Annotated in this window: 50 protein-coding genes, 1 tRNA gene and 1 pseudogene; 26 read left to right on the forward strand and 26 right to left on the reverse strand. The window is 63.2% G+C overall.

All coding sequences use genetic code 11. The features are described from left to right. Positions 1 to 88: 88 nt before the first annotated feature. From FHW96_RS04400 to FHW96_RS04430, 7 genes and pseudogenes are all read right to left on the reverse strand, one after another. Positions 89 to 463: pseudogene (locus FHW96_RS04400) on the reverse strand (ParB/Srx family N-terminal domain-containing protein); the annotation flags it as partial. A gap of 172 nt (positions 464 to 635) precedes the next feature. Beyond that, a complete protein-coding gene (locus FHW96_RS04405) occupies positions 636 to 1,832 on the reverse strand; it encodes a DUF932 domain-containing protein (protein ID WP_172339356.1) in 1,197 nt (398 codons plus the stop codon). Between the two features lie 209 nt (positions 1,833 to 2,041). Beyond that, positions 2,042 to 2,551, reverse strand: coding sequence for a GIY-YIG nuclease family protein (locus FHW96_RS04410; protein WP_172339357.1), 510 nt, complete (start codon positions 2,549 to 2,551; stop codon positions 2,042 to 2,044). Between the two features lie 18 nt (positions 2,552 to 2,569). Then, the gene (locus FHW96_RS04415) at positions 2,570 to 3,493 is read right to left on the reverse strand and encodes a phage exclusion protein Lit family protein (protein WP_172339358.1); all 924 of its coding nucleotides are present in this window, start codon (positions 3,491 to 3,493) and stop codon (positions 2,570 to 2,572) included. Positions 3,494 to 3,536: 43 nt separating this feature from the next. Beyond that, positions 3,537 to 4,952, reverse strand: a complete 1,416-nt coding sequence (locus tag FHW96_RS04420) for a hypothetical protein (protein WP_172339359.1) — start codon at positions 4,950 to 4,952, stop codon at positions 3,537 to 3,539. A 51-nt stretch (positions 4,953 to 5,003) separates the two neighbouring features. Further along, a complete protein-coding gene (locus FHW96_RS04425; protein WP_172339360.1) occupies positions 5,004 to 5,921 on the reverse strand; it encodes a hypothetical protein in 918 nt (305 codons plus the stop codon). Positions 5,922 to 5,933: 12 nt separating this feature from the next. Further along, positions 5,934 to 6,488, reverse strand: coding sequence for a hypothetical protein (locus FHW96_RS04430; protein ID WP_172339361.1), 555 nt, complete (start codon positions 6,486 to 6,488; stop codon positions 5,934 to 5,936). A 94-nt stretch (positions 6,489 to 6,582) separates the two neighbouring features. Here FHW96_RS04430 and FHW96_RS04435 point away from each other — a divergent pair, with 94 nt between their 5' ends. The 12 genes from FHW96_RS04435 to FHW96_RS04490 all read left to right on the forward strand — a co-directional run bounded on the left by FHW96_RS04435 (position 6,583) and on the right by FHW96_RS04490 (position 20,794). Continuing rightward, positions 6,583 to 7,218 carry a hypothetical protein gene (locus FHW96_RS04435; RefSeq protein ID WP_172339362.1) on the forward strand — a complete coding sequence of 212 codons (636 nt, stop codon included), beginning with the start codon at positions 6,583 to 6,585 and terminating at the stop codon, positions 7,216 to 7,218. Further along, positions 7,215 to 8,552 carry a hypothetical protein gene (locus FHW96_RS04440; protein WP_172339363.1) on the forward strand — a complete coding sequence of 446 codons (1,338 nt, stop codon included), beginning with the start codon at positions 7,215 to 7,217 and terminating at the stop codon, positions 8,550 to 8,552. The genes FHW96_RS04435 and FHW96_RS04440 overlap by 4 nt, the downstream gene beginning before the upstream one ends. Positions 8,553 to 8,618: 66 nt before the next feature. Further along, positions 8,619 to 9,212 (forward strand): DUF6088 family protein, encoded by a 594-nt coding sequence (locus tag FHW96_RS04445; RefSeq protein WP_172339364.1) that lies wholly within the window; start codon positions 8,619 to 8,621, stop codon positions 9,210 to 9,212. After that, complete coding sequence (locus tag FHW96_RS04450) at positions 9,205 to 10,221, forward strand: nucleotidyl transferase AbiEii/AbiGii toxin family protein (protein WP_172339365.1); 1,017 nt, start codon at positions 9,205 to 9,207, stop codon at positions 10,219 to 10,221. The genes FHW96_RS04445 and FHW96_RS04450 overlap by 8 nt, the downstream gene beginning before the upstream one ends. A 25-nt stretch (positions 10,222 to 10,246) precedes the next feature. Then, positions 10,247 to 12,199, forward strand: coding sequence for an AAA family ATPase (locus FHW96_RS04455; protein ID WP_172339366.1), 1,953 nt, complete (start codon positions 10,247 to 10,249; stop codon positions 12,197 to 12,199). Positions 12,200 to 12,203: 4 nt separating this feature from the next. Further along, complete coding sequence (locus FHW96_RS04460) at positions 12,204 to 14,183, forward strand: UvrD-helicase domain-containing protein (protein ID WP_172339367.1); 1,980 nt, start codon at positions 12,204 to 12,206, stop codon at positions 14,181 to 14,183. 120 nt (positions 14,184 to 14,303) lie between these two features. Beyond that, positions 14,304 to 16,259 carry a Qat anti-phage system ATPase QatA gene (gene qatA / locus FHW96_RS04465; RefSeq protein WP_172339368.1) on the forward strand — a complete coding sequence of 652 codons (1,956 nt, stop codon included), beginning with the start codon at positions 14,304 to 14,306 and terminating at the stop codon, positions 16,257 to 16,259. 4 nt (positions 16,260 to 16,263) lie between these two features. Then, entirely contained in the window at positions 16,264 to 17,163 is a 900-nt protein-coding gene (gene qatB / locus FHW96_RS26585) for a Qat anti-phage system associated protein QatB (protein WP_305849679.1), read from the forward strand. After that, entirely contained in the window at positions 17,160 to 18,533 is a 1,374-nt protein-coding gene (gene qatC / locus FHW96_RS04475; RefSeq protein WP_172339369.1) for a Qat anti-phage system QueC-like protein QatC, read from the forward strand. The genes qatB and qatC overlap by 4 nt, the downstream gene beginning before the upstream one ends. Then, positions 18,530 to 19,297 (forward strand): Qat anti-phage system TatD family nuclease QatD, encoded by a 768-nt coding sequence (gene qatD, locus FHW96_RS04480; protein ID WP_172339370.1) that lies wholly within the window; start codon positions 18,530 to 18,532, stop codon positions 19,295 to 19,297. Before qatC ends, qatD begins: the two co-directional genes overlap by 4 nt. Next, positions 19,294 to 20,364 (forward strand): PIN domain-containing protein, encoded by a 1,071-nt coding sequence (locus FHW96_RS04485; protein ID WP_371815628.1) that lies wholly within the window; start codon positions 19,294 to 19,296, stop codon positions 20,362 to 20,364. The genes qatD and FHW96_RS04485 overlap by 4 nt, the downstream gene beginning before the upstream one ends. Positions 20,365 to 20,650: 286 nt before the next feature. Continuing rightward, entirely contained in the window at positions 20,651 to 20,794 is a 144-nt protein-coding gene (locus FHW96_RS04490; RefSeq protein WP_172339371.1) for a hypothetical protein, read from the forward strand. A 1-nt stretch (position 20,795) separates the two neighbouring features. Here the strand turns inward: FHW96_RS04490 and FHW96_RS04495 are convergent, their stop codons facing one another. From FHW96_RS04495 to FHW96_RS04505, 3 genes are all read right to left on the reverse strand, one after another. Next, on the reverse strand, positions 20,796 to 21,251 hold the full coding sequence (locus tag FHW96_RS04495) for a hypothetical protein (protein WP_253950737.1): 456 nt from the start codon (positions 21,249 to 21,251) through the stop codon (positions 20,796 to 20,798). A 96-nt stretch (positions 21,252 to 21,347) separates the two neighbouring features. Continuing rightward, entirely contained in the window at positions 21,348 to 22,775 is a 1,428-nt protein-coding gene (tldD, locus tag FHW96_RS04500) for a metalloprotease TldD (RefSeq protein ID WP_172339372.1), read from the reverse strand. Positions 22,776 to 22,869: 94 nt separating this feature from the next. Next, a complete protein-coding gene (locus tag FHW96_RS04505) occupies positions 22,870 to 23,073 on the reverse strand; it encodes a zinc-finger domain-containing protein (protein WP_172339373.1) in 204 nt (67 codons plus the stop codon). 337 nt (positions 23,074 to 23,410) lie between these two features. On the opposite strand from FHW96_RS04505, the gene FHW96_RS04510 reads away from it, so the two are divergent. Both FHW96_RS04510 and FHW96_RS04515 read left to right on the forward strand, forming a co-directional pair. After that, positions 23,411 to 24,643, forward strand: coding sequence for a glycosyltransferase (locus FHW96_RS04510; RefSeq protein WP_253950738.1), 1,233 nt, complete (start codon positions 23,411 to 23,413; stop codon positions 24,641 to 24,643). A gap of 54 nt (positions 24,644 to 24,697) precedes the next feature. Further along, the gene (locus FHW96_RS04515; RefSeq protein ID WP_172339375.1) at positions 24,698 to 25,648 is read left to right on the forward strand and encodes an ABC transporter ATP-binding protein; all 951 of its coding nucleotides are present in this window, start codon (positions 24,698 to 24,700) and stop codon (positions 25,646 to 25,648) included. A gap of 40 nt (positions 25,649 to 25,688) precedes the next feature. Here FHW96_RS04515 and FHW96_RS04520 read toward each other — a convergent pair whose 3' ends face one another. Beyond that, complete coding sequence (locus tag FHW96_RS04520; protein ID WP_172339376.1) at positions 25,689 to 25,922, reverse strand: hypothetical protein; 234 nt, start codon at positions 25,920 to 25,922, stop codon at positions 25,689 to 25,691. 275 nt (positions 25,923 to 26,197) lie between these two features. Here FHW96_RS04520 and nadB point away from each other — a divergent pair, with 275 nt between their 5' ends. Then, on the forward strand, positions 26,198 to 27,772 hold the full coding sequence (nadB, locus tag FHW96_RS04525; protein ID WP_172339377.1) for an L-aspartate oxidase: 1,575 nt from the start codon (positions 26,198 to 26,200) through the stop codon (positions 27,770 to 27,772). Between the two features lie 39 nt (positions 27,773 to 27,811). Here the strand turns inward: nadB and FHW96_RS04530 are convergent, their stop codons facing one another. Further along, a complete protein-coding gene (locus tag FHW96_RS04530) occupies positions 27,812 to 30,100 on the reverse strand; it encodes a TonB-dependent receptor domain-containing protein (protein WP_172339378.1) in 2,289 nt (762 codons plus the stop codon). 339 nt (positions 30,101 to 30,439) lie between these two features. Next, positions 30,440 to 30,531, reverse strand: a tRNA-Ser gene (locus FHW96_RS04535). A gap of 273 nt (positions 30,532 to 30,804) precedes the next feature. Between FHW96_RS04535 and FHW96_RS04540 the strand changes: the two genes are divergently transcribed. Continuing rightward, a complete protein-coding gene (locus tag FHW96_RS04540) occupies positions 30,805 to 31,542 on the forward strand; it encodes a DUF1134 domain-containing protein (protein ID WP_253950739.1) in 738 nt (245 codons plus the stop codon). 63 nt (positions 31,543 to 31,605) lie between these two features. Then, positions 31,606 to 32,784 (forward strand): aromatic amino acid transaminase, encoded by a 1,179-nt coding sequence (locus FHW96_RS04545; protein WP_172339379.1) that lies wholly within the window; start codon positions 31,606 to 31,608, stop codon positions 32,782 to 32,784. Between the two features lie 233 nt (positions 32,785 to 33,017). Here FHW96_RS04545 and FHW96_RS04550 read toward each other — a convergent pair whose 3' ends face one another. The 6 genes from FHW96_RS04550 to FHW96_RS04575 are packed head-to-tail and all read right to left on the reverse strand — an operon-like array spanning position 33,018 to position 36,931. Beyond that, on the reverse strand, positions 33,018 to 33,635 hold the full coding sequence (locus FHW96_RS04550) for a riboflavin synthase (RefSeq protein ID WP_172339380.1): 618 nt from the start codon (positions 33,633 to 33,635) through the stop codon (positions 33,018 to 33,020). Next, positions 33,608 to 34,609 carry a bifunctional diaminohydroxyphosphoribosylaminopyrimidine deaminase/5-amino-6-(5-phosphoribosylamino)uracil reductase RibD gene (ribD, locus tag FHW96_RS04555; RefSeq protein WP_172339381.1) on the reverse strand — a complete coding sequence of 334 codons (1,002 nt, stop codon included), beginning with the start codon at positions 34,607 to 34,609 and terminating at the stop codon, positions 33,608 to 33,610. The genes FHW96_RS04550 and ribD overlap by 28 nt, the downstream gene beginning before the upstream one ends. Next, entirely contained in the window at positions 34,609 to 35,076 is a 468-nt protein-coding gene (locus FHW96_RS04560) for a hypothetical protein (protein WP_172339382.1), read from the reverse strand. Before FHW96_RS04560 ends, ribD begins: the two co-directional genes overlap by 1 nt. A 51-nt stretch (positions 35,077 to 35,127) precedes the next feature. Further along, positions 35,128 to 35,859, reverse strand: a complete 732-nt coding sequence (locus FHW96_RS04565; protein ID WP_172339383.1) for a M48 family metallopeptidase — start codon at positions 35,857 to 35,859, stop codon at positions 35,128 to 35,130. Next, complete coding sequence (locus FHW96_RS04570) at positions 35,859 to 36,332, reverse strand: YcgN family cysteine cluster protein (protein WP_172339384.1); 474 nt, start codon at positions 36,330 to 36,332, stop codon at positions 35,859 to 35,861. Before FHW96_RS04570 ends, FHW96_RS04565 begins: the two co-directional genes overlap by 1 nt. Further along, positions 36,320 to 36,931 carry an SCO family protein gene (locus FHW96_RS04575; RefSeq protein ID WP_172339385.1) on the reverse strand — a complete coding sequence of 204 codons (612 nt, stop codon included), beginning with the start codon at positions 36,929 to 36,931 and terminating at the stop codon, positions 36,320 to 36,322. Before FHW96_RS04575 ends, FHW96_RS04570 begins: the two co-directional genes overlap by 13 nt. A gap of 84 nt (positions 36,932 to 37,015) precedes the next feature. On the opposite strand from FHW96_RS04575, the gene FHW96_RS04580 reads away from it, so the two are divergent. From FHW96_RS04580 to ssb, 5 genes are all read left to right on the forward strand, one after another. Next, complete coding sequence (locus FHW96_RS04580) at positions 37,016 to 37,636, forward strand: ankyrin repeat domain-containing protein (protein WP_371815629.1); 621 nt, start codon at positions 37,016 to 37,018, stop codon at positions 37,634 to 37,636. Between the two features lie 11 nt (positions 37,637 to 37,647). Next, the gene (locus FHW96_RS04585; protein WP_253950740.1) at positions 37,648 to 38,307 is read left to right on the forward strand and encodes a COQ9 family protein; all 660 of its coding nucleotides are present in this window, start codon (positions 37,648 to 37,650) and stop codon (positions 38,305 to 38,307) included. Positions 38,308 to 38,457: 150 nt separating this feature from the next. After that, complete coding sequence (locus tag FHW96_RS04590; protein WP_172339636.1) at positions 38,458 to 38,709, forward strand: FeoA family protein; 252 nt, start codon at positions 38,458 to 38,460, stop codon at positions 38,707 to 38,709. Further along, positions 38,706 to 40,550, forward strand: a complete 1,845-nt coding sequence (locus FHW96_RS04595; RefSeq protein WP_172339386.1) for a ferrous iron transporter B — start codon at positions 38,706 to 38,708, stop codon at positions 40,548 to 40,550. Before FHW96_RS04590 ends, FHW96_RS04595 begins: the two co-directional genes overlap by 4 nt. 14 nt (positions 40,551 to 40,564) lie before the next feature. After that, positions 40,565 to 41,173 (forward strand): single-stranded DNA-binding protein, encoded by a 609-nt coding sequence (gene ssb, locus FHW96_RS04600; RefSeq protein ID WP_172339387.1) that lies wholly within the window; start codon positions 40,565 to 40,567, stop codon positions 41,171 to 41,173. A 52-nt stretch (positions 41,174 to 41,225) separates the two neighbouring features. Here the strand turns inward: ssb and FHW96_RS04605 are convergent, their stop codons facing one another. Then, a complete protein-coding gene (locus FHW96_RS04605; protein WP_172339388.1) occupies positions 41,226 to 41,741 on the reverse strand; it encodes a DUF177 domain-containing protein in 516 nt (171 codons plus the stop codon). Next, positions 41,738 to 42,283: a ubiquinol-cytochrome C chaperone family protein gene (locus FHW96_RS04610; protein WP_172339389.1), complete on the reverse strand. Its 546-nt coding sequence runs from the start codon at positions 42,281 to 42,283 to the stop codon at positions 41,738 to 41,740. The genes FHW96_RS04605 and FHW96_RS04610 overlap by 4 nt, the downstream gene beginning before the upstream one ends. Positions 42,284 to 42,484: 201 nt before the next feature. On the opposite strand from FHW96_RS04610, the gene FHW96_RS04615 reads away from it, so the two are divergent. The 4 genes from FHW96_RS04615 to FHW96_RS04630 are packed head-to-tail and all read left to right on the forward strand — an operon-like array spanning position 42,485 to position 45,190. Beyond that, positions 42,485 to 42,997 (forward strand): outer membrane protein assembly factor BamE, encoded by a 513-nt coding sequence (locus FHW96_RS04615; RefSeq protein ID WP_172339390.1) that lies wholly within the window; start codon positions 42,485 to 42,487, stop codon positions 42,995 to 42,997. A gap of 54 nt (positions 42,998 to 43,051) precedes the next feature. Then, positions 43,052 to 43,627, forward strand: a complete 576-nt coding sequence (gene hslV / locus FHW96_RS04620; RefSeq protein ID WP_305849680.1) for an ATP-dependent protease subunit HslV — start codon at positions 43,052 to 43,054, stop codon at positions 43,625 to 43,627. Between the two features lie 5 nt (positions 43,628 to 43,632). Next, positions 43,633 to 44,934, forward strand: coding sequence for an ATP-dependent protease ATPase subunit HslU (gene hslU / locus FHW96_RS04625; protein WP_172339638.1), 1,302 nt, complete (start codon positions 43,633 to 43,635; stop codon positions 44,932 to 44,934). 49 nt (positions 44,935 to 44,983) lie between these two features. After that, on the forward strand, positions 44,984 to 45,190 hold the full coding sequence (locus FHW96_RS04630) for a DUF1737 domain-containing protein (RefSeq protein ID WP_172339391.1): 207 nt from the start codon (positions 44,984 to 44,986) through the stop codon (positions 45,188 to 45,190). Between the two features lie 32 nt (positions 45,191 to 45,222). Here FHW96_RS04630 and FHW96_RS04635 read toward each other — a convergent pair whose 3' ends face one another. From FHW96_RS04635 to FHW96_RS25940, 5 genes are all read right to left on the reverse strand, one after another. After that, positions 45,223 to 47,064: an ABC transporter ATP-binding protein/permease gene (locus tag FHW96_RS04635; RefSeq protein WP_172339392.1), complete on the reverse strand. Its 1,842-nt coding sequence runs from the start codon at positions 47,062 to 47,064 to the stop codon at positions 45,223 to 45,225. Between the two features lie 49 nt (positions 47,065 to 47,113). Continuing rightward, complete coding sequence (locus tag FHW96_RS04640; protein WP_172339393.1) at positions 47,114 to 48,037, reverse strand: retroviral-like aspartic protease family protein; 924 nt, start codon at positions 48,035 to 48,037, stop codon at positions 47,114 to 47,116. A gap of 86 nt (positions 48,038 to 48,123) precedes the next feature. After that, positions 48,124 to 49,647, reverse strand: a complete 1,524-nt coding sequence (locus tag FHW96_RS04645) for an oligosaccharide flippase family protein (RefSeq protein WP_253950741.1) — start codon at positions 49,645 to 49,647, stop codon at positions 48,124 to 48,126. Between the two features lie 24 nt (positions 49,648 to 49,671). Next, positions 49,672 to 50,673 carry a glycosyltransferase gene (locus FHW96_RS04650; protein WP_253950742.1) on the reverse strand — a complete coding sequence of 334 codons (1,002 nt, stop codon included), beginning with the start codon at positions 50,671 to 50,673 and terminating at the stop codon, positions 49,672 to 49,674. 163 nt (positions 50,674 to 50,836) lie between these two features. After that, positions 50,837 to 51,032: hypothetical protein (locus FHW96_RS25940; RefSeq protein WP_216650778.1), on the reverse strand; the 196-nt coding region annotated here is incomplete at its 5' end.

Below are 51,032 nucleotides of genomic sequence, written 5' to 3' on the forward strand. Positions count from 1 at the left end.
CGGGCAAGGGCGGATGCTGGCCATTCCTGCACCAAAACCCCCAAGTCCTCACCCGCGCCATTCACCTGGGAAGCGTTTTTACACAGCCTCGGTCGAGAGGGTGCAACGGCGCGCGCTGGACATTCTCGGCGAGCGAGTCCTCCTCGGCGATGCCGCTGTCGCGGACGATGCACGGCACCGGCGCGGTCTTGGCGAGGCGCTTCTGTTTCACGAGTAGCTCCAGCGCCCGGTAGCGCCGGCCACCAGCCGGAATCTCGAACATGCCGGTCTCGACGCCGGCCTGATCGACGACCGCGCGCACGCTGAGGCCCTGCAACAGGCCGCGGCGGGCGATATCGTCGGCCAGCTCCTCGATCGAGACGCCGGCCTTCACCCGCCGGACGTTCGACTGGGAGAGCAAGAGCTTGTTGAAGGGAATGTCGCGCGAGGGCGAGAGGGTGATCTTCTGAACAGTGGTAGCCATCGGGATGTACTCCGCGACGAGAGCCGAAAGCCTCTCTCTCGGCATCAACTCGTCACGAAGCGCAGCGCCGCCCTCTCACTCTGGAGGGCAGCGCCGCGGGACCGACGATCAGGAAAGAGGGAACGGCACGGAGCCGGAGACTCGTAAAGCCGTGTCTCCGGCTTTCTGGGAGTCAGGCCGCCCGATCGAGAAGCTTCTTCGCGCGCGCCTCGAGATCGAGCCGCGCGTCCTGCTGGGTCTTGCCGCGGGCGACCGCAGTGATGCCCTGCACGAAATCGAACACGCTTTCGGGCTTACGGCCTTCTTCGGCCAGCACTGTCTCAATGATCTTTGCCGTCTCGGTCTTCGAGAACCCGCGCTTGCGCAGGAAATCGCTACGATCCTCGTCGCTACGCGCCACGATCTTCTCGCGCGCCGCCTTGATGCCGTTGACGAAGGGCAGCGGCGAGGAATTGGCGAAGCGGGTCAGCGCTGGCGCCGCCTCATGCGCGAAGCGCGAGGCGGCATATTTCGAGTGGCGGATGGTGATCTCCTCGAAATCCTCGACCCCCCACAAATTCCGGTTCTGGCAAACGGCACGGAGATAGAAGCTCGCCATGCCAAGCGTCTTCGCGCCCACCTCGGAATTCCAGCAGTAGAAGCCGCGGAAATAGAGGTCTGGCGAGCCATCGGGCAGCCGGCCGGCCTCGATCGGATTCAGATCGTCGACCAGGAAGAGGAAGACATCCCGGTCCGAGGCATAAAGGGTGGTGGTGTCCTGGGTGATGTCGACGCGCGGATTGTAGACCCCCGTCGACCAATCTAGCACGCCGGGCACCTTCCAGCGGGTGTCGCCCGTGCCGTTGCCGGCGATGCGCTGCACGGCCGCGACCAGCTCGTGGTCGAAAATGCGGCCATAGTCGGGCCCGGTAACGGCGCGCAGCTCGACGCGGCCATCTTCGATCTCCAGAGTCTTCACCTGCTCGGCGCGATGGGAGGTCAGCCCGTATTGCAGGTTGATTCCGGCGAGCGGCGCCGGAAGCTGGCGAAGATAGGCCGCCGGCGCGCCAACCAAACCGGCGAGCTGGCCGAAACTCCAATGGGTGAGCGCGATCGGCGCATCCGACCCGGGCAGCATAAGCGCCAGGCGCTCGGCATCGTCGCGGTTGGCGTCTACCCGGATCGCCGCGCTCTCGAGGGTTCTGGTGCGGCTCCGCTCGGTCCGGCCAAGGACGGCGGCATAGAGGTCCGACAGGGATAGGTAGCGCTCGTCGGCCGGCCGCGAGAACCATTCCGACGATACGCGGCCGATCCGCTCGCCGCGGTTCACATCCACCTTGTAGCCGCCAGCGCGGTCGCGAGCGGCGTCCAGAATCTCCACATGCGTCATGGCTAGTCTCCACGACGGGCGCCGGAGGCCTCTCCTCCAACCCTGAACCCGTCACGGAAAACCCGTCCGCACTCTCACTCTCGGGGCGTTGCGGGGGGTCTCCCCGCAGAAGGGGTCGGTCGAGACGCAAGGCTCGACCGCAGGGGAAGGCCTTCCCCAAAAGCGTGAAGCCGGAAATCAGGATGTCAGGATCGGCGACGTTCCGGCTTTCAGGCCCAATCTTCCGGAGGCTCGTCATGCGGATCGAGTTCAGAAAAGTCGGTCAGCGTGTCGCATCGGATGCAATGGTACATCTGCGAAGCTTCCTGGAAGTGCATGCCGCACAGGCATCCGCAAAAGGGGCAGCACTCGTCGATTTCCAGATCGGCCCATTCCCATACGCCGAGATATTCGGGGATGGCGTCGCGGTCATATCCGACGATCTGGAAGGCGTCGGCGTTCTTGGCGACGAACCCGTCACGGCCCGCGCGCTGGAGAATGGGTAGAATGTCGGCCGGCTCGATGGCGAACCACTCTCCACGTACCCGGGTCGTCCCAAAGCGCTGGTGCAGGTGCTGTTCGAGCTGGAAAGGGTCGGACGTTTCGATCCACCCGAGCAGCCGCAGCTCCAGAGGATTGCCGGTCTGGAGGTTACGCTTGCGTGCATCAATGTTCTTCGCCACGCCGATCTTGATCGGGGAGCATCCGTTTTCATCTTCGCCAATGAAATAGACCGGCACGTCGCGCTCCTTGCGGCGTTACCGGAGCCGGTCGAGCAGGATCTCGACCATCTCCTGGTTTGAGTTCGCGACAATGTCGAGCGGCCGGTTCTCCTGGCGCATCAGTGCGATCAGGAGACAGGCTGTGAACAGCCAGAAGGAAGAGCCGGCAGGAAGGCTGTAGCCGCTGATCATCGCGGTCAGCCGCTCGGCGATCGGCGGATATTGCCGATTGCCCCAATGGGCGTGGGTCGGCGTCATCGCATGGATGATCACGGCCGCGAGCGCTATCCCCATGGCGCGCTTCTGCTGGACTTCGGCGAAGTCATGCCCGTGCTTCTTCGCATAGGCCGCAAGGCCGCTCGTCATGAAGTCGCGGGCATAGGTGTCACAGGCGATCTCCTCTTCGGGCAGTATCGAGGGGGCACTGTTGTCGGCGCAGTACATGACGTGTCGGAATTCGTGCAGAAGCGAGAAAGCCAAGGCGAAAGCCACGAGATCGAACGCCGTCATGTGCTGGGCGTCGCCCAGGCTTTCACGATCGGAAGTCGGTTCGGGGATATCCGCCGGCCAGGAGATGTCGGCGGTCTGCTCGGCCGCAAGGAGGGACTGGGCGCTGGCGATGCGTTGCTTGTAGTCGAGCTCATACTGTCCGCGCTCTTCGTCGAGATCGAGCGCCTGGCTGAGCGGCATCCTACTCGAAGTCGCCATAAACAATGCCGGCATGTACACTTCGACGGCGCGCCAGGCGCTGAAGCCGAGCAGCCAGAAAAAGTCGATCGTCTTGGTATCGAACTGGATGCGCCTGGCATCGGCGTTCATCGTAACACCCTTGGTGCTGGACGCGACTTCAACGGCATGGCCATACTGGCTCCAGAGGCTGCTGATGTCGTCGGCGCGCTCGGGCACGGCGCCGCGAAGGAGATGGAGAATAATTGTCCGGTCGGACGGCTCGGTCGTCATGCCTGTGGTTTCTCCAAGTGAGGGAATAGGGCGGGCACCCCGATCATGACGGCACGCTTTCGTCAGGCGTGCCGCCCGTCGTCTGGGCTTCGCCGGCCATATGCAGACGGGTCACCGAGGAGAGGACCGAGTTCGCCCAGATGGTGCTGCACTCGATGTCGCCATCGCGTTCGAACCAATGGGTCGCGCCTGGAATGAGGTCGAACCGGATGGGGTGGGTGGCCAGCGGATTGTGGAACACCTCCAACTCCTGGCACCAGGCTTCGCCCCAGGGCCAGAGCGCCTGATATTCGTCGCTGGCGACCGACAGCTTGAAGTCGATCGGCTCCAGCGCGCCCGGGGTCCGGTCGAATAGGATGCCGCTCCGGACCATCGTCAGACCGGGAGGGCGCCAGCCGGCAAGGAAGCCCATCCGGTTGAACTTAGCGAGCGTTGCCGCATTGCTGAAGATGACGGCCGACAGGTGGGCGAAGTCGGGATCGCGGAAGAGCCCCGCCGGGATGCCATGCTTGCCCGTCAGGTTGGCGATTGGCGTCCCGACCGCGCGCCGTTCCGCGCCTTCTCCTTCGATATCGGCGCGTAGCCCGTAGAGATAGGTGGGTAGGGCCTCGCGGCTCCAGACCATCGAACCGGACTCGTGAAAATCCGCCAATGCGAGAGCGAAGGACTGGCCCTTCACGTGGTCCATCTCATGATAGTTGCGCTGGAGCTTGCCTCGCAGCGTTTTCGCGAAGCGCTCGGCCGGACCTCCCGTCAGGCGTTCGTTGCGATCCTCCGGCGCATGCACCCAGTCGCCGATCCCGCCGGCGCGTGGGGTCTCGGAGTTCGCCGTCACCGCCTCGACCCAGCAGGTGTCGCCCTCTTTCTCGATGAAGAAGTCGGGCGAGACATGATCTTGCAGGACGCTCAGGCCCTGTTCGCGAAAGCAGGCGAGAAGGTAGAGTTCGAACAGCCGGGAGGCGAAGTTGCCGGTCTGAAAATCCGGGACGAAGTTCGCGTCAGGACTGGGAAGCGCGAGATAGCATTCGCCGATCGCCATCAGCGCCGGCAGATGGCTGATGGTGGTCGTCAGCAGATCGAATTCTGGCGATGTCCCGCGCGCTCCGGGTTTCACCAAAAGCGGGCGGCGTCTGGCCCCCGGCGGCAAGGGCTCCGGCGGATCGCCGGCGCGCATGGCGATGCTGAGGCGGTCGAGCGCGGCCTCCGGGGTGGAATAGGGGCCGCCTTCATCGACCTCGATCCAGCAGTGATCGACACGCCGGCGCATGGCGAGGCTGGTGAAGGTCCCTTGCTCCGGATCAAGAAGGATGCAGCCGCTCGCGCTGCCCCGTCCGGCCTGATAGGCGCTGAAGATATGGGCGGGGTCGAAATTGGGACCGTGTTCGAGCGACAGCGCATAGAGTTCGAACTGGCGCTGGCTGATCGGCGTGATCAGCCGCGGTTCATCGGCTGGGGCCATGGCCGGCCTCGTCGTTCCGCAGGCCGCAGCCGCGCACATTAGCCCTCGTCATCACGACGCCTCTGCCGGGGCGAGGATATCGCTGGCTTCCCATCCCTCGCCCTGCCGGGCCGTCACGAACTCACGATCCCAGACACCCCAGTTCGTGGGCAATGGAACCTGTGCCAGCGGATTGTGGACATAGGTGATTGGCCGGACCTGGCGCGAGAGGTTGCCGAGGCCGACCCGTGACCAGATCACGCCCGAGATGTCGGCGAAGCGCTCGTCGATGAAGGCCGTGCGCGGGATCGGATTGCGCTCGCGGTGGATCAAGGGCGCGGCGTGAAACCCCTCTTCGAGGACATCGCCGGTGTCACGGTCGATGGTGATGAAGGCGTCGCCGATCGGGAACAAGGTCGTCATGATGAGCGGCAAAGGCTGTTCGGCGACATAGACGCCGAAGCGGCTGGCGCTGATCGCGATGATACGGGTGTCTTCCGGCGCGATCACGCCCTGCTCGATGTAGCGGCCGATCTTCTGCGCCTTGGTCCAGAACGCGCTGGAGGTCCGAAGCTGCGCCTGGCGAATAGGCGCGGCGGCAAGGCCACCGCCTTCATTGATGGGCACAGGGCGCACGATCTGGTCAGGACCCGGAGCGCCTTCGTCGGGGGTGATGGCCTCGACCCAGATGCGGCGACCGCTTTCGAGGACGCACAGGTCCGGCTGGCCACCTTCGCGCTGACGGTCGACGACGGGCAACAACGTCCGCCCCGCCTCGAGCAACGTGCAGCCCAGATACATTTCCCAGAAGCGTCCATCGACGTCGCGGGCGAAGCCCTGTCGGAAGTCGGGATCGGCATAGGGCTCGTAGCGCGCCCACATCTCCTGCAGCATGGCTTGAAGCTGCTGCTCGAAGGGAGACTCGGCGGCTTTCAGGTTCTGGAAGCCGAGATCGAGATTGGCGCCGTCGACGTCGAAAAGGTCGCTCATCTTCGGCTCACCTCATGCCCGGCGCAGCATCCGCGGGACCTGCACGCGGTGATAGCCGTGGGAGTGGACCTGCTGGCGAAGCTGCTTGATGTCGTTGACGCCGAAAGCCACGGCGGCCTTCAACGGGCTGGCGAAGGTCGCATAGAAGGTCCAGCGCGAGCCGGCGGGAAGCGTCGGGTTTTGCCGCCGGTCGGTGATGACAACGTCACGCGGATCGCTGCTGTTGCGGAAGGCATGGAAGGTGAACCAGTCGGGCCGGCGGTAGCGCGCCGCCTTGCTGAAGGGCACGGACTGGACCTTCACGTCGGTCTGGTCGAGCACCCAATCACGCTGCTCCAGGATCTGCCGCACCATGTGACCGACCATCTGCTTGACGCGATCGGCCAGAACCTCCTCGCGGAACTCGGCGAGGAGCTGCTCCTCGATGCCTTCGACGGCGGGCTTGCTCAGTTCCGACGCGGTTTCGAGACGGGCGACGTTGTCGTCCCGCGTGAGGAAGCTCCAGATGCGCTGGCCCAGCTCGGAGTCATAGAGCGAGGCGAATTTCTCGGGGCGGTAGGTCAACATGAGCGTCCCTCCTTTACCGGGCAAATATGGACGGTTATAAACTCATGTCAATGGCGGGCGACAAGCGCCCGCTGATGCCGCCGGGGAGGCTGGGTTGGACTTCGAAGATCTCGTGACGGCCTTGGCGCCGCCGGCGAACAGGGTCGGAAAATCGGACGGTCCGCACGAACATCATCTCTACGAGGGCGCGGTCATGCTCGCCTTCGCGATGCATCTGCTCCGCACGCAAGATGCGCGGGACGTCCGCATCCATCCCGATGGTGAACACGGAAAGCAGCTCGACTTCACAGCCTGGCTCGGTCGGCGTGACTTCGCGAAGATTTCCAGCATCGGCAGCACGACCTATGGCGGCGCCTATCGAAACCCGGCTGGGCAGACGATCACCGTCCATCCCAAATCGGGGCTCGGCGATGTCGTCGCCGAGGTCGGCAACCACGTCATTTTGGCCGAGTGCAAGGGCGGCATCATTAACACGCGACACCCGGGCCAGGTCTCGCGGCTCTACCGCGGCCTGTGCGAGACGGTCGGGCTGCTGATGGCGACGCCGTCGCAGGGGCGTCAGATCGCCGTGGTCCCGCTGACCGAGGGCACGTTGCGCCTGGCTGAGCGGCTTGCGCCGCGCTGCGCGTTGGCCGGCATTGAGATCGCCCTTGTCGGCAGCCGTGGCGAGGTCATGAATGTGAAACCGGAAGCAACCGGCGAATTGACGGCGGAAAGGATCGCCCGATGAGCGAAGCGGCGAGCGGTCCCAGCGACGCGATGATCTCGGCAATGTCGGACCTGTGGCGGCTGCGTCCGCCAGGGCCCGACAATATCCTGGCTCATCCGGCCTTCGAGCGACTGCGCGAAGCCTGCCGTGACGACTATCCGAACGCCGGCAAGAAGGGGCCGGGCTTTGCGCTTTCGGCCGCGTTACGCGCGCTCGGCCTTCCTTGTGGTCTGCGGAAGGAGACGGCCCATCTGTCCTTGCCGGTGGAGGAGGCGGCAAAGGGCCTCGACGCGGCGATGCGGGCGACCAGCGCCAAACGCAGTCACCTCGTGCCGCTCGATCTGGCCGATGACCTGCCGTCGATCGCGTTCGGCCCCGCGAAGCTCGGCCGGCTGACGGCGGATGAACTGCGGACCCTCGTTGATGAGGCCAGGCTGAAGCGGCTCTATCCGCGGCAGGATTTCGACGCCGAGCGCTTTTCCGAATTCCACTGGCTGGTTGTCGAGGAGACGGTGGTGCTCGACCAGGAGCCCGAGGCGCGTGCCGTCCCGGTGCTGTTTATGGACCTGAGCCAGGACCTGGGGCAGATCGAACCGCATAAGGGGCGGTTTCCCGGCGCGGTTGAGGAGGCGCTGTTCTTCCTGCTGCTGGCGCCGTGGGAAAGCTGGTCGACGATGGCGGAGGTCGACTGGCGCGGTTTCCGCGTCCCTTGGGTCTATACCGTTGATGGCGACATCTTCGCTCGCCTCAACACGCCGCCGTCCCCCGACACGCTGAGCTGGGAGGATCGTATCTACGACGACGGCTATGGCGGGACTTATGAGGAGGAGCGGCCGGTCGAGCTGCGCCTCGAAGACGCCGCCGCAACTGAGTTGCCGGTCTGGGATCACAACCGCTGGGCGATTGTCGAACAGGCGATGCAATCGGTTCTGTTCGAAACGCCAATCGTTCACTTCCTGGTCCGCGCGTTCCTGGCGGAGGGCGTTGACGAGTTTCTGGCGCATATCACGACGATCGAAGCGGCGCTGGGCCTCCGCGCCGACTATCAGAAGAATTTCCGGGTGGCGCCCGATCGCCACAAGGGAATGAGTCCCACGAAAAGGATGCGAGGCCGTGTCGCCGGACTGCTGGGCGGCCGTCGCTACGCCGATCAGTATGAGCAGCTCTTCGACGTGCGCAGCGCCTTCCTGCACGGCCGCGCGATGGCAGCCATTTCGACCAAGGAACGGGTGATGGCCCGTTCGCTGGCTCGGGAGGTGGTGGAAGCGCTGATCCTCGCCACCCAGGCCGGCCCTATTTCTTCGCGCGAGGACTTTCTCGACGGCCTTCTCGATAAGGGCGCGCCGCTCCTCTAGCCGGTAAGCCACGCCAAGGTTGAAAACTGTCAGAAAACTGTGTATATTTCTGACAGGAGAATCGCCATGCAGCGCCTGACCGAACAGATTCTTGAGCACGCGAAGCGGCTGCCGGAAGGCACGCCGGTCGCGGCTAAGAGCTTGCTCCACCTTGGCAATCGCGCCGCGGTGGACCAGGCCTTGTCGCGTCTGGCCGAGCGAGGCCAACTGCTTCGGGCCGGACGTGGTGTTTATCTGCTGCCGGTCACGAGCCGGTTCGGCACCCGGGCGCCGTCGGTGGAGCAGGCGGTCGAGGCGCTTGCCGCCCAGCGCGGCGAGGTCATCGTCTCAAGCGGTGCGGCGGCTGCCAACAGCCTCGGCCTTACGACGCAGGTACCGGTCCGGTCGGTTTATCTGACCTCCGGGCGCACCCGGAAGATGAGCCTCGGCAAGCAGACCGTCGAGCTTCGCCACGCTCCTCGCTGGCAGCTCACCATGGCGCATCGGCCGGCGGGACAGGCAGTGCGGGCGCTTGCCTGGCTCGGACCTGAGAGAGCCGAGTCGGCCCTCCAGACCCTGAAGCGCAAGCTTCCGCCCGCCGCGTTCAGCGAGCTGGTAGCGGCGGCGCCTCAGCTTCCGACCTGGCTTGCGCGCAGCGTGGGGAAGGTCGCGCATGGCTGACGCCTTCCTCCTCCTTCCGGCCGAGGATCGCCTTGAAGCCTTGAGCGTCGCTGCCGACCGCTCGGGCCGACCGGCGCACCTGCTGGAGAAGGATGCGTGGGTGGTGTGGGCGCTGGCGACGCTCTACGGCTCGCCGCTCGGCGAACATCTGGTCTTCAAGGGCGGCACTTCACTATCGAAGGCCTATGGCGTCATCCGGCGGTTCTCCGAGGACGTCGATCTGACCTACGACATTCGCGCGCTCGCCCCCGACCTAGTCGGCGACAACGGCGAGGCGCTGCCGAAGACGCGGAGCGAGGAAAAGCGCTGGACCAGCGCAGTGCGCGAGCGCCTGCCGCAATGGGTAGCGGAGGCCGTTCAGCCCGTCATCGCCGAAGCACTGGCGGGCGAGTCCCTGTCGGCCGTGATCCGTGTCGATGGTGAGAAGCTCTTCATCGACTATGAGGCGACGACGGCAGGCTCGGGGTATGTCTCGCCGAGCGTCATGCTCGAATTCGGCGCCCGCTCGACGGGCGAACCTGCGAGCCCGCGCGATGTCACCTGCGACGCGGCCGGGCTGGTGGATGGCGTGGTCTTTCCAACCGCTCGGCCGAGGGTCATGCATGCCGAGCGGACTTTCTGGGAAAAGGCGACCGCGATCCACGTCTTTTGCCTTCAGGAGCGGCTGCGCGGTGATCGTTTCGCACGTCACTGGCACGACGTGGTGCGTCTCGATGAAGCCGGGTTTGCGGCGACGGCCTTCGCAGATCGCGAGCTGGCCAACGCCGTGGCGCGTCACAAGGCGATGTTCTTCGCCGAGAAGGCCGCCGACCGATCTCAGATCGACTACACCTCAGCCGTGAACGGCGGTTTGCAGCTCGTGCCAGCCGGCGACGGCGCGAAGGCCCTCGCGGAAGATTACGCGCGAATGGTCGACGATGGGCTCCTTCTCGATGAAGCCGAGCCTTTCGAGACGCTCATGGAGCGCTGCGCAGACATCACCGCGCGAGCCAACAGCGCGGCAGGATAAGAAAAAAACGAGCTGGGAGGCGACGGTGTACATTTCCGAAATCTATGCGAGCGGCTTCCGGTGCTTCGATCCGACCGCCCCGCTGCAGCTTAAGCTCTCGCCTGGTCTCAATATTCTCGTGGGACCGAACGACGCCGGAAAGAGTGCGATCATCGACGCTGCTCGCTACGTACTGTGGACGCGTGGCGACGACTATATCCGGCCGGACGAGCACGATTTTCACGTCGACGGCGATGGCGCACGGGGTTGCGACTTCATCGTTCGCTGCACCTTCGACGATCTCAGCGCGGACGAAGAGGCTCGGTTCCTCGAATGGTGCACCAACGAAAAGGGGAAGCTCCGTCTCCACGTCTGTATGCGGGGCGCTCGGCGCGTTTCTCCTGGCGGTGGCAGCATCGTCTCCAGCCAGCACCGCGCTGGCACCGAAGGCGAAGGCCTGCCGCTCGACGGAGAACTGCGCGAGTATCTGAAGGCCACCTATCTCAAGCCTCTGCGCGACGCCGAGCGCGAGATGCGAGCAGGGCGGCGGTCGCGCCTGTCGCGCATCCTCGGCGCGATGCCCACGATGGGGCCGCAAAGCAAACCCGCTGCGCAGGGCGGCGATGCAACGCTCCATGACACGCTCACGGCGGCTGACGTGGCCGTCCGAAACAACGCCGCGGTTGGCGGCGTCGCGAGCAGCGTCAACACGGATTTCCTCGACAAGCTGTCATTCGTGGATGATCGTCTCGTCGCGACGCTGGACCTCGGCGCTGGCGGTTCGTTTGATCAGATTCTTGAGCGGTTCGAACTCTACCTGAATGCCAAGGTAGGCACCGAGCGTATCCAACGCGGCCTGGGCTACAACAACCTGCTATTCATGGCGGCAGAGCTGTTGTTGCTCCAGTCCCATCCCGATCAGGTGCCATTTCTGCTGATCGAGGAGCCCGAGGCGCATCTGCATCCGCAACACCAGACGCTCTTCATGGAAGTGCTCGCGGCTCGTGCTGCCAAGCCGGACCCCGACAAGGGCGAGACCCATCAGCAGGTCCAGGTGCTACTCACCACCCATAGTCCTCAGCTTGCGGCCGGCGCCGAGCTTGAGACCATGACGATGATCGTCGGCCACCGCGCCTTTGCGCTGGGCGCGACCCATACCCGGCTCGAAGTGGACGATTATGAGTTCCTTCGTCGGTTCCTCGACGCGACGAAGGCAAACCTGTTCTTCGCCCGCGCGCTGATTGTCGTCGAGGGCGACGGTGAGCACCTGTTGCTGCCAGCAATCGCTGAGAAGCTCGACCGTCCGCTTAGCCGTCACGGCGTGTCGATCGTCAATGTCGGCCACCGTGGGCTGTTTCGCTACAGCCGGATTCTGCAGCGTAAGGCCGGGAACGCTATCCCGGTGCCCGTGGCGCTGATCCCCGACAGGGACATCCCGCCGCCCGAAGCGAAAGACCTTGTCGGCGACCGCAAGACCGAGAACGAGTTGACCCAGGACGACATCGCAGCGCGGCTGAAGACGCTGCGGCGCGACGTCGGAGACCCTGTCGACGCTTTCATCGCTGATAGCTGGACTCTTGAGTTCGATCTCGCGCTCCGGCCCGAGCTTGCCGAGAGTGTTCATCAGGCAGTCCAACTCGCAAAGACCAGCAGTCGCAAGCCCGAGTGGCTTGCGAAGATTGTGGAGAAGGCCAGCGAGACCTACGCGGGTTGGAAAGAGGCGAGCCTCTCTGCGACCGAGATTGCCGTCAAGATCTACCAGCCCGTCCATGACAAGGAGGCCTCCAAAGCCGAAGTCGCCGAGCAACTCGCCGCAATACTGCGCAAACGCAGCGATACGCCGGAGCAGATGCGCGATCGACTCCCGCCTTATCTGGTGCGCGCGATCGACTACGTGACCGGTGGCTATGTCCCCGGGGCACCGGCGATCGCTGCCGATCCGGAAGACGAAGAGGTTGGCGTCGCTGGAATGGACGGCGCCGCGGCGGCGGGGGCATAGCGCAATGTTCGAGATCCTGCCGCTCACGCCTGAACTGCTTGCTGAACTTGGTGACGAGCTGGGCGGCTGCGATTTCACCGATCCTAGCCAGATCGACTTCTTGGCCAAGGCCGCTCCCTGTGACGTGCAGGCGGCGCCCGGCAACGGCAAGACGACACTGTTGGCGGCGAAGCTCGCGCTGCTGTCGCGCAATTGGACGACCCGCAGGCGCGGCGTATGCGTCATCTCGCACACCAACGCGGCGCGGACCGAGGTCGAAGATTTGATCGCCAGCCATCCGACTGCGGCGCGGCTGATGGTCTATCCTCATTTCACCGGCACGGTCACGGCATTCATCAACCAGTATCTCGCCTTGCCCTATCTTCGAGGCCTGGGCTGGCACGTGCGCCAGATTGACGACGATGCTTTCGCGGCCGAGGCGTTGCGGAGCTATCCGTCGTTCTGGGCACTGAAAAAGCAAGCCGAGAGGGCCAGCGCAACTGTCGCCAAATGGGTTGGTAATCTCACGCTCGATCCAGCCTTCGATGACGTAAGGCAAGAACCCGAAAGCCTGGTAGTGCAGCGGCAAAAGGGTCAGCATGGTGCTGATACAGATTGCGGCAAGGCGCTATCAAAGCTCAAGGCCGCGATGGTCAAGAGTGGGATCTATCGCTATGCCGACATGACTGCGCTCGCGTGGCGTGCGCTCCGTGAAAACCCGGGTTTGGCCGAGCGGCTTCGCGATCGGTTTCCGCTCGTCATTCTTGATGAGGCGCAAGACACGCATGGCGACCAGCTCCGGCTGCTGGAGCACGTGTTCAAGCAAGGCGGGGCGGCGTTCCAGCGTCTCGGGGACAGCAATCAGACGCTATACGAGGACGATGGAGCTGCACCGGCATATTGGACGCCGGGCGCCGACTGCATCCCTCTCGATACGAGCCGCCGGTTCGGCGGGGAGATCGCCAGTTTTGCAAGCCGGCTGACCGCGCGCCAGGCTCAGACCATTGTCGGGCTGGGCCCACGGCCGGCGTCGCGGGTGATGTTCCTGTTCGATGAAGCTTCGATCGGTAGGGTTCTCGGAGCCTTCGCCGAAGAAGCACGCGCGCTGTGGGGTGGCGATTGCAGCACGCGCGACGTTTGGGCGGTCGCGTCGCGCCACAATCTGGCCGGCAAGAAAGGGGCATGGCGGCCTAAAAGTCTCGTCGACTATCATCCCGCATATCGCAGTGAGGGCGGGTCTCGATCAAAAGCGAATCTCTTTTGCCGGCAGCTTCAGAAGGCTGCCGTGCACTATGCCGCGGCGCGACCGCCCGCAGAGGTCAGTGAGATGCTCGCCGCGGGGGTGTCGGGACTGGCGCGGGCTCATGGTTGGAAAGCGGCGAATGATCGTCCGATCACCGCGCAAAATGTCTGGGCGGCGCTGGCGCATCGCGACCTCGGGTTGCCCCGCACTGTACGTCGATTGTTGCGGGACCATGTGCTTGCCGGCGCTGCGGTTTGGGAAGAGGCGGCATGGCTGGCATTTATGGAAGCGTTGCTACCACTGTTCAGTCCGGCTCCTCAGGGCTCCGAGGGCGAGATCGCGGACTTTTGCACCTTTGTCGCCGAACAGAAGGCCGATCTTGCCGACCCCGAGCGCCGCTCCACGAAACAGGTTCAATTCGACGATCTCACGTTGCGGCTGGGGTCGATCCACTCGGTTAAGGGTAAGAGCGTCGATGGCATTCTCGTCCTTGAGAGCGAGATTTGGAAAGGCAATAGCGCGGACGAGCAGTGCATCGACTTGACCACGGTGCTTCCGCGTGCGTTCGGCGTTACCAATGCGCCATTCACCGGGGTGGGGCTCACCGCCGCGACAAACGTCTTCGTTGGCGTCACCAGGCCCCGCGAGCTGCTCGGGCTTGCGCTGCGCAAATCCGAAGCAATGGCCTTGATCGGGCCCGCCACAGACCAGGGATGGAAACTCGTCGATTTGGTCGCGCAGGCCGCGGAGCTTGGGCAATGAGCGGGCCAGTGTAGACCAGCGGATTGGAGGCGTCGGTGAATTTGGTTGGCTTAATCAAGTATATTAAAAGAAAAAACGGCTGAGGCTGTGGCCCGCGTAATGTAGGCGAAGGGGGGAACTATGTTCTTGAACGATCAGGAGACGGCGACCGATCTCCTCTACTATGAGGCCATCGCAAAGACGGTCGTCACTCTGATCCGCAAGACGCCCGACGCGCCGGTGACGATCGGCGTCCACGGTGATTGGGGCGCAGGCAAGTCAAGCGTTCTCAAAATGCTGGAGGGCGCCTTTGCGGAAGACGATCGTGTCCTCTGCCTCTGGTTCAACGGTTGGACGTTCGAGGGCTTTGAGGACGCAAAAACGGTCGTCATCGAGACCATTGTCGACGAGCTTCGTCGCGCCCGTCCGACGTCGACGAAGGTGGCCGACGCCGCGAAGAAGGTCCTGAAGCGGGTGGACTGGCTGAAGCTTGCTCGCAAGGCTGGCGGCTTTGCGTTTACGGCGACGACCGGCATCCCGACCTTCGATCAGGTCAAGGGCCTCTATGATGTTGCCACCTCGTTCCTGGCCAAACCCCAGGACCATGTCTCGATCGAAGATCTGAAGGGGGTCGCCGAAAAGGCGGGCGAGTTCCTCAAGGAAGCGCCGGACGAGAGCGATAATCTTCCCGAGCACATTCATGCCTTCCGCGAGGAGTTCAAGGAGCTTCTCGACGCCGCCGACATCGACCAGCTCGTCGTCATCATCGACGATCTCGACCGGTGCTTGCCGAAGACGGCGATCGCGACGCTCGAAGCGATCCGCCTTTTCCTGTTTGTCGAACGCACCGCCTTTGTCATCGGCGCTGATGAACTGATGATCGAGTATGCAGTGCGCGAGCACTTCCCCGACCTGCCGCCCAGCTCCGGCCCGGTAAGCTACGCGCGCAATTACCTAGAAAAGTTGATCCAGGTTCCATTCCGAATTCCCGCGCTGGGTGTCGCCGAGACGCGCGTGTACGTGACCCTTCTGCTGGCGGAGAACGCGCTCGGCTCGAAGGACCCGCGATTCCTCAATCTGCTCGCATCGGCGCGGGAAGATATGCGACGGCCGTGGAAGAGCCGTGGCCTCGATCGAAGGACCGTGGAACAGGCCATGGCAGGCAAGATGCCGCCCGACGTAGATCAGGCACTCGTGATCAGCGCCCACGTGACGAAGATCCTAAGCGAGGGCACGCGCGGCAATCCACGCCAGATAAAACGCTTCCTCAATTCCATGATGTTGCGACACGCCATTGCCGAGGAGCGCGGTTTCGGTGCCGACATTCAGCGCCCGGTGTTGGCCAAGATCATGCTCGCCGAGCGGTTCTATCCGGATTTCTACGAACAGATTGCACGCCTCGCGGCTAATCACCCTGATGGCCAACCCGAGGCGCTGCGGCGTTTCGAGGAGCACGTCCGGGCGCCCGCGCCGGAGGAGGACGACGACGAGAAGCCTGCCGCGAAGGGCGGGCGTAAGGCTGCGCGCTCGGCACCTGCACCTCTCCCGGCCGAAGCCATGGAATGGGAAAAGAACGAGTGGGCGAAGGGCTGGGCGGCAATCGACCCACCGCTAACGGGCGTAGACCTGCGGCCTTATGTGTTCGTCACGCGTGACAAGCGTAGCTCGTTGGGCGGGCTGGCCGCCGCAAGCCATCTTGAGGGCCTCGTCGAGAAGCTGATGGGGCCGACGATGATGGTCCGGGGCGCCGTCGGCGAGATCGCGAAACTCACAGGGCCAGAGCCCGAGGAGGTTTTCGAGGCAATCCGTGGCCGGATCCTTCAGGACGACAACTTCGCGGCCAAGCCCAAGGGGGCGGACGGCCTCGTCCGTCTGGTCGAGGCGCATCCGGCGCTGCAACGCCGGCTTTTGGAGTTCATCCGTGAGTTGCCGGTGGCCAAGGTCGGGAGCTGGGCGGCGTCGAGCTGGGGGGCGTGCTTCACGGACACGGGCATCGCGGCGGAGTACCAGACGACGCTGCGATCATGGGCCGAGCAGACGGAAAACTCGATTCTGCAAAAGGCCGCGCAGGGCATCAGCAAACTGCAGCGGGGTTGATCGGATGGGCACGTCAAAAAGCTACGGCGGACCCTCAAGCGGCCTCGTTCCATCCTTCGTGGACGACCCGACGCCGCCGACCCAGCCTCGACCTCCGGCAACAGCGCCGGTGAGTCCGAATGCACCGGGCGCGCCCGGCGGACCGTCATTCCCGCAACCGGGACAGCCGGCAGCGCCTGCTATTCCGGGCGTTCCGAGCACGCCGTCGCGTCCGGATACGAAGGGCACCGGTAGCCTTGGTGGCGCTCGCGGTAATTTCACGCGTTTCGCAAGGACCGGCAGCCGTAGTGCGCTCGGAAGTGCGCTGTCGGGCTATGTACGCGGCAGCACCGGCGGCGCCCGACGGGCCGCGCGGCGCATGGGCTCATCCCGCGCCACAGCTAGCGGATTGTTGGGCGTTGTTCGTGACTTCCAACGTCTCGGACCAACCGAAACGCTTCGTCAACTCAACTTGGCCGGATTGGCAACGCAGCCGGCGGCAGATGTCTTCGTAGCGATTCTGGAATTTATCTGTCCACCAGGCGGCGCGGTCGACGACGCGATCGCTCGGCAGGCGATGCTGGAGACGATCGGCGATCTTGCCGAAGCGGGGCTGGGCAGCTTCGATACACTTACGCCGGAGCAGCTCCAGGACGTCTTCCTGGACTTTATCTCGCGTTCGATCGAAGGGCGGGTGATGGCAGACCTCGGCGGGCGGGGCATTACCTTCCCTGATGACATCGCTGCCGTGGAAAGCGCCCAGGCGCAGCTTCATGATTTTGTCGAGGGCGCAACGCGCGGTCAGCTCGCCGGAAGGCTCGAAAGCCTGGAGCGTCTGTCTGACCGCGATATCGAGAATGTCGTCAACCAGATTTACGAGACGGCTTTCGAGCTGGTTGCCGTCGCCGGGGAGGCCGCAGCATGAGGCATCATACTATCATTGCGCGGCTTGGTCTGGGAGACGGCACAAGCATTTCTCCGAGCCGTGTGGATACACAAGAGACGGAGATCAACTTCGTCGATGGCGAGTTCCGTTTGGGCTATGGGCTGGGCCAGGCGTTGGATCAACTCTGTGAGCTTGGCCTTCGCCCCTCCGAAACAGCGGTCGATCTGGCGCTTTTGGCCGCGGCGATCACTGCCGCCGATACGCGTATCTCGCGTGCCGCTGACGCACAGGACGCCTGGACCCGCGAGATCGACCTCCACTTGCCGGTATATGATGCCGCTCGCTGGCAAGGGCTGGCGCCATTGATCGCGACAACGCTTAACTTCCTGACCGGCGACCGCTGGGGCGTCTATTTTCGTTCTCGCGCCGCCGGCGCTCGCGATCTGGCGCCCAGACCGACGAAGCTGCGCACAGCTAACCCGACAACGGTCTGCCTGTTTTCGGGCGGGCTGGACAGTTTCATTGGTGCGATCGATCTGCTCGCGCGCGGTGAGGCGCCGATGTTGGTGAGCCACTATTGGGACGGCATCACCAGCACGCACCAAGCCTATTGCGCCGAGGTGATGAAGCGTCGCTTCGGCGGAACAACGCTTCATCACATTCGGGCAAGAGTGGGATTTCCGACCGACACGGTGGAGCATTCTGCGGTCGAGGACACGCTGAGGGGGCGTTCATTTCTGTTCTTCTCGCTGGCGGTCATGGCGGCCGACGCGATCGGCGGCGACATGGTCGTGCATGTGCCGGAGAATGGCCTGATCTCGCTCAACGTGCCCCTGGATCCGCTCCGCCTCGGAGCACTTAGCACTCGCACGACACATCCGTTCTACATGGCGCGCTTCGAGGATCTACTCAAAGGCCTCGGCCTGAGCGTCCGACTGGAAAATCCCTACGCCTTCATGACGAAGGGCCAAATGGCGAAAGAATGCGCCGACATCCCGTTCCTCCGGAAAGAAGCGAAGCACACCATGTCGTGCTCGTCGCCTGGAAGTCGCCGCTACGATCCGGACCCGAATGAGAGGACCCCCAAACATTGCGGACGTTGTGTGCCGTGTCTCATCCGGCGCGCTGCGATCCTCGAGGGTTGGGGCACCGACGATACGTCGTACCGCATTCCCGATCTTCGAGCGCAGGTCCTCGATACAAACAAGGCGGAGGGCGAGCATGTGCGCTCCTTCCAGCTTGCGCTATCGCGCCTCGCACGAAAGCCTGGGCGAGCCCGTTTCGATATTCATCGACCGGGGCCATTGATCGATCATCCTGGCAAGCTCTCCGATTATGAGGCCGTCTACGTCGCCGGCCTGCAGGAGGTCGGCAGACTATTGCACGGCGTCCAGGCCCGTCCGCTATGATAGTGACATCCAATCAATCGGCCGCGCGCTGGGTCGATTTCCACTGCCACGTCGATCTCTACAAAGACCATTCGGCTCTTATTGCCGAATGCGATCGAGAACGCGTGGCGACGCTTGCGGTCACGACCACGCCGAAGGCTTGGCCGCGAAACCGGGAGCTTGCGGCGAAGTCGGCGCATGTCCGGATCGCCTTGGGGCTACATCCGCAGCTCGTCGCCGAACGCGAGAATGAGTTGCCGATCTTCGAGCGCTACCTCTCGGATGCACGCTATGTAGGCGAGATTGGCCTGGACGCCGGCCCTCGCTTCTATCGGAGTTTTCCGGCACAGGAGCGGGTGTTCGAGCGCATCCTCCGCGCCTGCGCTGAACAGGGCGGGAAGATACTAACCGTCCATAGCGTCCGCGCAGTCGGTAAAGTGCTGAATCATATTGAAAGCTCCCTGCCGCAGGACCGGGGACGCGTTGTCATGCATTGGTTCACCGGCACGTCGGCCGAAGCCCGTCGGGCGGTCGCGCTCGGCTGCTATTTCTCGATCAACGGAGAGATGCTGCGCTCACCCAAGCACCGACAACTGGTTGGGAGTCTTCCGCTCGACCGTTTGCTGACTGAAACCGACGGGCCGTTTGTGGAGAGGGATGGGCAGCCACTCAGGCCACGCGATGTCGGCCACACGGTCGCCGAACTGGCGGAAGTTCGGAACGTTTCGGCGAAGGCCATGGAAGACGCGGTTCTCCAGAACCTAAGACATCTGGTGAGCGCGTGAACGTGCAAGGCAAACCAAACAAAGAAGGCGAACTCGTGCTGCATCTCTTAGTTGATACTTGCGTGTGGCTCGATATGGCCAAGGATTATCGCCACCAGCCGACGCTCGCCGCTTTGGAGCAAATGATCGAAGCCGGCGAGGTTGACCTGATCTTGCCGAAGCAATCAGTTGATGAGTTTGCTCGTAACAAAGACCGTATCATCCGGGAGAGCGGGAAGAGTCTCAGTAGCACCTTCAAGCGGGTCAAGGAGGCCGTGCGGCAATTCGGCAAAGAAGAAGGCCGCGAGGAGGCCCTGGCCAGCTTGGATGATGTCGACCACCGCATCACCATACTTGGCGAGGCCGTTCACGAGAGCGTCCAGCGGATCGAGAAAATCTTTGGCCAGGCAGAAGTTATCGAGACGAGTGACGCGGTAAAGCTTCGAGCTGCAGAGCGTGCGGTTGAAAAACGTGCACCCTTTCACAAAGATAAGAATAGCATCGGCGATGCTATTCTCATCGAGGTTTATCGCGAAACTCTGTCTGAAGCTGACAAAAGCTCGAGATACGCGTTCGTAACGCATAACAAGCACGACTTTTCTGACATGGCGCGCGACGAGCGTGAGCCGCATCCAGATCTTGCCGCCCTGTTTACAACGGGACAGTCCAGCTACTCCTTGGCCATCGGTGAAGTGCTGAACGCGTATGCGCCGGACTTCATGGAAGAGGTGAAATGGGAGTTTGAATACCGTGAGGAACCTCGCCTGCTGAGCGAGATCATGGAAGCCGAAAACCTGCTATTTCGTCAGGTGTGGTACAATCGTCATTGGAATCTTAGATCGGCGATTGAAAGCGGTAAGCACAAGGTCGTCAGCGAAGCGGAATGGAAAAAGCACCCCGAACGCCATCAGCGGACGACCGTCGATGCCGTCTGGGAAAAGGCGTTGGCTGCTGCAAAGCGAACGGAGGACGAGGTCGGCTTGGAAAACCTTGGACCCTGGAGCGATTTTGAGTGGGGCATGCTGAGCGGCAAGCTAAGCGCTTTGCGGTGGGTGATGGGCAGCGAATGGGATTTTCTCGATACGTGACGTCGAGACTCTGGGTCGACATGGCAATGGTGAGGTGTGTCTGATAAGGTTACCGACGGTACTTTTCGGTGCTGCGTGATTTGAGTGCTTGGGCGATCGAAACTGAAAATTCGCGCGGCTGATCTCGATAGATGCCGAAATCACGCAAAAAATTTTTCGATCAAATTTACCTGAAAAATCAACATCGTAGCTTTTTGACGGCCCGCGAGTCGGCTTTTCACTCGCCTCCCAAAGAAAACCCCATATAGATCAATGCGTTAACTTGGTTTTGAACAATTGAATGGGAATGATCGGTCACGAACCGAAACCGGAAAACAAATCAGCCAGCGGGGGGATCCCTCGCTGGCTGATTTATATGTTCGCGGGCAAAATGGCGTTGGCGATGGCCATCGTCGCGGGCGTCATCTGGTGGGCGCATCGCGCGCCCTGATTCAGCCTGCGGGATGGGCCGGAGCAGCCGGGGCCGGTGCCACCTTGGGCTTGGTATAGGGCACGAATTCGCCAAGGCCCACCGAACCGCGCCACCACATGCCCGCACCGCCGCCGCGCGTGGCCAGTTGCACGATATCGACGCTGCACAATTGCGATCCCCAGGTCTTGGTGATCAGCACATCGTCATCGTCCAGCGATTGCGGATAGGGCGGGCGGTTCACATAGATCGTGCCGCCCATGTCATAGACGATGGCGGTTTTGTCGATGATCGTGGTCGAACGGATCTCGGTCAGGTTGATGCAATTGACGGGCTTGCCCGGCACGCGATCCTTGATGATCTTGGCCAGTTCCTGATCGGGGGTCAGGCGCTCGCGCGCGTTAACCGCCGGGGCGGCCAGAACGGCCAATGCGCCGCCAGCCAGAGCGGCGATGCGAAGCATGGAACGAACAGACATTTTGCCTTCTCCTTAGGCCTGAAGCGCCCCCTTCAGATTGACCATTCTACGCCCTGTCGGGGCCATCGTCTATGATTCTGGCGTCCATGATTCGGGTTAACCCGTGCCGCCTACGGTCAGTCCCTCGACCAGCAGTGTGGGCTGGCCCACGCCTGCGGGCACGGACTGGCCGCCCTTGCCGCAAATGCCCACGCCTTCGTCCAGCGCCAGATCATTGCCGATGCCGGTCACACGGGTCAGCACGGAGGGCCCATCACCGATCAGCGTCGCGCCCTTGATCGGCGCGCCCAGCTTGCCATTTTCGATGCGGTAGGCCTCGGTGCAGGAAAAGACGAATTTGCCGCTGGTGATGTCCACCTGCCCGCCGCCAAAGCTCTTGGCGAAGATGCCGTTTTTGACGCGGCTCAGCAATTCGGCGGGGTCATCATTGCCCGCGCGCATAAAGGTGTTGGTCATGCGCGGCATGGGCGCATGGGCGTAATTCTCGCGCCGTCCGTTGCCGGTGGGGGCCACGCCCATCAGCCGGGCGTTGAGGCGGTCCTGAAGATAGCCCTTGAGAATGCCATCCTCGATCAGCACATTTTCCTGAGTCGGCGTGCCTTCATCATCGACCGTGAGCGAACCGCGGCGACCCGCGATGCTGCCATCATCGACCACGGTCACGCCGGGGGCCGCGACCCGCTCGCCCAGACGGCCCGAGAAGGCGCTGGTGCCCTTGCGGTTGAAATCGCCCTCAAGCCCGTGGCCCACCGCCTCATGCAGCAGCACGCCCGGCCAGCCCGGCGCCAGCAGCACGGTCATTTCGCCCGCAGGCGCCGCCACCGATTCCAGATTGACCAGCGCCTGCGCCAGCGCGGCGTCAATGGCGCGGTTCCACGTTTCCGGCTTCATCAGGTCGTCGTAAAGGTAACGCCCGCCGATCCCGAAGCTGCCTGTCTCGCGCCGCCCGTTCTGTTCGGCCACGATCGAGACGTTCAAACGCACGAGCGGGCGAATGTCTGTAACGGCATCAGCATCGGCGCGCAGGATCTCCACCACCGACCACGACCCGGAAATCGAGGCCGAAACCTGCGCCACGCGCGGATCGCGGGCGCGGGCGGCAGCGTCGATCTGTTCGAGCAGCGCAACCTTGGCGGCAAATTCCACCCCGTCGAGCGGCGAGGTATCGGTGTAAAGGTGGCGGTTGGTGCGCACCGGCGGGGCGGATCGCTGGCCGCTGGCCGGATCGAGCAGCGTCAGCGTTTCGCCAGCGCGCGCAATTGCGGCGGCGGAAATCTCGTTGGCATGGGCAAAGCCGGTCATCTCGCCCGAGACCCCGCGCAGGCCGAAGCCTGCCTCGCGGCTGTAATCGCAGGTTTTCAGCCGCCCGTCGTCGAAACCAAAGGCTTCGGACGCGATGAATTGCAGGTAAAGCTCGCCATCGTCGCATTGGGCCAATGTGCGGCCCACCAGAGCGCGGGCCTCGTCGGGTTCAAGCTGGCCGGGACGATAGAGCAGCGAGCGGGGATCGGCAGAAAAGGTCATGCCGTTGATATAGACCGATGCCGCCGCGGCGCAATGGCGCAGCGACGGTTATCTGACCAAGGGCGCGGCGCTTATCCCGCCAACGCCTGTCGCATCAATGGTGGGCGTGCGCCTCATCCAGCACAAAGCGCTTGTCGCAATAGGGGCAGTCCACGAAGCCACGCTCGTCGATTTCGAGATAGACGCGCGGATGACCCAGCGCCGAGGGCTTGAACGTGCCATCGGTGCGGATCGCTTCGGCGCCATCGCAATGAACGCGGGTGGTGTGAACAGTGACGGTTTCGGGCTGGTCGCTCATGGGTCAAGGCCAGTAGCAGGAGTTTCGCGCGATTTCCAGAGCCTGCGGGCGTGTTTGTTGACTCGGAAAACAGCCCGCGCGATTTCCCCTGATATCAGCCATCCCGCCTCCTTAAGACAATTTGTTACTTGGCTTTGCGTGATTTATCTCCTTTGCCAAACTGCATGAACCCCGTTAAGGGTGGGCGCACGGGGCCGAATTTTGCGTAAGTAAGCGTGCGAGGCCGATGCTGGGGTCATTCCTCGCCGCTGATGGGTTGCCTGTCCCTGTGTCTTTCGACACGGAAGGGCGGCCGCATAGGTGAGGTCGAATAAGCATGCGTCATGCCCATCGAGAAATGTTGATTTGTGACCTTACCCAGTCTTATGCACCCGTCGGCGGCGGCGGGGTCAGCACTTATCTACGTGAAAAGCGGCGTTATATTCTGGAACAGACCGGCCACCGGCTGATCCAGATCGTGCCCGGCCCCGAGGATCGCGTGGTCGAATGCGGGCGCCATATCTGGGTTGAGGTCGGCGCCGAACAGGTGCGCGGCAGCCCCAACTACCGCTTCATCCTGCGCACCGGCGCGGTGCGTGAAGTGCTCGAACATTTTCGGCCCGATGTGATCGAATCGCTTTGTCCGTGGGTTTTGCCATGGACGGCAATCAACTATCGCCGTGCCCATCCCGAAACCGCGTTGGTTGCCGGCTATCATACCGATTTTCCCAATGTGCATATTCACCGCGTGGGCGAGCAGCTCTTTGGCCGCCGCATGGCCGATGGCCTGCGTTCGATCGGTGTGGCCTATGCGCAAAAGACCTATGGCGCGTTCGACCGGCTCTATGCGCTCAACGATCCTGTGCGCGATCAACTGGCGCAATGGGGCATCGGCCATGTCGATGTCCTCTCGCTGGGCGTGGATACCGATCAGTTCAGTCCGGCGCGGCGCGATCCTCATTTCCGCGAAAAGCTGGGTCTGGGCGGCGATGGGCCGTTGCTCATCTATGCCGGGCGCATCGACAATGAAAAGCGCGCGCATCGGTTGGTGGAAATGTTCCGCCGCCTGCCGCCCGAAATGGGCGCGGCGATGGTCATGCTGGGCGATGGCAAATTGCGCGACCGGCTGATTCGCGACACGCGCGGGTTGCCGGTGGCGCTGCCCGGATTTGTCGATGATCGCGATGCGCTGGCGATCGCGCTGGCGTCTTCGGACATTTATGTCTCGGCGATGGCCGATGAAACTTTCGGCATTTCGGTGATCGAGGCGCAGTCGAGCGGCCTGCCCGTTGTGGGCGTGGCCAGCGGGGCGATGCCCGCGCGCGTGCCGGCGGGGCTGGGGCGGCTGGGGCCGGTGGATGATGCCGCCGCGATGGCCGATCATGTTCAGGCGCTGTGGCGCGGCGACTATCGCGCGATGGGGGCGGCCGCGCGCAACCATGTGGTCCAGCGTTTCAGTTGGAACAAGACCTTTGCCCAATTGGTGAACGAGGTCTATCCGGCGGCGATGATGCGCGCGCTGGAGCGGCGCTCGGCGGTCTATCGCTGGGCCGAACATCGGCTGCCCGAACTGGTGCGCTCGGTAGGATAAGGGGGCTGGCTAAGTCCTGTTGCGCGTACGGCGTCAGGGGGTTAAGCAGCGCGCATGAGCCATTCCGACGCCCCCGCCATCTCGATCCGCAATCTTGTCAAACGCTATGCGCCCGCCGGTAACGGCGAGGGCAAGCTGGCGCTGAAAGGCGTTTCGCTCGATGTGCCGCAGGGGCAGATCTTTGGTCTGCTCGGCCCCAATGGCGCGGGCAAATCGACCATGATCAACATCATGGCGGGCATGGTGCGCAAGACCAGCGGCGAAGTTTCGATCTGGGGCTTTGACATTGACCACGACCGGCGCAACGCCAGTCGCGCCATCGGCATCGTGCCTCAGGAAATCGTGTTCGACCCTTTCTTCACCCCCTATGAGGTGCTGGAGAACACCGCAGGCCTCTATGGCATTCCCAAGGCCGAGCGTCTGTCCGAACAATTGCTGGCCGATGTGCATCTGTCGGACAAGGCGAAGGCCTATGCCCGCACGCTGTCAGGCGGCATGAAGCGGCGCCTGCTGGTGGCCAAGGCGATGGTGCATCAGCCCCCGGTGCTGGTGCTGGACGAGCCGACGGCGGGCGTGGACGTGGAGCTGCGCCGTCAGCTCTGGGAACTGGTCAAGCGGCTGAATGATGAAGGGGTGACGGTGGTGCTGACCACGCATTACCTGGAGGAAGCCGAGGAATTGTGCGACCGCATCGCCATCATCAATCATGGTGAGCTGATCGCGAATAAGCCGACCCGCGAACTGGTCGATATGGCGCGTGAAAAGATCGTTGTGCTTACGCTTGAAAAGCCCATCGATACGCTGCCCGACCATCCCGCTTTTCTGAAATGCACGGCGGTGGCCCCCGATATTATCGAAATCACCTATGACAAGGACAAGACCAACGCGGGCGAGATCCTTGGTGCGGTGCAGGCGCAGGGCATGGCCATTGTCGATGTCACCACGCGTGAGGCCGATCTGGAGGATGTCTTTGTCAGCCTGACCACGCAGGTCCAGACTACGTAAGCGATGTTATTGCGGGGGCAGGCTGCTGCCCCCGGCGTTCTTACAGGTCCGATGATGTGGAAGATGTCGTGCTTTCCATCTGATCCTGAACCCAGCGGCCTTTATCCATCCGGCGAATCGGCTTTTTGCAAAAACGGCACGCGCCGACAAAATTAAGCCCGTCCCATTTGACCCTGCTTCGGCGCGGAGCATGGCGGTTGAACAGACACAAAGGCAAGTCGAGTTTCATCGTAACGACCCCATCCAGGCGCAGGTCAACGGCAGGCGAATTCATAGGAAACGCCTGCTGACCTTGTCAGGTAAAATTATGTAATCTTCGATCCAATTACGTTCATATACCTAAATCTGACGGGGGAAAAGCAATTGCTTGACCCATTTTGCAATTACTTTCTCTTTTTTCTTATGTGTTTAACCATATCCGCCCCTCTTGGGCGAAAATGACGGTTTCGTTGCGTTGCCTGCTTTCCAAATCGGCCCTTTGGGCGCAAAGCGAGGCCGCGAATCGCGTGCCGCCTGCCCATGAAGCAGCGGCCCAGTTTGGAATGGCTTATGAATGCTGATGTGATCGTGATCGGTTCGGGCGCTGCCGGTTTGACCGCCGCCCTCTCTCTGGCTCAGCGGTTGAAGGTGCTGGTGCTGGCCAAGGGCACGCTGACGGGGGGATCAACCGCATGGGCGCAGGGCGGGATCGCCGCCGTGCTGGATGCGGGCGATACGTTTGAGGATCATATCCGCGACACGATGGTGGCGGGCGCGGGGCTGAACCGGCTCGATACGGTCGAATATGTGGTCGAGCGTGCGCCGTTGGCGATCGGGCGTCTGGCCGATCTGGGGGTACCGTTCAACACCGAGGGCGATCATCTGCATCTGCATCGCGAGGGCGGCCATTCGCATCGTCGCATCGCCCATGTGGCCGACGCCACCGGCTGGGCGGTGCAGGAGGCGCTGATCCGCGCCGCAGAGGCCCATCCCAATATCACGCTGCTGCCGGGGCAGAGCTGCATTGATCTCATCACCGGGCGGCACGAGATGCGCTATTCCGGTTCGGGCCGGGTGTGGGGCGTCTATGCGCTGGATGAGGCCAGCGGCAAGGTCGAGGCTCATGTCGGGCGCGCCACCATTCTGGCCACTGGTGGCGCGGGGCGTGTCTATCAGTTCTCCACCGCGCCGCGCGGGGCCACGGGCGACGGCATCGCCATGGCATGGCGCGCGGGCGCGCGTGTGTCGAACATGGAGATGATGCAGTTCCACCCTACCTGCCTCTACAACCTTGAGGTCAAGAACTTCCTCATCACCGAGGCGGTGCGCGGCGAGGGCGGACGCCTGATCAACCCGCGCACGGGCAAGCGGTTTATGCCCGATTATGACGACCGCCTCGAACTGGCCCCGCGCGATGTCGTGGCCCGCGCCATCGACAGCGAGATCAAGAAATACGGGCTCGATTTCGTCCATCTGGACATCAGCCACAAGCCCGCCGATTTCGTGCGCGAGCATTTCCCCAATATCCATGAGAAGCTGCTCTCGCTGGGCATCGACATGACGAAGGAGCCGATTCCTGTCGTGCCCGCCCAGCATTACACCTGCGGCGGGGTCGTCACCGATCTGGATGGGCATACCGATCTGCCCGGCCTCTATGCCGCCGGGGAATGCGCGGAAAGCGGACTGCATGGCGCCAATCGCCTTGCTTCCAATTCGCTGCTGGAATGTCTTGTGTTCGGCGATGCTTCGGCCGCCGATATTCTGGCGCGCTGGGACGAATTCGATGCGCCCCCTCCGATCCGTGCGTGGGATGAAAGCCGGGTTTCGGATTCGGACGAAGAAGTCATCATCAAGCAGAACTGGACCGAGATCCGCCGCTTCATGTGGAATTACGTGGGCATCGTGCGCAGCACCAAAAGGCTGGAACGCGCAGCCCATCGCATCAAGCTGCTGTTTGACGAGGTGGATGATTATTACGGCCACTTCCGCGTGACCACCGATCTGATCGAATTGCGCAATCTGTTGCAGAGCGCGGATCTGATCGTGCGTTCAGCGCTCAAGCGTCATGAAAGCCGGGGGTTGCACTATACGCTGGATTATCCCAAGACGGTCGAGCCGCCGCTCGACACCGTGCTGGTGCCATAAAGGGAAACAGGCCGGGGGTGAGCCCGGCCTGTCGCATCATCAATATTCAAAGCCCAGCGTGACGCCATAGGTGCGCGGGGCGCCATAGGTGCCGTTGTCGCCGCTGTTCGAGGCGCCGATCTGGGTGCGATAGAAGGCATTGCCCAGATTGCGGCCCCACAGGCGCGCATAGACCCGATCGTTGGGCCGATAGGTCAGCGAACCGTCGACCAGCGTATAATGCGCCTGCGTCACGCGCTCGTCGGGCGAGCCGACATAGCCGCCATTGTAATAAACATTGCCCGCCAGCGTGAACTTACTCAGTTCATACGAACCGCCAAGGCTGAAGGTGATGTCGGGGGTATTCTGCAATTTGTGGCCCGAGGCGTCGCCGTAATAGAGGCAATTGCCGCCCAATTGCGCGGCGGGCGAACCGAATGTGCCAAGGCAGGCGGTGTTGGCCATGGTCGCGCCGGTCTTGCTGTTCACATAGGTCAGGTTGGCGATGTTGAAGCCCGATGCCACCGGATAGGGGGTCGAAAGGACGGCATCGGTAAAGCTGGTATAGCGGGCATGCGTCAGGTTGACCCCGCCAAACAGGCGCAGGTGGTCGGTTACGCGCCAGTTGATATCGGCGTCCAGACCATAGATGCGGGCGCCCTTGGCATTATAGACATTCTGAACCCCGGAGATGACCTGCATCACCTGAATGTTCTTCTCGTCATAATAGAAGCCTGCGACATTCAGGCGCACCCGGCGGTCGAACAGGTCGGTCTTGGCGCCGATTTCATAGGCATCGACCTCTTCGGGGTTGAGCAGCGGGGCCGACCCTGCGGTAAAGGCCTGCGCGATATAGGTGCCCGAGCGGAAGCCGCGGTTGTAGCTGGCATAGACCATGACTTCGGGCGAGAAGCGGTGATCGACCGAGAGGCGCCACGTCGCCTTGTTGAACGTATGCGCATCGCTGACGGGCGCGCCGATGGTGGTGGTGCCGGTTGCGCCATTATAGGAATTGACCTGCGCGGTCAGGGTGCGCTGGTCATGAGTATAGCGCAGGCCCGCCACCAGATGGGTGTTGGGATCGAAGGCATAGGTGCCCTCGGCAAAGCCGGAGAGCGAAGTCAGGCGGACATTGTTGATATTGTCGGTATAGCCATTGCCGCCAAACACGCGGGTGCCGGTGGTGCGGCCCGGCTCGGTCCCGGCCGAATTCCACATATAGAAGCCGCCCAACACCCATTGCAGCTTGCCCCCGCCATTCGACATCAGGTTCACTTCCTGCGTGAACTGGCGGTCATACTGGTTGTTGTCGATGCGCAACTGGGGCTGGGTGGTGCCGTCGGGGTCGAAATAGCCGCGGATGGTCGATTTGCGATAGGCGGTCACGCTCTTGACCTTTACCCCGCCAAGGCCCTGTTCGATGGTCAGGCCGCCGCCGCTCTGGCGGGTGCGCAGCACCGGATCGACGTCGGCATAAATATCGGTGTTCGGATTGCCGCCCAGCGCGATAATCTGGCCCGTCACATTCTGGCCCAGCGTGTTGAGCGTGAAATTGCGGAAAGCAGGTTCCGAACTGTTGCGGCCGTTGCTGTCGATCGAGGCCAGAATGTTGGTGTCGGCGCCGGGCTGCCATTGCAGCTTGCCGCGCATCACATATTGTTCGCCGCTGTTGATGTCCTTGCCGGTGAACAGATTCTTGCCCCAGCCCTTGTCGCGGTTTTCATATTGGCCGGAAACCGAGAAGGCCAGCTTTTCGGTGATCGGCCCCGAGAGATAGGCCGCGCCGTTCATCGTCTCGTAATTGCCATAGCTCAGCTCGGCCTTGCCGGTCCATGTCTTGCTGGGGCCTTGGGTGGTGATCTGGATCAGGCCGCCGGTGGCGTTGCGGCCAAACAGCGTGCCTTGCGGGCCTTTGAGGACCGTCACCTGCTTGGCGTCGAACAGGGATTGCAGCACGCCGAAAGACGCCCCGTAATAGACGCCATCGACATAGACCGCGACCGGGTTTTCGATCCCCGGCCCCTGACCCGTGGCGCCGATGCCGCGAATGCGGGGCAGGGCATAGCCGCCCGCCGCCACGGTGACATTCAGCGCAGGTACCGCCGCGCGCAGGCTTTGCGTATCGGTGATGCCCGTGGCTTTCAGCTCGGCCGTGCCCAGAGCTGTCAGCGCGATCGGGACGTTCTGGGCCTTTTCCTCGCGCTTTTGCGCAGTGACCACGATTTCGCCCAAGCCCTTTTCTGCCTGTTGAGCATTGGCCTGTTGGGCGCAGAAAAGGGCTGGAATGGCGAGCCCCACGGCGGCTCCGGCCATGAAGATGCGGCGCATGGTGGTGATATTCTTGTTCACGATACAATACCTCCCGAAATATCGTCATTTTTATTTCGGGGTTTTGAACGGATCGCTTCATGCGATTTGGATGCACGACTTTACGGGCCGTAAACGACCATTGCAGGACGCGATCCATCCTCCCCGATTTGTTGTTCTATGATGATGTATATCGGTTGATTTTGACCGAGCCTGATCCATTTGACGCAGCGGGCGATCAACTTTCCGATGCGCGATGCGCGATGCGCGATGTGGACAGGGCGACGCAGGCGCGCAGAAACGTGCCGGATCGAGAATTCAACTATCATGCAAAGGCGCCACCAAGGCCGGAATTCCGGCGCCCGATTGTCGGGCGAGTGATGGCGGAGACGCCGGGATTCGAACCCGGGGAGCCCCCTTAAGGGCTCGACGGTTTAGCAAACCGCTGGTTTCAGCCACTCACCCACGTCTCCGGATCGCAGCGGCGAAGGCGGCCTATAGCGGGGGTATTTCGAACCGGCAAGGGGGTAGAATGATTTCTTTTTATTCGCTGGGGAAACAGCGCGCACGCCGTTCATTTACCGCTGGCGCAAAATCGCTTCAGCCTCCAGCAATGCAGGCCCGGCCACGTTTTGCCGCATATCCGACTCGGCCTGCCGCCTGCCGACTTGCGCAAGGGAAGGCCGGATTGTCCACAAGGCCGGCGGGCGATAGACTGGGCCTGCCGCGATGAGAGGAATGAAGCGATGAAGCCGAACCGTATGGCTGGCCATGGCGCAAGGATGGGCGCTCTGGTGGCGTTGAGCATGATGATTCTGACGCCGGTAGCCCATGCGCAGAGCAACCCGCCGATCGATTCCGATCTGGTCCGGCCCGATGCCCCGGCAGCGCCCGCGCCCGCCTATGCGCCGCCGGCGGGCGGCGCAACCTATGCTCCGGCCGCGCCCGCCGCGCCTCAGCCTGTCGCGCCGGCCGCAACGCCCGCACCGCCAGCCGATGGGCGGACCTATCATCAGGACGACCTGATCGGCGCAGCCGAGGGCGTGTTCGGCAAGGGCGCCAAGGGGCTGGCCCAGATCATTCAGGATATTCTGAAAAAGCAGGGTGAGCCGAACGGCTATATCGTCGGGCGCGAGGCGGGCGGGGCCTTTGCCCTTGGTCTGCGCTATGGTTCGGGCACGCTCTATCACAAGATCGAGGGCCAGCGTCCGGCTTACTGGGCGGGCCCCTCAATCGGCTTTGACGCCGGGGCCAATGCCGCCAACACTTTCGTGCTGGTCTATAATCTTTACAACACCGAAGACCTCTATCACCGCTTTGGCGCGGGCGAGGGGCAGGCTTATATGGTGGGAGGCTTCAATGTTTCCTATCTGCGGCGCGGCGATGTAGTGCTGATTCCGGTGCGCATGGGGGTCGGGCTGCGGCTGGGCATCAATGGCGGCTATATGAAGTTCTCGAAAAAGCAGAACTGGAACCCGCTCTAAGCGCCGATTCGTGGCGATACGCCCTTGCCCCCACCGGCGCGTGGGGGTAAAGGCGCGGCCACTATGCTCAACAACCTCAAGCAACAGCCCGCCGACGCGCTTCTGGCGCTGATCAAGCTCCACAATGCGGACCCCCGCGAGGACAAGATTGACCTCGGCGTGGGTGTCTATCGCACCGATACGGGCGCCACGCCTGTGTTCGAATCGGTGAAGGCGGCTGAAAAGCTGCTGCTCGATACGCAGGATTCCAAAGCCTATCTGGGTCCCGAAGGCGACATGGGGTTTGTCCATGCGCTGATGCCCTATGTGTTTGGCGCCGCAAACCCGACCATGGATGGCCGCATCGATGGGATGCAGGCTCCGGGCGGTACGGGCGCGGTGCGTCTGGCCGTGGCCCTGGCCAAGAAGGCGGGCGTTACCCGCATTCTGATGGGCACGCCCAGCTGGCCCAACCATGCCCAGATCGCCGCCGATGTCGGCGTCGAAATCAAGGGCTTCAACCACGCCACCAAGGCTGGCGTTGCCGACATGGATTCCCTGCGCGAAGCGATTGCCGGAGCCGAAGCTACCGATGCCATCATGCTGCACGGCTGCTGCCACAACCCGACCGGCATTGATTACACCAACGCCGAATGGGACGAAATCGCAGGCCTGATCAAGGCCAAGGGCATCCTGCCGATCCTCGACCTTGCCTATCAGGGTCTGGGTCAGGGCATGGAAGAAGACGCCTATGGCATCCGCCGCGTTCTGGCCGAAGTGCCCGAAGCGCTGATCGCCTATAGCTGCGACAAGAACTTCGGCTATTACCGTGATCGCGTGGGCGCGCTCTATGTGCTGGCCCAGAATGCCGACGCGGTGAACATCGTGCTGTCGAATGGCGCCACGCTGGCCCGCGCGGCTTGGTCGATGCCGCCTGACCATGGCGGCGCGGTGGTTCGTCTGATCCTCTCGGACGCAGGCCTGACCAAGAGCTGGCTCAACGAGCTGGACGTTATGCGCGCGCGCATGAACGAAGTGCGCGCCAAGCTGGGCGGCGCAGGCGTTCAGGGTTCGGTCGATTTCGCGCCCTTCGGCACGCAGAACGGCCTGTTCTCGATCGTTCCGCTCAATGGCGATCAGGTGCTGGCCATGCGCGAAAAGCACGGCGTCTATATGGCCGGTTCGGGCCGTATCAACGTTGCGGGCCTGACGATGGGCAACATCGACAAGTTCATCGCGGCGGTGGCGGACGTTACGGCTTAATTTGGGGCTTTTTGCCTCCGGCGGGCAAAGGGACTTGGTCCCTTTGCAATCCCGATATTGAAAGAGCGCCTCGTTCCGAACGGGGCGCTCTTTTGGTTTGCATAAAAGCCTGCGGCGCAGGGAAATGGCGCCGCAGGCTTTAATTTTTCCAACGCTGCGTCCGACACAAAACGCCGAGCCCTATGCGCAACAAAGAAAGTAACGGGAGCGCGAGGGTCTAGACCCTCGCATAATCACCCCTTCAACGCCTGCATACGCTTCAGATACCGCGCCAAAACATCAATCTCCAGATTGACCGACGCGCCCTCGACCCACTGCCCCGCAGTTGTGACCTTGGCGGTATGGGGGATGATGTTGAGCGCAAAGTGGCAGGTGCCATCGACCTGATCGGCGATGTCATTGACCGTCAACGAGATGCCATCGACGGTGATCGAGCCTTTTTCCGCGATATAGGGCGCAAGGTCTGCGGGCGCGGCGATGATCACGCGGATCGAATCGCCCACCGTGCTGATGCTGACCACCGATCCCACGCCATCGACATGGCCGGTCACGATATGCCCGCCCAGTTCATCGCCCAGCTTGAGCGCCGGTTCGAGATTGAGCGTGGTGCCTTCAACCCAGCGCCCCGCCACGGTGCGGCTGGTGGTTTCGCCCGAGATGTCGACGGCGAACCACGAATCGCCCGCCACACCGCCCTTGTCCACCACCGTCAGGCAGACGCCCGAGCAGGCGATGGAGGCGCCGATGGCGATGCCTTCGGGGTCAAAAGGGGCGGCGATGCGGGCGTGGACGTGCTGCGTGCCCGTGGCCTGCGTGATGGTGCCTAAAGCGGTGACAATGCCGGTAAACATGGGGTTGCCTCATAGATTTCCAGCGTGTCCTTGCCAAGCTGGCGTTGATCGGTCTTGTGCCAGCGGTCATGGGCCTGCGCCAGAGCCGAAAGGCCGTAATCGCCAATGCCCTGCCTGCCCCCGCCGATCAGGATGGGCGCGCGATAGAGCAGCAGGCGGTCCACCAGCCCGGCGCGCAGGAAGGCCGATGCCGCCCCCGCGCCGCCCTCGACAAAAAGGTAGAGGTCATCGCGCAACCCATGGATCGCTTGCGGAGAGGGCAGGGCATCCCACCCATCCGGCACCGCGCCATGCGTTAGCACCAACCTGCGCGGGCTTTGCACCTCCAGGCCTGGCAGACGCACGTCGAGGCGCGGATTGTCCGCCCGTAACGTTCCGCCGCCCACCAGAATCGCGTCTGATTGTGCTCGCATGGCATGGGTATGGGCGCGTGCTTCGGGGCCCGTGATCCACTGGCTTTCGCCATCGGCCCGCGCGATGCAGCCGTCGAGCGACATTGCCAGCTTGAGCGTCACATGCGGGCGCCCCTTGACCCGCTGGGTCAGATAGCCTGCCAGCGAGGCGCGTGAGGCGGGGCAATCGACCTGCTCCACCGCAATGCCTGCACCGCGAATCCGGGCGATGCCTGCGCCTGCTGTGCGCGGATCGGGATCGCCGCAGCCGATCACCACCCGCGCCAGCCCCGATGCTGCCACCAGATCCGCGCAGGCCGGGCCGCGCGCCGAAACATGGGCGCAGGGTTCGAGCGTCACATACATCGTTGCCCCGCGCGCATCGACGCCGCTTAGCGCCACGGCTTCGGCATGGGGCCGCCCGCTGCTTTGCGTCCAGCCGCGCGACACGACCACGCCATCGCGCACCACAATTGCCCCCACGCCCGGATTGGGCCGGGACAAGGGCCGCGCCCGCGTGGAAATCCTCGCGGCGGCGTCCAGCCAGCGCAGATCGGCCCTGTCGCCCACGACGTCAGCCATTATTTCGCGGCGGCGGCCTGCACGGCCTTGGCGTGTTCGGCCTCGGCAGCGGCGGCCTTGGCCTCTGCGGCGCGTTGCGCTGCGGCGTCACGCTCGATCTTGTCGACGTCCATGCCCGAAATCCGGCCCAGTGTGCGGTAGAGCTTTTTGGTCTCTTCCTCGGCCTCGGCCTGTTCGCGCGCGCGGTCTTCTTTGATCTTCTGAAAAGCCAAGTTGCTGGCCTTGATTTCCTCGTCGCTGCGGTCCGCGCGCCAACTGTTGATATAGGTGATCGAGGGCAGGCGCGGCGGCGCGCGATGCTCTTCGCGGATAATCAACGAGAGAACAGAGCCGCTGGCCACGAAAGCGGCCAGCACAAAGCGCCACCGATGCCGCCCCGACGAGCGCCACACCGAGACGAAATCGGACACTGCGCCCGTGGGCGACACATCGGACCACATCGAATTCTTGCGTTTGAAAACCATCACGCCACGCAAATAGGGATGAATCGCGCCTTACGCCAGCACTATGCGCCCGGATCAGCCAAGCGGCGTATAGAGCGAGCGCCCATGGCGTTTGAGCCAGCGGTTGGTTTCCTCGATACTGCCTTCAAACAATTGGGCAAGCAGGGCGTGGAAGGCGGGCGAATGGTTGAAATGGACCAGATGCGTGACCTCATGGGCAACCACGGCGCGGCGCACCGAATCGGGGGCCATCATCAGACGCCAGTTGAGTCGCACGCTGCCCCGCGCCGAACAGCTGCCCCAGCGCGCCTGCGCGCCCGAGAGCGCCAGCGGGGGCACGGGCACCCCGGCGCGGGCGCAATAAAAGGCCAGATCCTGCGTAAAATGCTCGCGCGCCTGCGCCTGCATCCAGCGGGTGAGGCGGGGGGCAAGCGAATCCAGCGCGCCGCCCATATGGATCACGCCCCCTTCGCACACCACGCGGCGGGTCGATCCGGGGCTGTGGGCGATCCGGTGCGGCACCCCGGCGAACAGGATCACCCCGCCCGGCGCCAGCTCCACCTTGGGCGTATGGCGCGCCAGTTGCGCGGCCAGCCAGTCGGCGCGCAAATTGGCGAAATCAAGCGCATCCTGCGTGCGGGCCCATTTGGGGATGGCGATCCGCACCTCGCTGCCGTCGGGGGCAAGGCGCATGGTCATGCGGCGCGATTGCGGCAGGCGGCGGATCGTGATCGGCACGCGCGCACCGTTCAGCTCGATTGAGGGGCTTTCCTCCTCTTTCTGACTGCGCCGCAGCCAGTCGAGCATTATTCTTCTTCCTCAATGATCTCCATCGGCTCCATGCCCTCGGGCCAGATGATGTGATGGTGCAGAGGCCCCGCCACCGTCTCGCTGATGGCGCGGCCCGCCACGCTGGCGCCTGCCGCATGGACGCTCTGCCGGTCGCCGGTCAGCAGGTAATGCCATTCGGGCAAGGGCCGACCCTCGCCCCGCCGACGATAGGCGCAGGTTTCGGGCAGCCAGCCCAACTGCCGCACGCTCTTGGGCGTCAGTCGGATGCAATCGGGCACATGGGCGCGTCGGTTCTTGTAATCGCTGCACTGGCCCGTGCGCAGGTCGAGCAGCTTGCAGGCCACATTGGTCATGAAGATCTCGCCGCTGTCCTCGTCCTCGACCTTGTGTAGACAGCACTGACCGCAGCCGTCGCACAGCGCCTCCCATTCCGCCTTGCTCAGGCGGTGGAGCGGGAGTTCCCAGAAGCGGTCTCTCATTTCACCCATGTTGACAGGTCCTCCGCCACGGCCTGCGGGCCTTTATCCACCGGCAGCATCGAGATCGGCTGACCATCCGGCCCCATCAGATAGGCGATCCGGCTGTGGTCCATCAGATATCCGCCCGAGGTTTCCTTGCCGCGCGCATAATAGGCGGCAAAGGTTTTGGCGGCCTGATCCACCTGTGCCGCCGAGCCGGTCAGGCCGATCAGGCGCGGCGAGAAGGCGGCGGCAAATTCGCCCACGACCTTGGGTGTGTCGCGCGCCGGGTCGATGGAAATGAAGATCGGGCGGATGCGATCGGCCTCTTTGGGATGGGTCTTGGCAAAGGCGTCCAGCCCGCGCATCGCCACCGCCACATCGGTGGGGCAGGCATCGGGGCAGAAGGTGTAGCCGAAATAGACGATCCGGTAGAAGCCCTTGAAATCGGACCACTGCACTGTCTTGCCATCCTTGTTCACCAGCGTGAACGGCCCGCCGATGGCGGCGCCCGCCAGCGGCGGATCGGAAGGAGACGGCGCGGATTTGCAACCCGAGAGCAACAGCGCGCCCGCGATCAGGGCGGCAAGTGAGGTACGAATGGGCTTGATCATGGCGCGGCTGTTCATGCTCTGCTAAAGGCCCTTGCGCAAGGTGCGATGATGCGCCCATGAGGGTTTAAGGGCGGCGCATTCGGCTATGGAGGAAGTGAAGTGATCTCTGGCACATATCGGCGCAGGCTGCGTGTGGCGCTGTTTGCGGCGCTGGCGATGGGCGTTGCTTTGCCCGGCCCGGCGCAGGCCCAGTTTTCGAAAAGCTACAAGTTCCTCGAAAGCGTGAAGAAGAAGGAAGGGCAGGAGGTCACCGACGCTCTGGCCGAACCGGGCACGACCATCATCAATACGCGCGATGTTTCCACCGGCGAAACCGCGCTGCATATCGTGACCGCGCGCCGCGATACCACATGGATCAGCTTTCTGCTGGGCAAGGGCGCCGATGCGAACATCCGCGACGCCAAGGGCCAGACCCCGCTGGTGGTGGCGGCCAACCTCGGCTTTGTCGAAGGTATGGAATTGCTGATTGCGGGCGGGGCGCGGGTGGATGAACCCAATTCGACCGGCGAGACTCCGCTGATTTCGGCCGTGCATCGCCGCGACATCGCGATGATGCGCGTGTTGCTCAAGGCTGGCGCCAGCCCCGACCGTGCCGACAGTTCGGGCCGCACCGCGCGTGATTACGCCAAGCTGGAGCGCAACGACAATCTGATCGAAGAGATCAACACCAACGCCAAGAAGACTGACAACAAGGCCCGCACCTATGGGCCTTCGTTCTGACGCAGGAGCGCATGATGATGCAGGCCGATAATCTCTCGCTCGACGAATTGCGCGTGGCGCTGGCGCCCGGTGTGGCGCGGGCGGCGGTGTTCGACGGCTGGGGCGAGGAGGCGGTGCGCGCCGCGGCGGCGGAAAAGGGCGTGTCCGCCGATGTCGCGCTTTATGCCTTTAATGAGGGCGCGATGGCGATGATCTCGGCGTGGATCGCCTCGATTGATCTGGCGATGGTCGAGGCGCTGCCTGCGGCCGAGCTGGCCAAATTGCCGATTCGTGAGCGGATTTCGCGGCTGGTGCGTTTCCGCCTCTCGGCCTTGGGCGGGGCGGAGGAAAGCCTGCGCCGCGCTCAGGCGATCATGGCGCGGCCGCGCAATCTGGCGGCGGCGGCGCGGCTGGGATGGCAGAGCGCGGATGCCATGTGGCGTCTGGCGGGCGACCGGGCGGTTGATTTCAATCATTACACCAAGCGTGCCACGCTGGCAGGCATCTATGCGGCGACATTGGCGGTTTTCGCCAATGATGAGAGCGAGGGCAAGGCGGACACGCTGGCCTTTCTCGACCGCCGCATCGAAGGGGTGATGCGCTTTGAGAAGATCAAGGGCCAGTTGCTGCGCCGCGACGGGATGCATTTCAGCCCGGTGCGCCTGCTGGGCCGTTTGCGCTATCCGGCGTAAGGTCTGTTTGGGAAATCGCCTCCGCGATTTCCCATGGCACCGGGCCTCTTGCCCGTGCCGCCATAAAAAGCTCATGGTTATTGCGAGTGAGTTGCAATTTGCTCTGAAGTCTGGCAGCGCAGAAGCATGAACGCGCTGCCGGATAAAGTGATGACGCTCGACAAGCTGCCCGTGGGGCAAACGGCCCGGATTGTGGCGGTCGACTGGGCCGCCCTTGTCGAGGAAGAAGCCTTGCGCCTGCGGGCGTTAGGGGTGGATGTCGGATCGAAATTGTCAGTGTCGCATCGCGGCGTGTTTGGCGGGGCCGATCCGCTGGCGCTGCGCGTTGGCCGCATGACGGTGGCGCTGCGCCGCGCCCATGCCCGCGCGATGCAGGTGATGTTGCTGGAGAACGGGCAATGAGCCGGTGGCACAAGGCCGCGCTGGTCGGAAACCCCAATGCGGGTAAGAGCGCCCTGTTCAACGCCTTGACCGGCGCGCGGCAGAAGATTGCCAATTATCCCGGCGTCACGGTTGAAAAGCGCGCGGGGCGGATGATCCTGCCCAATGGCGCGCCGATCGAATTGACCGACCTGCCCGGTTCTTATGGTTTGCAGACCACCAGCCCCGACGAGGAAGTCACCCGCAAGGTGATCCTTGGCGAACTGGCGGGCGAGCCTGCGCCCGATGTGCTGGTGATCGTGTTGGACGCCAGCAATCTGGAACAGCATCTGGTGTTCGCGCAGGAAGTCATCGCGCTGGGCAAGCCCACGGTGGTCGCGCTCAACATGATCGATCTGGCCGAACGTGACGGGCTGGTGCTTGATCCGCATGCGCTGTCGAATGCGCTGGGCGTGCCGGTGATCCCGACTGTGGCGGTGCGGCGGCGCGGCCTTGCCGAATTGGGCGAGGCGATTGCGCAGGCCGAGGGCCATTCCGGCGAGGCTCCCCATCCGCGTGCGCGCCTCGATATGGCCGAGCGGCGGATGGAGGCCCATGCCATTGCCGATGGCGTCATCATTTCGGAAAGCGCCAAGCATCGCCTGCATTCGCGGATGGACGATTTCCTGCTGCATCCGTGGCTGGGGCCGGTGTTTCTGCTGGGCCTGCTGTTCGTGGTGTTTCAGGCGGTGTTCGCCTGGGCCGCGCCTTTGCAGGATGGGCTTGAAGGCCTCGTCGGTCTGATCTCCGATGGGGTCAAGGCTGAGATGGCGCCCGGCTTGCTGCGTGATTTCATCACCGATGGCGTGCTGGCGGGCGTGGGCGCGGTGGTGGTGTTTCTGCCCCAGATCATCATCCTGTTCTTCTTCATCCTCGTTCTCGAAGCCACCGGTTATATGGCCCGCGCGGCCTTTTTGATGGACCGGATGATGGCGGGCGTGGGCCTGTCGGGGCGCAGCTTTATTCCGCTGCTTTCCTCCTTTGCCTGCGCGGTGCCCGGCATTATGGCGACGCGCAGCATCACCGATCCCAAGGACCGGCTGACCACGATCCTGATCGCGCCGCTGATGACCTGTTCGGCGCGGCTGCCGGTCTATGCGGTGATTATCGCGGCCTTTATTCCCAATCGCCCGGTGGGCTTGGTGGGGCTGCAAGGGCTGGTGCTGTTCGGCCTCTATGTGTTCGGCATCGTGGGGGCGATGGTGGTGGCGCTGATCCTGCGCCGTTCCGTGACGAAGGGCGCGGCCAGCGGTTTCATCATGGAAATGCCCAAATATCAGCTCCCGCGCCTGCGCGATCTGGGGCTGGGCCTGTTTCAGCGCGGTTGGATCTTTTTGCGCCGCGCGGGCACGATCATCCTTCAGGTGAACATCGTGCTGTGGCTGCTGCTCAACTTCCCTCAGGCACAAAAGGGGCAGGATCAGGTCGATGCCTCGTTCGCCGGGCATATCGCCAATGGGCTGGCCGTGGCGCTCAAACCTATCGGGTTCAACCGCGATATCGCGCTGGCGCTGATTCCGTCCATGATGGCGCGCGAGGTGGCGGTTTCTTCCCTTGCCACCACCTATGCCGTGGCGGCGGGCGATGAGGATACGACCGCCCATCAGCTTTCCGATCAGTTGAAAAAGCACTGGAGCCTGCCGACAGCGCTGGCCTTTCTGGCATGGTTTGTCTTTGCGCCGCAGTGCATTTCCACCATCGCCGTGACGCGGCGTGAAACAAATGGGTGGAAATGGCCCGCCTTCATGCTGGCCTATCTCTTCGCGCTTGCCTATGTCTTTGCGGGCATCACCTATTGGAGCGCGATCGCGCTGGGGTTCTAGGCTAAGAGGGTTTCATGGCAGGCAGCGTCAACAAGGTCATTCTGGTCGGCAATCTGGGGGCCGATCCAGAGGTGAAGTCGTTCCAGAACGGCGGGCGCATCGCCAATCTGCGCATCGCCACCAGCGAGAACTGGAAGGACAAGAACACCGGCGAGCGCAAGGAACGCACCGAATGGCACAGCGTTGTGCTGCAATCGGACGGTCTGGTAGGCGTGGCCGAGCGTTTTCTGCGCAAGGGTTCGAAGGTTTACATCGAAGGCTCGCTGCGCACCCGCAAGTGGCAGGACCAGAGCGGCAATGACCGTTACACCACCGAGATCAGTGTGGGCGTGGGCGGTGTGCTGACCATGCTGGACGGTCCGCAGGGCGGCGGTCAGGGCGGCGGCGGCATGGGCGGCGGCAGCCGTTCGGGCGGCGACTGGGGCGGCGGTTCGTCGGGCGGGGCGTCCTCGGGCGGCTCTTCCTATGGCGGCGGTCGCTCGAGCGGTGGTTCGTCGGGTGGCGGCTCTTCGGGCGGCAGCGACTGGGGCCGCACTTCTGGCGGTTCGGGTGGCGGCTTTGGCGGCGGCTCGTCCTCGGGCGGCGGTTATGGCGAAGATCTGGACGACGATATCCCGTTCTGATCGGGGCCGTTCAGGTTGCGCCAAAAGCGAAGGGGGCCAGATGGCCCCCTTTTTATTTTTTCTTCAAAGCCTCCAGCGCCGCAAAGGGGCTGGTGTTCTCCTGCCCCAAAATGCCGGCCGCGCGCACCTTGGCCGCCTCGGGCCCCTCGGCAAAGGGATCGATGGACAGCGCCAGCGATTGCGCCACCGCCTCGCCCAGATCGAAACGTTCGCCCTCATAGGGGATGTCGTCGCAATCCTCCTCGCTCAGTTCGATTTCCTCATCCGGCCCGCCCTCGACGCCGCTTTCAGGCACAAAGCGCAGGTCCAGCTTCTCGCGGATCTTTTGTCGCAGATCCTCGGCCGAGATCGCGCAGGATTGCACCAGATCCGAGGACAGCGTGCCCTTGGCGCGGATAATCGCTCCGTCGCGGGTAATGGTGACGCTCGCGCGCAGATGGCCGATCGAGACGAGGTGAAAGCGCTTGGCCAGCGCCTTGCATTCCTCGACCGTGGCGGTCAGCTCGACCGGTTTCTCGTCCAGACGGCGGATGTCGAGAATGCGGGAAAATTCGGGTGTGTCGCTCATAGGGCGATCCTTCCTTCCAAAAGCGCGGCATCGTCAAGCGCGGCCAGATGATCGGCCAGTTCACGCGCGCCCCGCGCCAGCGCGGCCAGATCGGCGCCGGGCGCCAGCGTCAGATTGCGTTCGAGCGCGGCGGCCAGATCGGCCTCTCCGGCCAGCGCCGTGCGATAGGCGCCAAGACGCCCGCCCAGCACGCTCATCAGCCGCCCGATATGTTTGCCCACGACCAGATCGCCCACGCCCGATTCGCGCAATTGCCCGTCCATGTCGGTCACGAACAATTCGGTCAGCCGCACACTGGGCAGACGCAATTCCTCGATGCCTTCCATGCGCAGCAACGCCAGCGAAAGCACCAGCGTGATCGCATCGAATCGCCCCGCCAGCGTGTCGGCAATGCCGGGGCGGCCACCGGGGGCATACCATTCGCGCGAACGGGCCGCCGCGACAAGCGCGTGCCAGAGCGGACGCACCGCGGCGTAATCGTCGCTCTTGCCGCCAAACAGGCGCGAAAACAGCGAGGGCTTTTGTTGTGCAGCACTGGTCATGGCGCTTGGCCGCCGCTCCTTTTATCGTTCAGCCATTATTCAATCGCCCGACCCCAAGCGCGCGCATAGCAACGAGAGTTGCGCAGGCCGCCAAGGAGCCGTAAGGCGTTTTTCGGTAAGCATGGACTTGAGGCTTTGGCAATGTGGATTGGCGGAATATTCCCGCCGCGCAGGCCAGGCCATAGATGGAGCAGTAGCGGGATGCGGGCAGTTTCGGGCAAGCTGGCAAAGATCGGCGTTTTGGCGCCTCTGGCGCTGGCGGCGATGGGCCTTGGCGGCTGCACCACGGTGCGCGACCATCGCGGGTTCTTTGTTGATACGGCGCTGGTCGATTCGGTGCTGCCGGGCGTGGACAACAAGATGTCGGTCGAGCGCACGCTGGGCCGCCCCACCCTGTCGAGCCAGTATGGCGATCAGGACTGGTATTATATCGCCACCGACACCAAGCAGCTGGCCTTCCGCCGTCCGCAGCCGACGGCGCAGACGATCCTGCGCGTGCGTTTCGATGCCAAGGGCAATGTGCTGGGCGTTGATCGTGCGGGGATGGAAAAGGTCGCCCGGTTCAACCCGGACAAGGATCTGACCCCGACGCTGGGCCGCAAGCGGACCTTCCTGGAAGATCTGTTCGGCAATATCGGCACCGTGGGCGCGGCGGGCATGGGCGGCGGCCAGGGCGGTACGGGCGGCGGTCGCCCCGGCCCCAACGGCAGCTGATCTTTGGCATCAGGGCGGTCTGGACAAATGCCGGCCCGCCCCCATATGCCTTTCATGGATAACAGCAAAGCCGGCCACGGGCTGATCCAGTGGCATGGCACAACCATCGTCGGCGTGAAGAAGGGCGGCAAGACCGTCATCGCGGGCGATGGTCAGGTGTCGATGGGCAACACGGTGATGAAGCCCAACGCGCGCAAGGTGCGCCGTATTGGCGAAGGCGGCAAGGTGATTGCCGGTTTCGCGGGCGCCACGGCGGACGCCTTTACCCTGTTTGAGCGTCTTGAGCGCAAGCTGGAAACCCACCGGGGTCAATTGCTGCGCGCGGCGGTGGAACTGGCCAAGGACTGGCGCACCGACAAATATCTGCGCAATCTCGAAGCCCTGATGATCGTGGCGGACGCCGAAACCTTGCTGGTCCTGACCGGCAATGGCGATGTGCTGGAGCCTGAGGCGACTGAGAGCGGGACGATTACCGCTATCGGTTCGGGCGGCAATTATGCGCTGGCCGCCGCGCGCGCGGTGTCCGATTATGAAGAGGATGCCGAAAGGATCGCCCGTCGCGCGATGGCTGTCGCCGCCGAGATCTGCGTTTTCACCAATGACCGGGTTACGGTCGAGAGCATTGGTTGACCCATATGAATGACAATCTGACCCCCAAGGCGATCGTGCGCGCGCTTGATGAACATATCATCGGCCAGCAGGACGCCAAGCGCGCGGTGGCGGTGGCCTTGCGCAACCGCTGGCGGCGCCAGCGCCTCTCGGCGGATTTGCGCGATGAGGTGAGCCCCAAGAACATCCTGATGATCGGGCCGACGGGTTGCGGCAAGACCGAGATCAGCCGCCGTCTGGCCAAGCTGGCCGATGCGCCCTTTGTGAAGGTGGAGGCCACCAAGTTCACCGAGGTCGGCTATGTGGGCCGCGATGTCGAGCAGATTGGGCGCGATCTGGCCGAGGAAGCGATCCGGCTGGAAAAGGCGCGCCGCCGCGAGGCTGTGCGCGAGGCGGCCAGCAAGGCGGCGATGGACCGGCTGCTCAAGGCTCTGGTGGGCGATGGCGCCAGCGAGGCGACCCGCGAGAGTTTTCGTCAGCGCTTGAACGAAGGCGCGATGAATGAGGTCGAGGTCGAGGTTGAGGTCGAGGATTCGCCCTCCGCGCCGATGGAGATCCCCGGCATGGGTGGCGGTATCGGCATGATCAACCTGTCCGACATGCTGGGCAAGGCGATGGGCGGCAAGCCGATGAAGCGCCGCAAGATGCGCGTGGCCGATGCGTGGGACCGTTTGGTGGATGAAGAATCCGAAAAGCGGATGGATCAGGACGATGTGGCCCGCGTGGCGCTGGCCAATGCCGAGGCCAATGGCATCGTCTTCATCGATGAGATCGACAAGATCGCCGTATCGGACGTGCGCGGGGGTTCGGTCAGCCGCGAAGGCGTACAGCGCGACCTGCTGCCGTTGATCGAGGGCACGACGATTGCCACCAAATATGGTCCGATGAAGACCGACCACGTCCTCTTCATCGCCAGCGGCGCGTTTCATGTGGCCAAACCCAGCGATATGCTGCCCGAGCTTCAGGGGCGCCTGCCGATCCGGGTCGAGCTCAAGGCGCTGTCGGAAGAGGATTTCGTGCGCATTCTGGCCGAGACGCGCGCCAATCTGGTCGAGCAATATCGCGCCCTGTTGGGCACCGAGGAGGTGACCGTTGAATTCACCCCCGAGGCCGTGCGTGCCATTGCCCGCACCGCCGCGCAGGTGAACGAGAATGTCGAGAACATCGGTGCTCGCCGCTTGCAGACGGTGATGGAGCGGTTGCTGGAGGAACTTTCGTTCGAGGCCGAGGACCGGCGCGGGGAGACGATCACCATCGACAAGGCCTATGTCGAGGCACGGCTGGACAATCTCGCACACGACACCGATCTGTCGAAGTTCATTCTCTAAGGATACGGGGCGGCGGGAACGCGCCGCCCTATTTCAGGAAACCGGCCCGATGAGTGATAAAACCTATCAAACCCCCGATGACCGCCCGATCTACCGCCTGCTGACCGGCAAGGACGACCGCGCCTTTTGCGAGCGCGTGTCCGAGGCCCTGACGCAGGGGTGGCGGCTCTATGGCGCGCCCACGATGACGTTCGATGCGGAAAATGCCTGCGTGAAGGTGGGGCAGGCGGTGGTCTGGCACGAGGTTGTTATCTGAAAAAAAAAGGGCCGGTCGATCCGGCCCTTTCTTCATTCGGCGGCGTTGGCGACCGCTTCGCTCGTCTCATTAGCCTGCCGAGCCCACATTTCGGCATAGAGCCCATCCATCCGCAGCAATTGCGCATGGTTGCCCTGTTCGACGAGCCGCCCGTCTTGCAACACGAGAATGCTGTCGGAATCCACGATGGTGGACAGGCGGTGGGCAATCGACAGGCTGGTGCGGTTTTCCGACAGGGCGTGGAGCGTGGCCAGAATGTCCTGCTCGGTCCGCGTGTCGAGCGCGCTGGTGGCCTCGTCGAGCAAGAGGATCGGCGGGTTCTTGACCAGCGTGCGCGCAATCGCCACGCGCTGCTTTTCGCCGCCCGACAGTTTCAGCCCGCGCTCGCCCACCTCGGTGTCGAAACGCGCGGGCAGGCGCTCGATCAGGCCCGAGAGGGCCGCGGCATGCGCGGCGGCCTCGATCTGGGCGGGGGTAGCCTCGCCGGTCGGGTGGCCATAGCCGATATTATAGCCGATCGTGTCGTTGAACAGCACCGAGTCCTGCGGCACGATGCCCAGTGCCGCACGCAGCGAGGTTTGCGACACCTCGGCAATATCCTGTCCGTCGATCAGGATGCGGCCCGACCATGGATCATAGAAGCGGAAGAGCAGTCGGCCAATCGTGCTCTTGCCCGCGCCCGAAGGCCCGACCAGCGCGACATGATGGCCGGCGGGGACCTCAAACGACAGGCCGCGCAGGATCGTGCGGTCGCGGTCATAGCCGAACACCACATCCTCAAACACCACTGAGGGGCGGCGCACCACCAGCGCGGGTGCGCCTGGCTTGTCCTGCACCTCCTGCTCGGTGTCGAGCAGGCGGAACATGTCGGCCATGTCGATCAACCCCTGACGGATCGTGCGATAGACCATGCCCAGCATGTCGAGCGGGCGGAACAGTTGCGTGAGGTAGGTCTGGACGAAAACGAGCTGGCCCGAAGTATATTCCCCCTTGCTCCAGCCCCAGACCGTATAGGCCGTGGCCCCGGCCATCAGCAGGTTGACCACCAGCCCTTGCGCGATGTTGAGCATGCCAAGGCTGTTCTCGCTGCGCGTGGCGGCATCGGCATAGGCGCTTGTGGCGGCCGAATAGCGGGCCTCCTCGCGCTTTTCGGCGGCGAAATATTTGACCGTCTCGTAATTGAGCAGCGAATCGACCGCGCGTGACAGGGCCTGCCCGTCCAGCTTGTTCATCTTTTCGCGCAGATGCGTGCGCCATTCGGTGATCTTGCGCGTGACATAGATATAGGCCGCGATGCTGAAGGCCGTTGCCGCCACCAGGCCCCAGCCGAAGTTGATCTGAAAGATCACCGCGACGATGAACAGTTGCAGTACCGTGGGGGCGATGTTGAACAGCATGAAATAGAGCATCGTGTCGATGCTTTTGGTGCCGCGCTCGATGGTCTTGGTGACCTCGCCGGTGCGGCGGGCAAGGTGGAAGCGCAGTGAGAGCTGATGCAGCCGCGAAAACACGTTCTCGGCCAGAATGCGGGTTGCTTCCTGCCCCACGCGCTCGAACACGATGTTGCGCAGATTATCGAAGGCCACGCCCGCAAAGCGCCCCGCCGCATAGGCCACGACAAAGAGCATCGCCCCGGTCATCACCCGCGGCCCGGTGAGGTTCATCGCATCGATGGCCCATTTCAGGAAATAGGGCAGCGACATCTGCGTGGCGGTGGAGGCCAGAATGAAGACCACCGCCGCCACGATCCGCATCCGCAGATCGGGCCGGTCATGGGGCCACAGATAGGGCAGGAACCGTCGCAAGGTTTGCCAGCCATCATGGCGCGGCGTTTTGGCGGAAGGGGCGGGCGAGGCGGAATGTTCAGGAGGCATCGCCCGCCTATGTAGGGGGGAAGCGGCCAAACGCCAATGGCCGCTTCATTCAAGAATTGGGTATCGAGGCGGTGGGCATGTCGAACATCACCCGCTTGGCCACGAAATCAATCGCGATCCGGTCGAACAGGCGCAGCGTGGGCATGCCCAGCAGCAGCGCCGGACGCCGATCCAGCCCCATCAGCGCAAACGAGGGCGAGTCCGTATAGGCGATGGGCATGCCGGTGACCTTGAACCCGTCGATCGAAAATTGCCGCGCGGTGCCATATTCGGCCTGGATGCTCTGGCCGGTCACGCTTTGCAATTCGGTGTGGCCCTGCACCCGCGAGCCGAGCGCTTTTTGCAAGGCGCGGTTGCCCACGCTGACATCGGAACCGGTGTCGATCACCACGTCGACCTTGACGCCATCAATGACCGCATTGGTCATGATCAGCTCGCCATTATGGCGCTTGGCCTCGACGACGATTTCGAAGCCATCGGCGGCGGGATCCCGGCTCACCCGGTCGATCAGCGTCACCTCGTTACGGCGAAAGTCGATCATCACACGCTGGCCCTGAAGCCCGTCGAGGCCGATGATTCCATCCGCGCCCACATCATTGGCCAGCAGTATGGGCAATTGCTTGCCCTCCCAACTGCGGCGACCCAGCTTGAGCTTGTCGACATTGACCACATTGACCACGCGGGTTCCGGCAACGCCGGTCACCTGCGCCTGCTCCGTGCCGGTCACGCCCAGTCGCGCCGCGACCATGTCCGTAAGGACGGTCCGCTGCGCCCCGGTATCGACCATAAAGCGGAACGGCCCATGTTCGCGCACCGTGACCGGCACGGTCATGCGGTTATAATCGTCGGATTTGGCGGCGATGGTTTCGATGGGACCCGATGCGGGACGCGCAACCGGCAAATCAATAGCACCCGCACCCTCGGCGCTGGTGCTGGCCAGCGCAAGGGCCAGGGCGATGGCGGTCAGAGCCATGGCCATTCTCTCCTGCATATGCGGCTTATGCCGTCTAATGTATGAGTTATACGCCTATGCTGCAGCCTTGGCCAGCGCGAAGGGGATCAGACCCGCACCATTGTGCGCAGCAAAGGGTGGATTTTTCGGCCACCGGGCAAATGGGCAACAAGTCCGATCAGGTCATCGAGCGCCGGGTGGTGCAGCCCTATCATCGTGGCCAGCCACAGGCAGCCGCCCAACACAACATTGGCAAAAAGCAAGCCCGTAGAAATCACATAGGGCCCCGCCCAGAACAGATAGGTCATCCCAAGCGGGGTCAATGCTGCAAGACAGGCGATGGCGCTTTTGGCATAGATAAGCATCACCGCGCGAACATTGAAACCCGCGATGCCATGGATGAATCGGCCATAGAGCAGCACCCAGAAGGCACCATAGATCAACCGTGAAAATGCTGCGCCCTGCGTGCCCCACAGCAATGATCCTGCGGCCAGCAGGCTGAGCGAGACGGCGGTATCGACTATGTAAAGCCCGATCAGCCGGTTGGTGCGCCCCATCAGGACCGACAGATCGGTATGCATCGGCAGCATCACCAGAAAGATCTCGGTCAATGAAATGGTCGAGAGCAGCGGAGCGACCGCCATCCACTTTGCGCCGTAAAGGAGGCGCACCACCGGGGCGGCTGCCAGCGCCAGTCCCGCCATACCGGGCCAGATGATCGCCGTATAGCCCGCGATCACCCGCGCATAGGCCGGGCCCAGCGGATCACCGCGATCACGGATGCGGGCAAAAGCGGGGAAGAACACGCTGCCGATGGCGCCCGACATCAGCATACGGAACTGATCAGATAGGCTGGTCGCCCGGCTGTAGAGGCCAACCGCCAGCAGGCCGAGCAGTTTGCCCACAATCATGTCGGGCGTGCGCGTGCCCAGAGCCCCCCAGCCATAAAGGAAGGTGAGGCGCGAACCAGTGGTGACGATGGGTTTGACGCCGTCGAAACGCAAAGGCCATGGCAGGGCCGGACGCATCCATTGCGCAATGATCCCGCGCGCCGCGCCATTGGCCAGCGTGGCCCAGGCCAAAGCAAAGGCGGAAAACCCCATCGCTGCCAGCATAAGTGCGACGATGCCCTGCGCCAGAGCGCCGCCGACATTGACGCTGAAGTGGCAGCGGAAGCTCATCGTGCGGGCCATCAGCGCCATCGGCACCACCGCCAGCGGTACAAAGAGATAAGAGCCCGCAATGATCAGCAGCATCGGGGCCAGCGCGGGCTGATGATAAGCATGGGCCATGGGCAGGGCCAGCGCGGCGATCAGTCCGGCGACGACGAAGGAAAAGGTGAGGGCGACCGAACTGCATCGCGCCTGCGCCTCTGCGTCGATGCGGGGCAGGCCGGCGATATAGCGGGTAAGGCCGAAATCCTGCAGCACCGAGACGACCATGGCGGCGGCCAGTGCGATGGAGAACAGGCCGACTTCGGGAGGTGTCAGGAAAAAGCGCGAGATGATGACCGAAGTGAGGAACTGGATCGCAAAGGACAGATATTGCCCGGCCATCGCCCAGACGGCCGCGTTGGCTACGCTCATAGTGGCCGGTTCGCGGCCATCGTCGGCGGGCGAGGGGGCTGTCATGCGGCGGCGATCACGGGGTGGCGATCATGTGGTGGCGAGGGCAGCAGCAAGGCGCATGGCGCGCATAGGCTCGCCAAAGCGGACGAGGCGCGCGACCGTGCGCCACAGGCCATCGCGATTACCGCCATCGGTCACATGGCGCAGCAGCAGGTCAAAGCCTGAATCGCGCATGCCTGCCTTCGAATAGCGCAGCCCAAGGGCAACCTTTTCGCGCACCTGTCGCGAAATGCCTTCGCGCCCGAACAGCATGTCGAGCCCGTCAATGGGGGGGAGGCGGTCGAGATGCTCGGTGGGATCGGGGCGCCCGGTGAGGCGTTCGTGATAGGCAAGGCGGGCGATGGCCGCGCCGGTCTGCTGCTCGGTGGCGTGGCGGCTGGAGACCTGCCCCGCGTAATGGCGATAGTGGATCAGCTTGTCGGGCAGGCTGCACAATTTGGTGACCGAGGCGAGGCGCAGCCAGAGGTCGAGATCCTCGCAATGGCGGAAGGCCGCATGATAACCGCCAACAGCCAGCACGACATCACGCCGGAACATGGCGACCGGATGGCACATCAGATGCGCGCCGGTGTCGATGGTGGCGAGGAAGTCTTCGAAGGTGGTGGGGTGCATCGGGCCGAAGCAGGGGGTATGGTTGCCCTCTTCATCCATATCGTCGGCCTGTGCGCCCACAACCGCAAAGGCGGGGTTGGCCATGAGGAAGGCGTATTGGCGCTCGAAGCGTTCGGGCAGGCAGATGTCATCGGCGTCCATGCGGGCGATAATGGGCGCGCGGGCTTCTTGCAGCATTTGATTGAGGCTGGCGATGAGACCCCGGTTTTCGCGGATGATGGGGCGTACGCGGGTGTCGCGCGCGGCGTAATCGCGCAGCAGCTCGGGCGTGGCGTCGGTGGAGCCATCGTCGAGCGCAAGCAGTTCGAAATCGTCAAAGGTCTGGGCCAGAATGCTCTCGATGGCGGGGGCCAGAAACCGCTCGCCATTGTAGATGCTCATGGCGACGCTGATCCGGGGGGCGTCGGGCAGGCTCATTCCGTAGCGAATCCTCATGTGGTCAGGCGCGCAGCGCCGGCGTTTCCGATCAGGGGCACCTTAGGGGGAGGCGGTAAAGAAAGCGTATGCCGGAGGGAATGGGCCTGGCTGACGTGTTTTTTGCAATAAAATCATTGTGAAACAGATGGTTGAAATTAAAATGTCATATCTGCTCAGAAACAGGTTGACCGACTCGAGTGAGGGCCTTAGAGGCACCGACACCGCAGCGGTGAACGCCTCGCAAGAGATTGAAACTGCACGGTGTTACAGACATTTGGAACGGACGCTGTTTGCCCTGATTTGGAAAGATCAGGGATGGATAGCTGTCCGCTGTTTTTGTCGGTAGATCTTTGACATTC

It is taken from the genome of Novosphingobium sp. SG751A (genome assembly GCF_013149295.1).
Classification (GTDB): Bacteria; Pseudomonadota; Alphaproteobacteria; order Sphingomonadales; family Sphingomonadaceae; genus Novosphingobium.

Excerpts from the sequence above, each read along its gene's own strand:
- FHW96_RS04505 (WP_172339373.1), bottom strand. The coding sequence starts at position 23,073 with ATGAGCGACCAGCCCGAAACCGTCACTGTTCACACCACCCGCGTTCAT.
- FHW96_RS04650 (WP_253950742.1), bottom strand. The coding sequence starts at position 50,673 with ATGAGCCTGCCCGACGCCCCCCGGATCAGCGTCGCCATGAGCATCTAC.
- FHW96_RS04545 (WP_172339379.1), top strand. The coding sequence starts at position 31,606 with ATGCTCAACAACCTCAAGCAACAGCCCGCCGACGCGCTTCTGGCGCTG.
- qatA (WP_172339368.1), top strand. The coding sequence starts at position 14,304 with ATGTTCTTGAACGATCAGGAGACGGCGACCGATCTCCTCTACTATGAG.
- FHW96_RS04595 (WP_172339386.1), top strand. The coding sequence starts at position 38,706 with ATGAGCCGGTGGCACAAGGCCGCGCTGGTCGGAAACCCCAATGCGGGT.
- FHW96_RS04450 (WP_172339365.1), top strand. The coding sequence starts at position 9,205 with ATGGCTGACGCCTTCCTCCTCCTTCCGGCCGAGGATCGCCTTGAAGCC.
- ribD (WP_172339381.1), bottom strand. The coding sequence starts at position 34,609 with ATGGCTGACGTCGTGGGCGACAGGGCCGATCTGCGCTGGCTGGACGCC.
- FHW96_RS04645 (WP_253950741.1), bottom strand. The coding sequence starts at position 49,647 with ATGACAGCCCCCTCGCCCGCCGACGATGGCCGCGAACCGGCCACTATG.
- tldD (WP_172339372.1), bottom strand. The coding sequence starts at position 22,775 with ATGACCTTTTCTGCCGATCCCCGCTCGCTGCTCTATCGTCCCGGCCAG.
- FHW96_RS04415 (WP_172339358.1), bottom strand. The coding sequence starts at position 3,493 with ATGACGACCGAGCCGTCCGACCGGACAATTATTCTCCATCTCCTTCGC.
- hslU (WP_172339638.1), top strand. The coding sequence starts at position 43,633 with ATGAATGACAATCTGACCCCCAAGGCGATCGTGCGCGCGCTTGATGAA.
- FHW96_RS04420 (WP_172339359.1), bottom strand. The coding sequence starts at position 4,952 with ATGGCCCCAGCCGATGAACCGCGGCTGATCACGCCGATCAGCCAGCGC.
- qatD (WP_172339370.1), top strand. The coding sequence starts at position 18,530 with ATGATAGTGACATCCAATCAATCGGCCGCGCGCTGGGTCGATTTCCAC.
- nadB (WP_172339377.1), top strand. The coding sequence starts at position 26,198 with ATGAATGCTGATGTGATCGTGATCGGTTCGGGCGCTGCCGGTTTGACC.
- FHW96_RS04585 (WP_253950740.1), top strand. The coding sequence starts at position 37,648 with ATGATGATGCAGGCCGATAATCTCTCGCTCGACGAATTGCGCGTGGCG.
- FHW96_RS04630 (WP_172339391.1), top strand. The coding sequence starts at position 44,984 with ATGAGTGATAAAACCTATCAAACCCCCGATGACCGCCCGATCTACCGC.
- FHW96_RS04520 (WP_172339376.1), bottom strand. The coding sequence starts at position 25,922 with ATGAATTCGCCTGCCGTTGACCTGCGCCTGGATGGGGTCGTTACGATG.
- FHW96_RS04570 (WP_172339384.1), bottom strand. The coding sequence starts at position 36,332 with ATGGGTGAAATGAGAGACCGCTTCTGGGAACTCCCGCTCCACCGCCTG.
- FHW96_RS04405 (WP_172339356.1), bottom strand. The coding sequence starts at position 1,832 with ATGACGCATGTGGAGATTCTGGACGCCGCTCGCGACCGCGCTGGCGGC.
- FHW96_RS04425 (WP_172339360.1), bottom strand. The coding sequence starts at position 5,921 with ATGAGCGACCTTTTCGACGTCGACGGCGCCAATCTCGATCTCGGCTTC.
- FHW96_RS04445 (WP_172339364.1), top strand. The coding sequence starts at position 8,619 with ATGCAGCGCCTGACCGAACAGATTCTTGAGCACGCGAAGCGGCTGCCG.
- FHW96_RS04610 (WP_172339389.1), bottom strand. The coding sequence starts at position 42,283 with ATGACCAGTGCTGCACAACAAAAGCCCTCGCTGTTTTCGCGCCTGTTT.
- FHW96_RS04510 (WP_253950738.1), top strand. The coding sequence starts at position 23,411 with ATGTTGATTTGTGACCTTACCCAGTCTTATGCACCCGTCGGCGGCGGC.
- FHW96_RS04515 (WP_172339375.1), top strand. The coding sequence starts at position 24,698 with ATGAGCCATTCCGACGCCCCCGCCATCTCGATCCGCAATCTTGTCAAA.
- FHW96_RS04430 (WP_172339361.1), bottom strand. The coding sequence starts at position 6,488 with ATGTTGACCTACCGCCCCGAGAAATTCGCCTCGCTCTATGACTCCGAG.
- FHW96_RS04615 (WP_172339390.1), top strand. The coding sequence starts at position 42,485 with ATGCGGGCAGTTTCGGGCAAGCTGGCAAAGATCGGCGTTTTGGCGCCT.
- qatB (WP_305849679.1), top strand. The coding sequence starts at position 16,264 with ATGGGCACGTCAAAAAGCTACGGCGGACCCTCAAGCGGCCTCGTTCCA.
- FHW96_RS04640 (WP_172339393.1), bottom strand. The coding sequence starts at position 48,037 with ATGGCTCTGACCGCCATCGCCCTGGCCCTTGCGCTGGCCAGCACCAGC.
- FHW96_RS04440 (WP_172339363.1), top strand. The coding sequence starts at position 7,215 with ATGAGCGAAGCGGCGAGCGGTCCCAGCGACGCGATGATCTCGGCAATG.
- ssb (WP_172339387.1), top strand. The coding sequence starts at position 40,565 with ATGGCAGGCAGCGTCAACAAGGTCATTCTGGTCGGCAATCTGGGGGCC.
- qatC (WP_172339369.1), top strand. The coding sequence starts at position 17,160 with ATGAGGCATCATACTATCATTGCGCGGCTTGGTCTGGGAGACGGCACA.
- FHW96_RS04590 (WP_172339636.1), top strand. The coding sequence starts at position 38,458 with ATGACGCTCGACAAGCTGCCCGTGGGGCAAACGGCCCGGATTGTGGCG.
- FHW96_RS04540 (WP_253950739.1), top strand. The coding sequence starts at position 30,805 with ATGAAGCCGAACCGTATGGCTGGCCATGGCGCAAGGATGGGCGCTCTG.
- FHW96_RS04605 (WP_172339388.1), bottom strand. The coding sequence starts at position 41,741 with ATGAGCGACACACCCGAATTTTCCCGCATTCTCGACATCCGCCGTCTG.
- hslV (WP_305849680.1), top strand. The coding sequence starts at position 43,052 with ATGGATAACAGCAAAGCCGGCCACGGGCTGATCCAGTGGCATGGCACA.
- FHW96_RS04565 (WP_172339383.1), bottom strand. The coding sequence starts at position 35,859 with ATGCTCGACTGGCTGCGGCGCAGTCAGAAAGAGGAGGAAAGCCCCTCA.
- FHW96_RS04460 (WP_172339367.1), top strand. The coding sequence starts at position 12,204 with ATGTTCGAGATCCTGCCGCTCACGCCTGAACTGCTTGCTGAACTTGGT.
- FHW96_RS04550 (WP_172339380.1), bottom strand. The coding sequence starts at position 33,635 with ATGTTTACCGGCATTGTCACCGCTTTAGGCACCATCACGCAGGCCACG.
- FHW96_RS04495 (WP_253950737.1), bottom strand. The coding sequence starts at position 21,251 with ATGTCTGTTCGTTCCATGCTTCGCATCGCCGCTCTGGCTGGCGGCGCA.
- FHW96_RS04575 (WP_172339385.1), bottom strand. The coding sequence starts at position 36,931 with ATGAACAGCCGCGCCATGATCAAGCCCATTCGTACCTCACTTGCCGCC.
- FHW96_RS04490 (WP_172339371.1), top strand. The coding sequence starts at position 20,651 with ATGATCGGTCACGAACCGAAACCGGAAAACAAATCAGCCAGCGGGGGG.
- FHW96_RS04635 (WP_172339392.1), bottom strand. The coding sequence starts at position 47,064 with ATGCCTCCTGAACATTCCGCCTCGCCCGCCCCTTCCGCCAAAACGCCG.